Source organism: Holdemania sp. 1001095H_141210_F2 (assembly GCF_015558105.1).
GTDB lineage: Bacteria > Bacillota_I > Bacilli_A > Erysipelotrichales > Erysipelotrichaceae > Holdemania.
Window position 1 is genome coordinate 56,851 of record NZ_JADNPO010000009.1, and the last position, 57,671, is coordinate 114,521.

The 57,671-nt window shown below is 52.6% G+C and carries 52 protein-coding genes (2 of these 52 only partly in view); 15 read left to right on the top strand and 37 right to left on the bottom strand.

Translation table 11 applies throughout. The annotated features are described in order from the left end of the window. The 8 genes from asnA to gmk form a co-directional block, all read right to left on the bottom strand. A protein-coding gene (asnA, locus tag I2G61_RS07705; protein ID WP_072683351.1) for an aspartate--ammonia ligase crosses the window boundary here: on the bottom strand, nucleotides 1-204 show its beginning. Its footprint begins 810 nt before the window's first position; 204 of the gene's 1,014 nt are visible here — the first part of the coding sequence; its start codon is at nucleotides 202-204; its stop codon lies off the left edge, out of view. A gap of 83 nt (nucleotides 205-287) precedes the next feature. Beyond that, complete coding sequence (loaP, locus tag I2G61_RS07710; RefSeq protein WP_072683352.1) at nucleotides 288-803, bottom strand: antiterminator LoaP; 516 nt, start codon at nucleotides 801-803, stop codon at nucleotides 288-290. A 232-nt stretch (nucleotides 804-1,035) separates the two neighbouring features. Then, complete coding sequence (locus I2G61_RS07715; RefSeq protein ID WP_072683353.1) at nucleotides 1,036-1,668, bottom strand: lactate utilization protein; 633 nt, start codon at nucleotides 1,666-1,668, stop codon at nucleotides 1,036-1,038. A 2-nt stretch (nucleotides 1,669-1,670) separates the two neighbouring features. Then, nucleotides 1,671-2,390, bottom strand: a complete 720-nt coding sequence (locus tag I2G61_RS07720) for a tyrosine-protein phosphatase (RefSeq protein ID WP_072683354.1) — start codon at nucleotides 2,388-2,390, stop codon at nucleotides 1,671-1,673. A 144-nt stretch (nucleotides 2,391-2,534) separates the two neighbouring features. Beyond that, on the bottom strand, nucleotides 2,535-3,257 hold the full coding sequence (locus I2G61_RS07725) for a sugar isomerase domain-containing protein (RefSeq protein WP_072683355.1): 723 nt from the start codon (nucleotides 3,255-3,257) through the stop codon (nucleotides 2,535-2,537). Between the two features lie 24 nt (nucleotides 3,258-3,281). Continuing rightward, a complete protein-coding gene (locus I2G61_RS07730) occupies nucleotides 3,282-4,031 on the bottom strand; it encodes a sugar isomerase domain-containing protein (protein ID WP_083538415.1) in 750 nt (249 codons plus the stop codon). Between the two features lie 11 nt (nucleotides 4,032-4,042). Further along, a complete protein-coding gene (locus I2G61_RS07735) occupies nucleotides 4,043-4,786 on the bottom strand; it encodes a sugar isomerase domain-containing protein (RefSeq protein WP_072683356.1) in 744 nt (247 codons plus the stop codon). 201 nt (nucleotides 4,787-4,987) lie between these two features. Beyond that, a complete protein-coding gene (gene gmk, locus I2G61_RS07740) occupies nucleotides 4,988-5,551 on the bottom strand; it encodes a guanylate kinase (RefSeq protein WP_195548103.1) in 564 nt (187 codons plus the stop codon). A 137-nt stretch (nucleotides 5,552-5,688) separates the two neighbouring features. Between gmk and I2G61_RS07745 the strand changes: the two genes are divergently transcribed. After that, nucleotides 5,689-7,344 (top strand): NFACT family protein, encoded by a 1,656-nt coding sequence (locus tag I2G61_RS07745; RefSeq protein WP_195548104.1) that lies wholly within the window; start codon nucleotides 5,689-5,691, stop codon nucleotides 7,342-7,344. Next, on the top strand, nucleotides 7,341-7,640 hold the full coding sequence (locus I2G61_RS07750; RefSeq protein ID WP_195548105.1) for a hypothetical protein: 300 nt from the start codon (nucleotides 7,341-7,343) through the stop codon (nucleotides 7,638-7,640). The genes I2G61_RS07745 and I2G61_RS07750 overlap by 4 nt, the downstream gene beginning before the upstream one ends. Nucleotides 7,641-7,856: 216 nt before the next feature. Here the strand turns inward: I2G61_RS07750 and I2G61_RS07755 are convergent, their stop codons facing one another. From I2G61_RS07755 to I2G61_RS07800, 10 genes are all read right to left on the bottom strand, one after another. After that, complete coding sequence (locus I2G61_RS07755; RefSeq protein ID WP_195548106.1) at nucleotides 7,857-9,536, bottom strand: FAD-binding protein; 1,680 nt, start codon at nucleotides 9,534-9,536, stop codon at nucleotides 7,857-7,859. A gap of 93 nt (nucleotides 9,537-9,629) precedes the next feature. Next, nucleotides 9,630-10,514: a LysR family transcriptional regulator gene (locus I2G61_RS07760; RefSeq protein WP_195548107.1), complete on the bottom strand. Its 885-nt coding sequence runs from the start codon at nucleotides 10,512-10,514 to the stop codon at nucleotides 9,630-9,632. A gap of 259 nt (nucleotides 10,515-10,773) precedes the next feature. Further along, on the bottom strand, nucleotides 10,774-11,454 hold the full coding sequence (locus tag I2G61_RS07765) for a YjjG family noncanonical pyrimidine nucleotidase (RefSeq protein ID WP_072683362.1): 681 nt from the start codon (nucleotides 11,452-11,454) through the stop codon (nucleotides 10,774-10,776). Further along, nucleotides 11,454-12,188: a pseudouridine synthase gene (locus I2G61_RS07770; protein ID WP_072683363.1), complete on the bottom strand. Its 735-nt coding sequence runs from the start codon at nucleotides 12,186-12,188 to the stop codon at nucleotides 11,454-11,456. Before I2G61_RS07770 ends, I2G61_RS07765 begins: the two co-directional genes overlap by 1 nt. A 67-nt stretch (nucleotides 12,189-12,255) precedes the next feature. Then, nucleotides 12,256-12,768, bottom strand: a complete 513-nt coding sequence (locus I2G61_RS07775; protein ID WP_072683364.1) for a nucleoside recognition domain-containing protein — start codon at nucleotides 12,766-12,768, stop codon at nucleotides 12,256-12,258. After that, nucleotides 12,758-13,333: a nucleoside recognition domain-containing protein gene (locus I2G61_RS07780; RefSeq protein ID WP_072683365.1), complete on the bottom strand. Its 576-nt coding sequence runs from the start codon at nucleotides 13,331-13,333 to the stop codon at nucleotides 12,758-12,760. The genes I2G61_RS07775 and I2G61_RS07780 overlap by 11 nt, the downstream gene beginning before the upstream one ends. Then, entirely contained in the window at nucleotides 13,330-14,337 is a 1,008-nt protein-coding gene (locus I2G61_RS07785; RefSeq protein ID WP_072683366.1) for a D-alanyl-D-alanine carboxypeptidase family protein, read from the bottom strand. Before I2G61_RS07785 ends, I2G61_RS07780 begins: the two co-directional genes overlap by 4 nt. Before the next feature lie 719 nt (nucleotides 14,338-15,056). Further along, the gene (locus I2G61_RS07790; protein WP_195548108.1) at nucleotides 15,057-15,986 is read right to left on the bottom strand and encodes a DUF5131 family protein; all 930 of its coding nucleotides are present in this window, start codon (nucleotides 15,984-15,986) and stop codon (nucleotides 15,057-15,059) included. 471 nt (nucleotides 15,987-16,457) lie between these two features. After that, nucleotides 16,458-17,789 carry an MATE family efflux transporter gene (locus tag I2G61_RS07795; RefSeq protein WP_072683367.1) on the bottom strand — a complete coding sequence of 444 codons (1,332 nt, stop codon included), beginning with the start codon at nucleotides 17,787-17,789 and terminating at the stop codon, nucleotides 16,458-16,460. 164 nt (nucleotides 17,790-17,953) lie between these two features. Beyond that, nucleotides 17,954-19,876, bottom strand: a complete 1,923-nt coding sequence (locus tag I2G61_RS07800) for an aconitate hydratase (RefSeq protein WP_195548109.1) — start codon at nucleotides 19,874-19,876, stop codon at nucleotides 17,954-17,956. 138 nt (nucleotides 19,877-20,014) lie between these two features. Between I2G61_RS07800 and I2G61_RS07805 the strand changes: the two genes are divergently transcribed. Both I2G61_RS07805 and I2G61_RS07810 read left to right on the top strand, forming a co-directional pair. Further along, nucleotides 20,015-21,358: a citrate synthase gene (locus tag I2G61_RS07805; RefSeq protein WP_195548110.1), complete on the top strand. Its 1,344-nt coding sequence runs from the start codon at nucleotides 20,015-20,017 to the stop codon at nucleotides 21,356-21,358. Between the two features lie 129 nt (nucleotides 21,359-21,487). Continuing rightward, the gene (locus I2G61_RS07810) at nucleotides 21,488-22,261 is read left to right on the top strand and encodes a sulfite exporter TauE/SafE family protein (RefSeq protein ID WP_195548111.1); all 774 of its coding nucleotides are present in this window, start codon (nucleotides 21,488-21,490) and stop codon (nucleotides 22,259-22,261) included. A 253-nt stretch (nucleotides 22,262-22,514) separates the two neighbouring features. Here I2G61_RS07810 and I2G61_RS07815 read toward each other — a convergent pair whose 3' ends face one another. The 3 genes from I2G61_RS07815 to I2G61_RS07825 are packed head-to-tail and all read right to left on the bottom strand — an operon-like array spanning nucleotide 22,515 to nucleotide 25,081. Continuing rightward, nucleotides 22,515-23,849, bottom strand: a complete 1,335-nt coding sequence (locus tag I2G61_RS07815) for a hypothetical protein (RefSeq protein WP_195548112.1) — start codon at nucleotides 23,847-23,849, stop codon at nucleotides 22,515-22,517. Beyond that, nucleotides 23,830-24,726, bottom strand: coding sequence for an ATP-binding cassette domain-containing protein (locus I2G61_RS07820; protein WP_195548113.1), 897 nt, complete (start codon nucleotides 24,724-24,726; stop codon nucleotides 23,830-23,832). The genes I2G61_RS07815 and I2G61_RS07820 overlap by 20 nt, the downstream gene beginning before the upstream one ends. Continuing rightward, nucleotides 24,713-25,081, bottom strand: coding sequence for a GntR family transcriptional regulator (locus I2G61_RS07825; RefSeq protein ID WP_195548114.1), 369 nt, complete (start codon nucleotides 25,079-25,081; stop codon nucleotides 24,713-24,715). The genes I2G61_RS07820 and I2G61_RS07825 overlap by 14 nt, the downstream gene beginning before the upstream one ends. A gap of 154 nt (nucleotides 25,082-25,235) precedes the next feature. Between I2G61_RS07825 and I2G61_RS07830 the strand changes: the two genes are divergently transcribed. Continuing rightward, nucleotides 25,236-26,039, top strand: coding sequence for an amidohydrolase family protein (locus I2G61_RS07830; protein ID WP_195548115.1), 804 nt, complete (start codon nucleotides 25,236-25,238; stop codon nucleotides 26,037-26,039). Nucleotides 26,040-26,206: 167 nt separating this feature from the next. On the opposite strand, the gene I2G61_RS07835 is transcribed toward I2G61_RS07830, so the two are convergent. Then, nucleotides 26,207-28,096: an alkyl/aryl-sulfatase gene (locus I2G61_RS07835; protein ID WP_195548116.1), complete on the bottom strand. Its 1,890-nt coding sequence runs from the start codon at nucleotides 28,094-28,096 to the stop codon at nucleotides 26,207-26,209. A gap of 158 nt (nucleotides 28,097-28,254) precedes the next feature. On the opposite strand from I2G61_RS07835, the gene I2G61_RS07840 reads away from it, so the two are divergent. Beyond that, nucleotides 28,255-28,800, top strand: a complete 546-nt coding sequence (locus I2G61_RS07840; RefSeq protein ID WP_195548117.1) for a TetR/AcrR family transcriptional regulator — start codon at nucleotides 28,255-28,257, stop codon at nucleotides 28,798-28,800. Between the two features lie 51 nt (nucleotides 28,801-28,851). On the opposite strand, the gene I2G61_RS07845 is transcribed toward I2G61_RS07840, so the two are convergent. From I2G61_RS07845 to dnaE, 5 genes are all read right to left on the bottom strand, one after another. Then, complete coding sequence (locus I2G61_RS07845; protein ID WP_195548118.1) at nucleotides 28,852-31,611, bottom strand: glucosaminidase domain-containing protein; 2,760 nt, start codon at nucleotides 31,609-31,611, stop codon at nucleotides 28,852-28,854. Nucleotides 31,612-32,012: 401 nt separating this feature from the next. Continuing rightward, complete coding sequence (locus I2G61_RS07850; protein ID WP_195548119.1) at nucleotides 32,013-32,714, bottom strand: tRNA1(Val) (adenine(37)-N6)-methyltransferase; 702 nt, start codon at nucleotides 32,712-32,714, stop codon at nucleotides 32,013-32,015. Beyond that, nucleotides 32,696-34,165, bottom strand: a complete 1,470-nt coding sequence (locus tag I2G61_RS07855) for a cell wall metabolism sensor histidine kinase WalK (protein WP_072683380.1) — start codon at nucleotides 34,163-34,165, stop codon at nucleotides 32,696-32,698. Before I2G61_RS07855 ends, I2G61_RS07850 begins: the two co-directional genes overlap by 19 nt. Beyond that, the gene (locus I2G61_RS07860; RefSeq protein ID WP_039865057.1) at nucleotides 34,155-34,817 is read right to left on the bottom strand and encodes a response regulator transcription factor; all 663 of its coding nucleotides are present in this window, start codon (nucleotides 34,815-34,817) and stop codon (nucleotides 34,155-34,157) included. The genes I2G61_RS07855 and I2G61_RS07860 overlap by 11 nt, the downstream gene beginning before the upstream one ends. Before the next feature lie 37 nt (nucleotides 34,818-34,854). Next, nucleotides 34,855-37,938: a DNA polymerase III subunit alpha gene (dnaE, locus tag I2G61_RS07865; RefSeq protein WP_072683382.1), complete on the bottom strand. Its 3,084-nt coding sequence runs from the start codon at nucleotides 37,936-37,938 to the stop codon at nucleotides 34,855-34,857. Between the two features lie 436 nt (nucleotides 37,939-38,374). Here dnaE and I2G61_RS07870 point away from each other — a divergent pair, with 436 nt between their 5' ends. The 7 genes from I2G61_RS07870 to I2G61_RS07900 all read left to right on the top strand — a co-directional run bounded on the left by I2G61_RS07870 (nucleotide 38,375) and on the right by I2G61_RS07900 (nucleotide 44,956). Further along, nucleotides 38,375-39,226 carry a DegV family protein gene (locus tag I2G61_RS07870; RefSeq protein WP_072683383.1) on the top strand — a complete coding sequence of 284 codons (852 nt, stop codon included), beginning with the start codon at nucleotides 38,375-38,377 and terminating at the stop codon, nucleotides 39,224-39,226. A gap of 136 nt (nucleotides 39,227-39,362) precedes the next feature. Continuing rightward, on the top strand, nucleotides 39,363-39,821 hold the full coding sequence (locus I2G61_RS07875) for a MarR family winged helix-turn-helix transcriptional regulator (protein WP_195548120.1): 459 nt from the start codon (nucleotides 39,363-39,365) through the stop codon (nucleotides 39,819-39,821). Then, entirely contained in the window at nucleotides 39,814-40,221 is a 408-nt protein-coding gene (locus tag I2G61_RS07880; RefSeq protein WP_195548121.1) for a hypothetical protein, read from the top strand. Before I2G61_RS07875 ends, I2G61_RS07880 begins: the two co-directional genes overlap by 8 nt. A 9-nt stretch (nucleotides 40,222-40,230) precedes the next feature. Further along, a complete protein-coding gene (locus tag I2G61_RS07885) occupies nucleotides 40,231-40,518 on the top strand; it encodes a hypothetical protein (protein ID WP_139248542.1) in 288 nt (95 codons plus the stop codon). A 265-nt stretch (nucleotides 40,519-40,783) separates the two neighbouring features. Then, nucleotides 40,784-42,262 carry a stage IV sporulation protein A gene (gene spoIVA / locus I2G61_RS07890; protein WP_195548122.1) on the top strand — a complete coding sequence of 493 codons (1,479 nt, stop codon included), beginning with the start codon at nucleotides 40,784-40,786 and terminating at the stop codon, nucleotides 42,260-42,262. Between the two features lie 236 nt (nucleotides 42,263-42,498). Further along, complete coding sequence (locus I2G61_RS07895; protein WP_229100710.1) at nucleotides 42,499-43,845, top strand: S1C family serine protease; 1,347 nt, start codon at nucleotides 42,499-42,501, stop codon at nucleotides 43,843-43,845. A gap of 418 nt (nucleotides 43,846-44,263) precedes the next feature. Continuing rightward, on the top strand, nucleotides 44,264-44,956 hold the full coding sequence (locus I2G61_RS07900) for a hypothetical protein (protein ID WP_195548123.1): 693 nt from the start codon (nucleotides 44,264-44,266) through the stop codon (nucleotides 44,954-44,956). Between the two features lie 77 nt (nucleotides 44,957-45,033). Here the strand turns inward: I2G61_RS07900 and I2G61_RS07905 are convergent, their stop codons facing one another. Then, entirely contained in the window at nucleotides 45,034-46,419 is a 1,386-nt protein-coding gene (locus I2G61_RS07905; protein ID WP_195548124.1) for a sodium-dependent transporter, read from the bottom strand. 271 nt (nucleotides 46,420-46,690) lie between these two features. On the opposite strand from I2G61_RS07905, the gene I2G61_RS07910 reads away from it, so the two are divergent. Further along, on the top strand, nucleotides 46,691-47,131 hold the full coding sequence (locus tag I2G61_RS07910) for a LytTR family DNA-binding domain-containing protein (protein ID WP_072683391.1): 441 nt from the start codon (nucleotides 46,691-46,693) through the stop codon (nucleotides 47,129-47,131). A 9-nt stretch (nucleotides 47,132-47,140) separates the two neighbouring features. Continuing rightward, a complete protein-coding gene (locus tag I2G61_RS07915; protein ID WP_072683392.1) occupies nucleotides 47,141-47,602 on the top strand; it encodes a DUF3021 domain-containing protein in 462 nt (153 codons plus the stop codon). A gap of 169 nt (nucleotides 47,603-47,771) precedes the next feature. On the opposite strand, the gene nagA (I2G61_RS07920) is transcribed toward I2G61_RS07915, so the two are convergent. From nagA (I2G61_RS07920) to I2G61_RS07960, 9 genes are all read right to left on the bottom strand, one after another. Continuing rightward, a complete protein-coding gene (nagA, locus tag I2G61_RS07920; protein ID WP_072683393.1) occupies nucleotides 47,772-48,974 on the bottom strand; it encodes an N-acetylglucosamine-6-phosphate deacetylase in 1,203 nt (400 codons plus the stop codon). 21 nt (nucleotides 48,975-48,995) lie between these two features. Beyond that, nucleotides 48,996-50,213, bottom strand: a complete 1,218-nt coding sequence (gene nagA / locus I2G61_RS07925; protein WP_072683394.1) for an N-acetylglucosamine-6-phosphate deacetylase — start codon at nucleotides 50,211-50,213, stop codon at nucleotides 48,996-48,998. 67 nt (nucleotides 50,214-50,280) lie between these two features. Then, entirely contained in the window at nucleotides 50,281-51,093 is an 813-nt protein-coding gene (locus I2G61_RS07930) for a PTS system mannose/fructose/sorbose family transporter subunit IID (RefSeq protein WP_072683395.1), read from the bottom strand. Next, nucleotides 51,086-51,883, bottom strand: coding sequence for a PTS sugar transporter subunit IIC (locus tag I2G61_RS07935; protein ID WP_072683396.1), 798 nt, complete (start codon nucleotides 51,881-51,883; stop codon nucleotides 51,086-51,088). Before I2G61_RS07935 ends, I2G61_RS07930 begins: the two co-directional genes overlap by 8 nt. A gap of 12 nt (nucleotides 51,884-51,895) precedes the next feature. Beyond that, nucleotides 51,896-52,396 carry a PTS sugar transporter subunit IIB gene (locus I2G61_RS07940; protein ID WP_072683397.1) on the bottom strand — a complete coding sequence of 167 codons (501 nt, stop codon included), beginning with the start codon at nucleotides 52,394-52,396 and terminating at the stop codon, nucleotides 51,896-51,898. Between the two features lie 78 nt (nucleotides 52,397-52,474). Beyond that, nucleotides 52,475-52,888, bottom strand: a complete 414-nt coding sequence (locus tag I2G61_RS07945) for a PTS sugar transporter subunit IIA (RefSeq protein ID WP_072683398.1) — start codon at nucleotides 52,886-52,888, stop codon at nucleotides 52,475-52,477. A gap of 18 nt (nucleotides 52,889-52,906) precedes the next feature. Continuing rightward, nucleotides 52,907-55,639, bottom strand: coding sequence for a sigma 54-interacting transcriptional regulator (locus I2G61_RS07950; protein ID WP_072683399.1), 2,733 nt, complete (start codon nucleotides 55,637-55,639; stop codon nucleotides 52,907-52,909). 505 nt (nucleotides 55,640-56,144) lie between these two features. Then, complete coding sequence (nagA, locus tag I2G61_RS07955) at nucleotides 56,145-57,341, bottom strand: N-acetylglucosamine-6-phosphate deacetylase (protein WP_072683400.1); 1,197 nt, start codon at nucleotides 57,339-57,341, stop codon at nucleotides 56,145-56,147. Nucleotides 57,342-57,353: 12 nt separating this feature from the next. Next, on the bottom strand, nucleotides 57,354-57,671 hold the 3' end of the coding sequence (locus tag I2G61_RS07960; RefSeq protein WP_072683401.1) for a PTS system mannose/fructose/sorbose family transporter subunit IID. Its footprint extends 498 nt past the window's final position; the window shows 318 of its 816 coding nt (coding positions 499-816); its start codon lies beyond the right edge, outside the window; its stop codon occupies nucleotides 57,354-57,356.

Consider the following 57,671-nt stretch of genomic DNA (forward strand, 5'->3'; position numbering starts at 1 on the left):
GACCGGGCGCTCCACGCCGTTGAGGTTGTCGTTAAGACCGCTGGCGGCTTCAACAAACAGCGGGGCGCTGACGCGGATCAGGCGCAGGTTGTCCGCCAGCTTGCGTTCAAAGGTATCCTTGACAAGCTTGATCGCCATCTGGGTTTCTTTCTGGTTAAGCAGCGAGCGGTAATGCTCAGGCAGTATGCAGTGTTCGATCGACATGGTATCCCCCATTTCAAAACTGTCTTTTATTATACCAGCATCCTCGTCATAACAAAAGTAAAAGACAGGAATTTCTCCTGCCCTTAATCAATCTTTTGAACAATTTCCAGCGAAACGCTGACGCGCGTCGGCTGACCGCAAAGCTCCAGTTCCAGCACTGCTCTCCGCTTATGCCGGTCGATCTTCACGATCTGCGACTCGAAGCCTTGCAGCGGGCCTTCGGTAATGATGACCTGATTGCCCTGAATCAGACCGGTGGAGTGTTCCAGCTCCTTATTTTTGCCCAGCAGCCGCTCGAGATAGTCCTTCTCCTCGCTGCGCAGCGCCGGGGTTCCTTCTTTATCGAATTTCAGCAGCTTGACGATTCCCGTTTTCTGCATCCGCAGTTCTTTAATCTGTTCATCCATCGCCGCCTGTTCCAGCTCGCTTTCAATGAACAGATAGCCGGGGAACATAATCTTTTCGACGAGTTCGGAGATTCCCTGTTTTCTGAAGACGACCTTCATCTTCGGAATGAAGGCATGCAGTCCCTGGCTGAGAAAAAAATCGCGGATTTTTTCTTCCATGCCGCCGCGGACAAACAGTACATACCAGTTCATTCGATCTCCCCTTTCGACAAGAATCGTTTAAAGGATACAAAGTTCACCCGGAAATGTCAAGAAACAAACGGGATTGTTTCTACTTTCACATAGCGTTACTGAAAGGAAGTGACTTCGTTTCCACTTTTCAAGGGTCGATTCTCAGCCAGTCTGACAAACTTCTGTCGCCTTCTTTATGCGGATGGATTGTCATAAAAAAGCGGCCGAAATCGACCGCCTGAAAAATATTGAATTAGTAACCGAGATCTTCGTTGATCAACAAGACATGAATGCGTCCTGGAACATGACTGCGCTGCAGCGTAACCGCGGCGGAACAAATCCGGGTCGGTAATTGGCAATCGGCGCAATACCCGATCTTTGTGCACGGATTATCCTTATTTAAACGAACACAGTTGGCCGGAGCCGCAAGGGTCTTTACACGATCCTGAGCTGCCTGCAGATCCTTGACGATCTTGTTGGCGCCGGCGATGACCAACACGTGTTCCGGCCCATAAATCATGGCCGCAACGCGGTTTCCATTGCCGTCCACATTGTATAATTCACCTGTCATCGTAACGGCGTTGGTGCTGGTCAGAAAATAATCGCAGGACAGCGCCGCGTGATAAATCTCGTGCGGATGATCGCTGTGATAACGATCCAGATATTGTATGTCCTGATTGTTTTCCAGAAAATCAAGAATGCCGGTTTCAAATAACGTCATGGACCCGCCAACGCTGACCGATACCTGATCTTTCAGCAGCCCCTTCAAATATTCAAGGCATTCTTTTTGTGTCGGAAACAGATCGACTTGAAACTGATGGTCTTCGAGCTTTTTCTTCGCCTGCAGCATCTGCGTCCACCGCAGCGTTTGCGTATGCTTATCCATTTTCACTCCACCCTTTCCCGCAATGATTCTTTCAATACTTCTATTTTAGCATCACTGAGGCCGATCTGTCTTAAATATTTTTCAGCCGATCCATACGTTTTCCGCAAATGGTCCAATGTGCGGATCATGTTGGATTTCGGCGATCCCAAAACGGCGTCCGGATCCTTGATTCCCATCTTTTTCAGCATTGCCAGCTGATCCTTCAAATGTGGATTCAGATACAAAGCGGTTGCCGCGTAATCCTCAACGATCAGGTCTTCCTCTGCCCCGACCAAGTCCAGCAGCAGCATTGCCGTAACGCCTGTGCGGTCCTTGCCTGCCGTGCAATGGAACAGAATACACCCTGCGGTGTCCGCCATCGCTTCAAATACTCTTTTTATCGTATTCTGACTGTGATCCAGTAAGCCGATATAAACCTGACCCATATCGGAGGGAAAACCCGAGGCGCTCATCCCGGAATTCACCTGGTCCAACAGCGGAAAGCTCAGATGCTCTACGCCCAGCTTCGGATCCGGCGCTTGTTCCTGTTCAAACTCAGAGCGTAAATCAACGACTAACGATAATCCTTTTTCCTTTAAAACTTGCCGGTCTTCCAGCGTTAAACCGCATAAAGAATCGCTGCGAAGGAACCGATTTCTCTTTGTCTGTCCACCATCCTTAAGCGGATAGCCCCCTAACTCGCGGGTGTTGTGCGTTCCTTGCAGGATCGGTTTATTTACCATATTGCCATCCCTTTCTGTATCTAGGGAATATTGTAACGTAATTTTAGAAATAATGCTATGGCCTAGCCCTTCTGCAATTCCTTGATTCGTGATGAAAATCAGGTTGTTAAAAAAGGAACTCCGCGGAGTTCCTTAACTTATTGCTTAGAAATGTTTTACGCGGTCTTCGTACTTCGCGTAGATCGCATCGTTGTTGAAGCCATCGACGTTCTGGCTCTGGAAAACAGGCAGTTCGCAGCCTTCTGCCGCCAGGATCTTTAACGCTTCGTTTACGATCGTATCCAGAACGAAGATGCTGGAAATCGTGCTGCCCGGGCCCGTCGCTACGCCGCCGACATTCATCAGCGCGTCGCCGTCAGGTACGCAGTTGTCCAGAATGCAGTCAACACATTCAAACAGACGCTTGCCGCTTGGATGACGGCTGGTCGTGTTCTGCGACTGATGCAGGTTCGTCAGCGCGATCGTGTAGACGCCTTCCTTCTGGCAGCGCATGGCCATTTCAACCGGAACCGCGTTACGGCCAGAGTTGGAAATGATGATCATGATGTCGTTTTTGTCAATCTTGTACTGATCAAAAATAACATCCGCCAAACCGGAAACCTTTTCCATCGCACCGCTGCGGCGAGCGCCGAAGTTCGTCAGTGCATCCGGATCCAGAATCGCGTTGACATTGCCCAGTCCGCCGGCACGGCAGAACAGTTCGATGCCGATCATGTGCGAATGACCTGTACCAAAGACATGGATGATGTGATTGTTCTTGATGTTGTCGGCGAACTTGACAGCCAGCTCCTGGATTTTTTCCTTATTGGTATCATCCACTTTGTGCAGCAGTTCTTCGACCTTGTTCATGTATTCAAAATTGTACATATTTAGTACCTCCCTTTTCCTTTATTAAATACGGCCCACGTATTTCTGTCTTAATTCTGCGTTATGCCTGCGGTTTTCTTCGCTGTCTTCGCTCAGCAGCAGCGGCAGCTCCACGCCTCTCTCGCTTAACAGACGGCAGGTTTCCGTCGTAATCGACTGCGCGATAAACGCGCCGGTGATCGAAGAAATCGAACAGATCTTTTCGATCTTGCCTGTTTCAATCAACGCGTCGCCCTGCGGCCCGCAGTTGTCGATGACCACGTCGCCCATCTCATAAAGCTTCTTGCCGCTTGGATGACGGCTGGCTTCCGCACTGGTATGCTGCCAGCTGGTCGCAACGATGACCTTATGGCCTTCCTGCTTTGCCTTGATCGCAAAGTCGATGACAACGCCGTTAATCCCGGAGTTGGATATAATGATAAAGCTGTCCTGCGGGCGGATGTCGTATAAATCATACAGCCGGTCCGCAATATCCGCACGACGTTCAAAAATGTTGTCCGGATCCTTAAATTCCGCTAACGAAACCTTGCCATGCAGAACGAAATCGCTGGTCACAATCGTATGAAACGGCACTAACGAACCCGGCCGGCCGGCCAGCTCCATCCCGAAGCCCACGGAATGACCAGAACCAAAGACATGCACAACGCCGCCCTGGGCGATCGTTTCAGCGCAAACCTCGGAAGCCTTGCGGATGTTGTCCATTTCCTTGCCTTCCAGAACATCGACAACCTTCAGCATTTCTTCATAGAATAAATCCATATTAATTTCTCTCATGAGCGCACCTCCTAGGAATTCCAGCGTCCCAGATATACGTCTGAGATTTCGCGGTTATGGACATCGGCACCCTTGACATTGGCGCTCAGCAGAACCGGGCAGTCATGGCCCAGTCCGGTCAGATAACGATACGTTTCAGCACACAGCATCTGCGCGATCACGTTGCCGGTGACCGTCGAGACCTGGTTGATCTTCTGACCGTTTTCCAGCGTGACCACCATATCCGGGCTCGGCGCACAATTATCCAGAATCAAATCGGCATAATCAGTCAGTTTTTTGCCGGACGGATGACGTGAAACCGAAGTCTCCGCTTCCGCCTTGGAGGTCACAACAATCAGCTTGCGGCCTTTTTCTTTTACTTTCTTTGCGAATTCGACGATGACGCCGTTGTTGGCCGGATTGGAAATCAGGATGAACATGTCATGATCGTCAATGTTGTACATGTTCCACAATTTATCCGCTAAATCCGTGCGGTCGTTGAAATCAGGCTGGTTCGCTTCTTCTGGGGAAACGACGCCGCGCAGCAGCAAATCCTCCATTTTGATCTGGTGGAACGGCATCAACCCGCCGGCACGATACCCCAGTTCCATGGAAAACGCCAGTCCATGTCCCAATCCGAACAACTGGACAAGACCGTTTTCCAGCATGCAGTCGCCCATCATTTTCGCCGCTTCGTAAACCGCTTCTCTCTGAGTGTTTTTAACCTCTTGAAGAGCGTGCTTGGCGGCTGAGAAAAACTCTTTTGCTTCAGCCATACTGAAACCTCCCTTTCACGCAGAATCACTCCCGCGAATGACCCTTTACGCTGACTTTATGATAGCTATTTTCGCTTTCAGTGTCAACCGCTTTCACGATGTTTTTGAATAATTTAATCAAATTGTCAGATTGCTTAAAGAATAAATAATTTGCATGCGCCGGCGATCAAAATAAAAGAAGAACCGTGTCTTTCGGTTCCTCTATTCCATGTGTCGTTTTATGATTAAAGAAATGATCGACGCCGCCAGCTTCGGGTCTTCGTTGCAGACGATGAACTTGTACTGATCGACCAGCTCCATCTCCCGGCTCGCCTTGCTCAAGCGCTGCTGCACGATCTCCTCCGGCTCGGTTCCCCGCCCGCGGATCCGCTTTTCCAGCTCTTCCATGCTCGGCGGGATAATGAAAATCGTCAGCGCGTCCGGACATTTCTCCATGACCTGCTGGCAGCCCTGCACCTCGATTTCCAGCAGCACATTCTTCCCCTCAGCGCGCAGCTTTTCGACGTTTTTCAGCGGCGTGCCATAATAATTCCCGACAAACTCCGCATATTCCAGCAGCTCGCCCTCGCGGATCGCCTGTTCAAAGGCCGGCCGGTCGACAAAGTTATAATTTACGCCTTCGACTTCCCCCGGACGCATTTTGCGGGTCGTCATGGAAACCGAATACGCCAGGTTTAATTCCGGATCATTCACGAACTCCTTCAGAATCGTCCCCTTCCCGACTCCGCTCGGTCCGCTCAGCACGATCAGCAACCCCTTTTTCATGCTTCCTTCCTCCTTTTGTCCTGGTTTAATAATACAAAGCTTCCCCAGGATTGTCAACGAATTCCACGGCCGGTCCGGTTTGGGATTTTATCAGAATCATGGTATAATAGGAACACATTTTGGAAAGGTTGATCACCATGACTTTAGACGGACTCCTGCTGCACGCGCTGTGCCGGCAGTTTCAGGAAATACTTCCCTGCAAAATCAATAAAATCCATCAGATCTCCAATACGGAGCTGTTGTTTCACCTGCGCACCCAGCGCGAGAAAAAGAATTTACTGATTTCCTGTCATTCGCAATACAACCGCATCAATCTCACCGACCGCACCTATCCGACCCCGGAGGAGCCGTCGCATTTCGTCATGCTTCTGCGCAAGCATCTGGAGGGCGGCTTAATTCTCTCTGTCCAACAGGGCGGGCTGGATCGCTGGCTTGTGATGGAGGTTTCGCTGCGTAATGAAATCGGCGATAAGGTCTTCCGCAAGCTCTACGTTGAATTGATGGGCAAATATGCCAACGTCATCCTCGTCGATGAAAACAACCGGATTCTCGATGCGCTCAAGCGGATTCCGCCGTTTGAAAACACCAAGCGCACGATTCAGCCGGGCGCGCAGTTCACACTGCCGGAACAGCCGGTGAAACAGGATCCATTTACAGCGCAAACCGTCGATCCGCAACAGCCGCTGCACCAGCAGTTTGACGGCTTCTCTCCGCTGCTTGGGCGGGAGGTCGAAACGCGGATGCGCCGGGGCGAAACCTTCCCGGCGATCATGAAGCAGATCGAAAGCAGCGATTCGCTGTTCATCACCAACACGCCCAAGGAAACGCAGTTTCATCTGATTCCGCTGACCCAGTATGAACAGCCGGCCAAGGCATACCCGCTGATGGAAGGCATGGACGTCCTGTATTATCATAAAGAGGAAAAAGACCGCATCCGGCAGATGACCGGCGATCTGTTCAAGTTTGTCCGCAAGCAGCTGAAGCATTACCGCCAGAAGCTGCCGAAGCTGCTCGATGCGATGCAGGAAGCGCTGGATTGTGAAAAGTGGCGGGAATACGGCGATCTGTTATATGCGTATGGGCAAAATATTCCCAAAGGCACGCCGTCGGCAACCTTGACCACCTTCGATCAGAGCGGGCAGGTCAAAATCGATCTGGACGTCCGCTTCGACGGACGCGGCAATGCGAAAAAGTGTTTTCAGAAATACAACAAAGGAAAAAAGGGTCAGGAGCATTTATTGGAACAGATCGACCTGTGCGAGAAAGAGATCGAGTATTTCGAGGGTCTTGAGCAGCAGCTGGAACTGGCCAACTTTGAAGATGCCCGCGAAATCCGCGAGGAGCTGGCGGCGTTAGGCTACATGAAGCCAATCCAGTCGAAAATCCGCCGCAACCGAAAAAAGGCGAAGGCCCTGCCGGCGATCACGGCGATCCCTCTGGCAAATGGCGTCACGTTATATTTCGGCAAGAATAACCTTCAGAACGAGGCGCTGACGTTCAAGCTGGCGCGCAAAAACGACCTGTGGTTCCATGCCAAGGATTTCCATGGCTCGCATGTCGTGCTGGATTGCGAACAGCCTGACGAGGAAACGCTGCGGCTGGCCGCGATGGTGGCAGCCTATTACTCCAAAGGCCGCTATTCCAGCAGCGTCCCGGTCAACTATTGCCCGATCCGCAATCTCAAGCGGGTCCCCGGCGCAAAACCGGGCTTCGTCTCGCTGACCAGTTACAAAACGATCTATATTGATCCGGAAGAAGCCGTGATCGAAGATCTATTGAAAGAAAACGCATGAAAACGACGCGCTACTGCTTAACCCTGCCCTATCTGGAGGTCGTTAAGAAATTGAAATATGAGCTGCGCTGGGGCTGCATCCGCGGCACGCTGTTAAGTCAGGCTGAGGTCAGTCCTCAGGTGACGGTGCTGCTTTTACAGGTTGAAAATCAACTGGAAAACACCATGCTGATCATTGATCATCTGCGTACTGAAACGCAGCTGCGGATCATCGAGCCAAAGGATCAGGGATGGGATCAGATTTTGGGCAAGCTGTTTCTGTCCTTCCGGCTTCCGCCTAAAAAGGACATTCTGTAACTTGACTGCGACACGCATTGTCTGGCCGGGGATCTCGCTGATTAAAAAGAAGACTTCTCAGAGGTTTCACTCTGCCAAAGTCTTCTTTTTTTATTCTGGTTTTTCAATTTGTCTTTTAAACGTTCAGATCTCTTTTCCTTCGTTTCAGGATCAAACGTCTTCCTGCTTCCCGTTTTTCCAGATCATCAGCGCTTCTTTTCGCCAAACTGGTATCAATTATTTTCCCGCCAAATGCTTTGCCGCAACATAGGCCATGACGCAGCCCTGCGAAATGCAGGCTCCCCCTGCCCAATAACCGGCAACACCGGTGGAACAGGTGCCCGCGGCATATAAGCCTTCAATCACGTTGTTGTCCTGATCCAGCACCTGCGCGTTGCCGTCGGTCAACAAACCACCGCGCGTTCCGCAGGTTCCCGGCACATACCGGCAGCAATAGAACGGCGCCTTTTCAATTTTCCCCAAGGTTGCCGTCAGCGTCGTAAACTGAGAGAAATCGGCCTCCGGCAGCGCTACATAAGTATTCGACTGCAGCGTCCGCAGTGCGTTTTCACTTTCGCCGCGGTGCCATTGCGGATCAACCCCGGCGTCCACATACCCGTTAAACGCTTCGACTTGCTTTAACAACCCTTCTTTGTCGATGCCCATACCTTCAGCCAGAGCTTCCAGAGTGTCATAGCGGGTGATGTAGTCCGGCAGCGCGTCGATCGTTGCCCCGCCCGGCAGTTTAAACTGCGACGTATAATCCGCATCGCAAATGAAGTATCCCGGAATATTCGCATACTTCAGCGTTCCTGTGTCGTAGGCGCTGAAGGCCCGGCTGAACACATCATATTCGCGGCTTTCATCCGCAAAACGTTCGCCTCTGGCATTGACACAGATGGCATGCGGAAATTTCAGATAACACGCCCAATCCGCCAACGCGGAAGTCGCCATAATTCCGTAGTTGCGGTCGTCGCCTTCGTTCCACACCGGGTTGTCGTAAACAAACGGCACGCCCAGATAACGGTCCATCAGCGCCAGCTGTGCGCCTAATCGAGCGCCCATCTTCTGACCGTCGCCGGTGTTGTTAGGACTGGAACAGGAACGATACAACGGGAAGGACAGATGATTCCGGCGCATCGCTTCATTGTAGTCAAATCCGCCGGTGCCTAAAATCACACCCTTGTTCGCTTTGATCCGCAGCGTTTTTTCGCCCTGCCGCGCCACCAGACCGATGACTTTGTGGTTCTCATCGGCGATCAGCTCCTCTGCCGCAGTGCCCATCATCAGCTGAATTTGATCATGCGTTTCAACATATTCCCGATATTGCTTCCATTGCGCGCCGGCCATCATCATCTGGTTATCCGCGTCCAACGGAAATGCCGAACCGCGTCCGACGACGATGCTGTCAGGGTAGCGGTCATAATAATCATTATGCGCGCCGGAATGGATAAACCGCGACCACCCCAGTGTCTGTTTTGTCCAGTCGCAATATTCCTGAGCATGATCAACAAACGATTCCATTACCGCCTGGCTCATCCGATCCTCGCCGACGGCCTGCATGTAGGACAGACATTTCTCCCGGCTGTCGCCGTTGTTTTCTTCCTTAAAATCATTCAGGAATCCCGGCAGCGCATAACCGCCCCCGGAGGTAGTCGAAGTGCCGCCGAAGATATTTTCATCCTTCTCCAATACGGTAATCGACGCAATCCCCATTTCACAAGCCGCAATCGCGGCGGTAATCACCGTGCCCGTTCCGACAACAATGATGTCCGTTTCCTGATCCCAGCTCAGTTTTTGATTCTGAGGGGCAGCGGCGGGCGTCGTGCCGCAGCCGCTGATGAGCGATAAGCCAGCTAGTCCGACGGCACCGGCCGCAGCGCCTTTGATGAACTCTCTGCGTGAATATTCTTTCATTTCTTTCTCTCCTTTTTGATAATATTTTATCAAGTTCGCAAAAAAAGAAACAGAAGCAAAAACAACCAGTGTCTGTCATCCGAATTTATCAGTTCATAAATTTTGTTTCAGGTATCGGATCAGTTCCCGGGCTACCTCGTCATATTGGCGTTTCCGCATCGTCGCGGAGGACGTCCGCAGAAAATAAGGGAAGGTAAAACCATCGGAAAAAGGAATCAGGCGGATATCCCGCATCTGATTGATCAGCGTATTCAGCCCATGGCAGGCCATAACCCCGCGGTTAATCGCCAACAGCGAATACAGGTAGAGCGGATCTTCCGAGCAGATCTGGCGCTGCTCAGGCTCAAACGGCATCCATTTCTGACCGGTATATTCCAGCGTCCCATAGCCCAGCGTCGTCGTCAGAATCGTCTGGGTGTGAAAATCCTGCGCGGTAACGACGGTCTTCTGCGCTAAAGGATTGGCTTTATGCACGGCAAGCATCAGCGGATATTCCGCGACTTGTTCGCTGGTAAAGTTCAGATTGGCCTCGCTGGGCATGGTTGTCAGACAGAAATGCAGCTCGCCCTGTTTGAGCATCGCGTTGCTTTGCTTTCCGCTCAGAAACAAAATCTCTGCCTGAACTTCGGGATGTTCCTGAATCCAGTTTTCAAAAATGGCGACTTCCCGCTGATCCGCCCAGCTGACGATCCCCAGTTTGATCGGCAGCCGGTACTGACTGGAAAACTCCCTCATTTCCTTTTCAATTTGGTTGAATTCATCAAACTGACGGGCGATCCGATCGTAAAAAAGCCGTCCCTCATTCGTCAATTCGACACCGTTCTTTCCCCTTTCTAAAAGACTGAAGCCCAGTTCGTTTTCCAGCTGCGTCAGCGCAGCGCTGATCGTCTGCCGGGTGATGAACAAGGCTTGCGACGCCTTGACGATACTGCCGTATTCAACGGCGCTGACAAAATATTTCAACTGCTGGATTTCCATGTTTCCGCCCTCCATCTGTCATTTTTTTTAACATTATGTGCAAAATCATCAGACACATCCAACCAGCTGATGATTTCCCCGATCCTTAAGACTGATTTTCTTTCCCCTTGCGATTCAAATTTAATCCTTAAAAAAACTTTACCCAATTTCGCGACAAGGGTCAAGTCCGGATTCAGAAAGTCCTGTTTTCCGCACAAAAAAACGAACTTCTGCCGGCTTGAGCCAGACACAAAGTCCGTTGTTAACTCTCTTTTTATCGTTATAAGATTTCCAACAGCTGATCCAGCGCGTCGATCTGCCAGGTTGGCTGTTGCTTTAACGTCAGCGGCAGATGCTTCGGATTGAACCAACAAGTATCCAATCCCGCCGCCTGACCGCCGGCGATATCCGAGCTTAGCGAGTCGCCGATCACCAGAATCTGCCGCGGATCTTTTTCCGCGATGGTTCGCAGCACCGGCGCAAAGAATTCCGCCTGCGGCTTCTGCACACCTAGCTCATCCGAAATGAACAGATGTGTAAAATACTTCGCCATGTCCGCGCCCGCTAACCGCTGCCGCTGGGTCGGACCGTCGCCGTTAGTGATGACGTCCATTTCCACTTTTCCCTGCAGTGCTTCCATGATTTCACGCGCGCCCGCAAGCAGATCGTAGCCCTGCATCAGCAGTTTGCGGTAAGCCCGGGAAGCCGCCAGACCGTCGGCGGCAACGCCCAGTTCGTCAAACGTCCGCTGAAAGCGGGTATCCTCGATCACCTGCTTGCCGATCAGCCCCTGCTCGTAATCCGACCACAGCTGATGATTAATCCGCAGATAACACGCCACATTTTCCTCGCTGGCGTCTACGCCGAATTCCTCCAGGATCCGCCGCAGCGACCGCTCCTGATTTTTTTCAAAATCATACAGCGTGCCGTCCAGATCCCACAACAATGTACTGTACCGCATTATTTCAGCCGGCCCTCGTTCGCCAGCCGGCGCAGCTGCTTAACCTCAAACGGTTTCATCAGCCGATATTCGCCAGGATTCAAGCCGCGGACCGTGATCGGGCCCAACGAGCGCCGATGCAGCCGGCGCACCTCGTAGCCAAAGACTTCCAGCATCCGCTTGATCTGACGGTTGCGGCCTTCCTGAATCGTCAATTCAAACATCGTCTGTTCATGTGCGAAATCCTTGTTCGTCACCCACAGCTTCGCCGGCAGCGTCTTGATTCCATCATCCAGCACGACGCCCTGTTCCAGCTGTTTGATTTCTTCCGTTTTCAAAATCCCGTTGATCGTCACCTCGTATACCTTGGCGATGTGATAGCGGGGATGAATAATTTCATTCGCGAATTCTCCGTCGTTCGTCATGATCAGTACGCCGGTCGTGTCGTAGTCCAGCCGGCCGACCGGAAACACCCGCTGCGGCACATCCGTCATCAAATCCACAACCGTCCGCCGGTCATGCTCGTCATTGAGCGTACACAGCACCTTCTTCGGCTTGTTCATGACATAATAGACTTTATCTTCACGCGCGATGGCTTTGCCGTCAACTTCGATCAAAGCCCCTTTGCGCGGTTTTACACCCAGCTCCGTTACGACCTGTCCGTCGACCTTGACGCGTCCCTGCAGAATCCATTCTTCTGCCTTGCGCCGGGAGGTCAGACCGCTGGCCGCAATAATTTTTTGTAATCGATCCATCGTTTATCTCCATCCTTTGCCTTCTTATTTTACCAGACAAGACCGGGAAAGAACAGAGAAATCGGCGTTAAACAAGGAATTGCAGCGTCAGCCAGATACCTACACCAATGCCGATCACATCCGCAAACAAACCGATTGGCAGCGAATTTTTGATTTTCTTCACCCCCACCGAGGAGAAATAGAGCGTAATGACATAGAGCGTCGTATCCGTCGAGCCCTGAATGACGCTTGCCATTTTGCCGGCCAGCGAGTCCGGTCCCAGCGTTTTCAAGATATCAACGAGAATTGCCAGCGACGCGCTGCCGGAGATCGGACGGAAGAAGGCCAGCGCGAAGATATCCGAAGGAATCGCGGGAAACACGTTGCCCAGCTGTCGGGCCATCACGGTAAACAGCCCGCTTTCCCGCAGCAGCGACACCGCAAACATCATCGCCAGCAAGCTCGGAAACAGCGTGACAAACAACGACAGTCCCTCTTTTGCGCCACTGACAAACGCATCATAGGCGTTGAACTTCCGCAGCAGGGCGAACGCGAAGATCAAAAGGATTAAGATCGGCAGAATATACAGGCTACTTTCCACGGTAATTCACCCACCGATCCAGCGCCAGGCCGCCGATCGACGCACAGCTGGTCGCAATGATCGCCAGCGGCATGAAATCGGTCGGATTCAGCGCGCCGAACTGCGCGCGCAGCGAAACGATCGTCGTTGACAAGATGGTCACGCCGGCGGTGTTCAGCACTAAAAACGTGACCATCGCACGGCTGGCGGTTTTCTTATCCGGATTGTGCCGCTGCATGCACTCCATCGCCTTAAGGCCGCTGGGCGTTGCGGCCGAGCCCAGTCCGAATACATTAATTGTAATGTTGGCGGCAATGTAGCCCAGCGCTTCCGGATCGTCGCGCAGATCCGGAAACAGAAACCGCAGCAACGGAGACAACAGCTTTTGCAGCATATTCAGCAGACCGACCTCCCGTGCGATATTGAGAATTCCGCTCCAGAAACAGGTCGCCGCCACCAACGGCAGCGCCAGCTCGAGCGTCTCGCGGCCGACGTTGACGATTACCTGATTCACAGAACTGACTGATCCGGTCAACAGACCATACGTCAGTGAAGCCAGAATCAACAGGATCCAGATCAGATTCATACGCACCACCTCCAGAAACAGAACTTCCGCGGCGGCTTAACGGCCGGGAGTGTCTTGACCACCGTGTGCGAAGGATCGGTCCAGCACAGCGTCAGCTCATTTTTACTTTTATCGAGCGTCATTGTGTACTGTCCCTGTCCCGCTTCTTCCTTTTTAACGACGACTTCAAACGGCTGGTCCAGCTGAGCGATATAGCCTTCCTGTTCGATCGAACCGGCCGGCTGCAGCGTGATCAGCTCGCACATTTCCATCGCTTTCCGATACTTTTGTTCGTGAAACGTCCAGCGGTCCGGCACGGCCAGCGTCACGACGATGTATTCCAGCTCGCCGTTCTGCGCTGCGGTGACCAGCGTTTCCCCGGCCTTGTTGGTGAAACCGGTCTTGCCGCCGGTACAGAATTCAAAATTACTCAGCAGCTTGTTGGAATTTTTCCAGCGTGAGCCCCATTCGCTTGTGTAAAACTGCGTCGCAACGATCTCCCGAAACTGCGGCAGCGTCATCGCGTACTGCATCAAAAGCGCCATATCATACGCCGTGGAATAATTGCCTTCCTCCTCAACGTCCATGCCGTTGGGGTTATGGAATTCTGTATCCTTCATCCCCAGCGCCGCCGCTTTTTCATTCATCATCTGAATGAATTTTTCAACCGATCCGCCCCCGACCCGGTGGGCGATCGCAACCGCCGCATCGTTGCCGCTCTTTAACATCATGCCGTAAAGCAGCGAACGCATCGAAACCTGCTGCCCTTTCTGAATCCAGATCATACTGCCTGTCACATTCGTCACTTCGTCGCCGATAATCCACTGGTCGATGTAATCCCCGTTTTCCAGCGCGACCACCGCGGTCATGATTTTTGAGATCGAGGCGATCGAGCGAACTTCGTGTTCATTTTCAGCTTCCAGAACATTGCCGTCGTTGCCGCTGATCACAATATACGAACCATCCGCGTGCAGCGGCGTCCAGAACAACGTCAGCGTCAGAAAAAATACCGCAATCTTTTTCATACAGCGCCTCCTGTTTGACAGTGTATGTTCCAGCCCGCCGATCAAGAATCAGGTCTTTTTCACAGGGTTAACAGTATTCGATTGCCATTCTTTTTCAAAATCCGGACTGAATTTGCTAAACGTTTGCGCCAAAGCCATTCCGGCAGGATTTGCGAACGGATTCTCCTCGCTGGTTTCCCGGATCAAAAAAACGCTGTTCAGGCAGTTTCTTTTTGATGCCGCCGCGCTTTTCCTGTCCGTGGTCTTAATAAAAAAAAGATTCGTTTTTCAGTTAAACTCGTCGGATTGTTCCAAATTCATTGCCAGCGCCTCACACCAGTTTGGCCACCCGCGGCGCTTCCAGACGGTCAAAGCCAGGTGAATATGGCTTGAGGGCCAGGATCGGCATGCCTCATGGGCGTCGATATACGTGCGCCACACGATGCCTTCCTTTCGTGTGATCTCACGATAAACCCTGACACGCTGTGAGAGTCAAGTGAAAAATAAAATTCCTCCTGTTCGTGAAGCAGGAGGAACTTCAATTTCATTGCGGACCGGGATCTGAATCTCAGTCAGATATCGCTGCGAATCCGTTTCATTCCAAAGTCCACAATGTATGATTTGCCGATCGGGGCCGTTGAGATGCTTTCCGTTTTCTTCCAGCCCCCTGACAACCAGCAGCGAAGCTTGCGGCTCAAGATCGGCTTCAGTTTGGAAAATTCGCCGATTTTTAACGTCGTTCAGTCCTTCTTTCCGGTAATCCGATCAAGCTGCAATGGGTGTCCTGACGTCGTCTGCTTTTTCTCACAGCGCCCGCAGTGGGTGCAGCCGTTGCAGGTCAGCTGTCCGCCGCAGCGCTGGCAATGGGATCCAAAATAAGGCTGATATAACCGTTCCGGCGGAATTGGGCCATATTCGTCTTCCAAATGAAAGACCTGCGGACGGCCGCGGAAGCTGAGTCCGGATTTCCATGCCATTTCACTTTGCAGACGCTTGGACGGCATGCGGTACGTTTTCCCGTCTTTGACAAAAACCGAGCCGGTTTCGATGAAATTAAAAGTCACCCCGGCCCGGCGGCATTGCGCCCCCAGAGCTTGAACCCAGCGATAATCGCAAGGCCGCGCGCCATCGTAATTTTCCCCGCCGCAGATCACCTGTTCGATCTGGCCGCTGGCGAGCCATGGCGACAAGTCGACAGGACCGATCAAGGGTGCGCACATCACCCCTTTATGTTGAAACGGCAGCTTCAATAACCAGTCCATCCGCGATTCCGCCCGTTTCTGATTCTCCACAGTCACATTAAAAAAGATGTTTTCCCAACCCGTTCCCCAATCCGCCGGAAGACACGCCGCCACACGCTCAGGACGTTTTGTCAGCAGGAAAAAGATAACGTCCGAACGTTTTTTCATGATCTGCCAGGCTTCCTTTCGCCAGAGGTCAGCCTCAGCCAGGAAAAAATCAGAGTTCATGCATACGCGCACCCGCTCGCCGCTTAGAATCTTATAATATCCGCGCCGGTCTTTCTTTACCGGCATGTCGAAGCCACTTGCAACCCGCCGGATCTGGGCTCCGTCCTGCCCCCGCTGGCGGTCGAGAAAATACATATAACAATGCTCGCAGCCCTCGCTGATCTTCGTGCAGCCATGCCATGGATTCCAGATATCATGCATCGGGATCGCCACCCTTCTTTTTCCTGTTTTCTTCATTGTAGCGAAACATTGAATTATTTTCAAGTTTTTTAGAATGATTCCTGAGGAAACGGACCACAGAAAAAGAAAAGAATCCTGCGCTCTGTCAGAATTCTTCAATTTCCCCTTGGTCTTGATAAATCAGCTCGATTAAGCGGCCCTGCGTGCCGATCGTAAACGTCAGCTTGCTGCGGATCACGATCAGCCAATCCCGTCCTGAAGCTCAAAGACTTTCAGAAAAGCAGGATTCCGCTTCAGCAATGTTGACGGTGTGATCAGATCCGACAATATTGCCGGCCCTTATGCCGAGCAACCATCCCCGCCGTCAGCTGAAATTGCGCCAGCTTGGGATACTCGTCAAAAATCGGCTGAAGCATGAGAACCTTCCAACAGTCCTTTGGGCACACGACATTCCTGCCGCTTTCCCGGCTGTCCCTACTTCAGATACCGGCTTCAGCCTTCGATCAGCTGACGGCGGGTCCAGCGGTCGCCGCGGAAGCGGACCGCAAAGAAAGCGGAACGCACAAACCAGTCGCAAATCATCGCCAGCCAGACACCGACAACGCCCAGCTTGAAAACCAGTCCGAACACATAGCTCAGACCGATCCGGCAGATCCACATCGACGCAATCGAAACGCTCATCGTAAAACGCGCGTCGTTGGCTGCCCGCAGCGCATTGGGCAGCGTGAAGGAAACCGGCCAGATCACCATCACGAAGAAGCCGTGGATAAACAACAGCTTAAACGCGATGTCCAGCGTTTCCGGCGACAGATTATACAGCTTCAGTAAGACGTTCGCTCCCAGCAGAATGCAGACGTTCAAAGCGATCGAAGCCATATACGCCCATTTCATCAGCTTCTTCGTATAATATCGCGCTTCCTCGATCTTCCCGGCGCCGACGCACTGGCCGACCACCGTGACCAAGCCCAGACCGATTGCCGCGGCGGGAATGACTTCCATCGACGCGAAGTTGTTGGCGACGGCGTTGGCCGCGATCGAAGCGGTGCCGAACATCGCGACTAAGCTCTGTACCAGAATCTTGCCGATCTGAAACATGCCGTTTTCTAATCCGTTCGGGACACCGATCTGTAAGATCCGTTTGATCATCGTCCAGTCAAAGCCCAGATGGAAATACGAATCCAAACGGATCTGATCCTGCCGATGCCGGAGCATCACGACGATCAGCACCGCGCAGACGATCCGCGAAATCAGCGTCGGGATCGCCGCACCTTCCACGCCCATGCCCAAACCGTAAATCAGAATCGCGTTGCCGACGATATTGAGCGAATTCATGATCAGCGACGTCACCATTGAAATCCGTGAATTGCCCATCGCCCGGTATAACGCCGCGCAGGAATTATACAACGCGATAAACGGATAGGACATCGACGTGATAAACAGGTAGGTCTGCGCACTGGCAAGCACCTCCGGATCCACCTTGCCGAAGATCAGGGAAATCAGCTGATGACCGAAAATCAGAAACATCACCATGATCACCGCGGAAATCGCCGTCGTACACAAGATCAGCTGCTTCGCGGAGAAGCACGCCTGTTCCTCTTCCCGCCGGCCGAGATACTGCGCCGCGACAACCGCGCCCCCGGTGGCCAGCGCCGCAAAGATATTGATGATCAGAATGCTGATCGAATCGACCAGCGATACGCCCGAAACCGCAGCCTCAGAAACGCTGCTGACCATCATGATATCTGCCATGCCGACCAACACCGCCAGGATCTGTTCGATCACTAACGGTATGATCAGCTGTTTTAACTTTTGATTGGTAAACATTGTCTTCCCCCATTTCTCTGAACTTGTCTGATTATACGCTTTCTTATCGGGAAGTTCAATTTTGTTTTTCTGTTAATAAGCGCGATCTGCCAATGAAAGCATTGGCCTAAGCATTTCAAAGTTGAAGAAAACATCAAGAAAGCTGACTTGCGTCAGCTTTCAGGTTATGCTTCAGTTTTCTGGTTCTTGATTTTAATCAGGTTCAGCAGACCGCCGGCCCGCAGAATTTCCAGCTCCCGCGCAGTGCAATGATGCTGGACCGTGAAGGAGAAGCCCTTCGCGTCCGTAATCGTCAGCGGCTGGCCTTCCGCCAGCTTGCCGCAGTCCAGCGCCAGCGTATCGAGCATCGCAATTCGCTCATAGTCGTCCGGATGCTCAAAGACCAGCGGCACAATTCCGGCGTTGATCAAATTCTGGCGATGAATCCGGGCATAGCTCTTGGCGATTACCGCCTGAATCTTCAGATACATCGGCGCCAGCGCGGCATGTTCGCGCGAGCTGCCCTGCCCGTAGTTCTCCCCGGCGATAATCCACCCGCCCCCATACTGCAGACAGCGATCGTGGAATTGCGGATCGATCTGGCTGTAACAGAACTCGCTGATCTTTTCGATGTTGCTGCGGTATGGCAAAATTTTGGCTCCGGCCGGCATGATGTGATCGGTTGTGATGTTATCCCCAACCTTGATCATGACCTGCGCTTCAATCGTTTCCGCTAACGGAGCCTTGGCCGGATACGGCTTAATGTTCGGGCCGCGTTTTATTTCTACCGCCGGATCACAGCTGGGCTGGATCAGCATCGTGTCGTCGATCAGATAAGCGTCCGGCATCTCCGGCTTGGCATAGTCGATTGTTTCCGCGCTGCACAGAACGCCGGCGATCGCGCTGGCGGCCGCGGTGGCTGGGGAAACAAGATAGATCCCCGCGCTCAGCGTGCCGCTGCGGCCATAGAAGTTGCGGTTGAACGTGCGCAGCGAGACGCCGTTTGACTGCGGACTCTGTCCCATTCCGATACACGGTCCGCACGTCGCTTCCAGCACCCGCGCTCCCGCCGCGATCAGATCATCCAGCGCCCCGCAGCGGCTGAGCATCCGCAGCACCTGCTTGGAGCCGAAGGAAATCACCAGTGAAACTTCCGGATGAACGGTCTTGCCTTTGAGAATCCGGGCCACCTCCAGCAAATCGGTAAACGAGGAATTCGTACAGGAACCGATCGCGACCTGATCGACCTTCAACCCCGCCAGCTCCTCGACCGGCTTGACTAAATCCGGGGAGTGCGGACAAGCGACCAGCGGTTTCAGCGCGGCGCAGTCAATTTCGATCACTTCGTCATACACAGCGTCCGCATCGGGCTTCAGCTCGATAAAGTCAGCGGCACGGCCCTGCTTGGTTAAAAACTCACGGGTATTCTCATCGCTGGGAAACAGCGACGTCGTCGCGCCCAGCTCCGCGCCCATGTTGCAGATCGTGCTGCGCTCCGGCACGCTTAAATCAAGCAGACCTTCACCGGTATATTCCAGGATCTTGCCGACGCCGCCTTTGACGCTCATCAGCGACAGAACCTTCAGGATGATATCCTTTGCCCCGACGCCATGCGGCAGCCGGTGGATCAGCCGCACGTTGACGATCTTCGGCATCGTTAAGGAAAACGGCATACCCGCCATCGCGCAGGCCACGTCCAGTCCGCCCGCGCCGATTGCGATCATTCCCATCGCCCCGGCGGTCGGCGTATGGGAATCCGAACCCAGCAGCGTCTTGCCCGGTTTGTCAAACCGCTCCAACTGCACCTGATGACAAATCCCGTTGCCCGGCCGGGAGAACAGAATGCCGTAACGATCCGCGACCGTGCGCAGATATTGATGATCGTCAGCGTTTTCAAAGCCGTTCTGCAGCGTGTTGTGATCGACATAGCTCACCGAGCATTCCGTCTTGACCCGCTCGCATCCCATCGCCTCAAATTGTAAATAAGCCATCGTCCCCGTCGCATCCTGTGTCAGCGTCTGATCGATCTTGATTTCGATCGGCATGCCCGCCTTCAGCTCGCCCGCTATGCAATGCGCCGCTAAGATTTTTTCCGCCAGTGTCTTCATCCAACCCCTTCTTTCATAGACTTTATTATATCAGCTCGTTTCCACTTTTGAAAGTCTTTACACAGAAAAGTAAATTGTTTTCTTTTCTGTGTCATTTCTTTCATTTTTGTAGTAAACTAGAACCATTGAGGTGAAATCATGAACAGTCAGCTGCAGAAGATCTTCCAGGAATCAATCCCGGAAAATAAAATCGACAATGAATTATACACAAAATATGACGTAAAGAAAGGTCTTCGCAATGAAGACGGCACCGGCGTCTTGATCGGTCTGACCCGGATCGCGGACGTCGTCGGCTACAAGCTGGTCGACGGGAAAAAGGTGGACGATCGCGGTGAGCTGTACTATCGGGGTATTCCGATCACCCAGCTGTGCCGGAATCTCGATCAAGATCGGATCTGCGGTTATGAGGAAACGTGCTTTCTGATTTTGTTCGGGCATCTGCCAAGCCGGTCGGAGCTGGATCTGTTTACCGCTGAACTGCGCGGACGCTACACGCTGCCGGAGGGCTTTCTGGCGACCAACATCCTGCGTTATCCAAGCATGAACGTGATGAACCAGATCCAGAAGGCCTTGTTGATGTTGTATGGGGAGGATCCTGTGGCCGACGATATCTCGGTTGCCAACACGCTGGATCAGGGGTTGTCGATCCTGGCGAAAATGCCGGCGATCCTGTGCTACTCGATGGCCGCAAAAGCACATTTCTTTGAAAACAAGAGCCTGATCGTCCATCCGGTGAAGCCTGAGCTGTCGATCGCGGAGAACATCCTGTCCTTATTAAGACCCGATCAACAGTTCACGCCGCAGGAAGCAAAGATTCTGGATCTGATGATGGTGCTGCACGCCGATCATGGCTCCGGCAACAATTCCACATTTACCAATATCGTCGTCGCTTCCACAGGTACAGATATTTATTCCGCGATGGCGGCTTCCGTAGGCTCGCTGAAGGGTCCGCGCCATGGCGGAGCGAACATCTCCGCCCGGCGGATGATGGACGCGATGCTGAAGCAGCTGGGGCTGGACGCCAGCGACGCACAGATCACCCGGATTTTAGAACAGATCATGGATAAGCAGTTCTTCGACGGCAAAGGTTTGATCTACGGCATGGGGCATGCCGTCTACACCCTTTCCGATCCGCGCAGCGAAATCTTAAAAGCGCAGATTGAAATTCTGGCGCAGGAGAAAAACCGTTCCCGCTTATATCAGTTCTACCGCCGCACTGAAGAATTGGCGAAGCAGGTCATCTTGCGCCGCAAAGGGATTCATGTCAGCAGCAACATCGACTTTTACAGCGGGCTGGTTTATTCCATGCTGGACATCCCGGAAGATTGTTACTCGCCGCTGTTCGCCGCCAGCCGGATGGTCGGCTGGCTTGCCCACAACATTGAAAACAAGCTGTATTGCGACAAGATCGTTCGGCCAGCCGGCAAATACGTCGGTGACTTAGCCGATTACATCCCGCTTGCACAACGCCAAAACCGCTGAATCCCAGCGGTTTTTTTGACAAATCACCAGCTTTGTCAACAAGCGCAGACAGTTTTTCTTGACATTCGTTCTCCGCTCTTTATAATTTATAAATAGTTTACAAATAAACTATTTAAAGGAGCTGAATTGATGAATATGACTATTTTGATCGTCACGATGATCGCAGGATTAGGCGCGGGCATTGCGACCGGACTGGCGGGCTTGTCGGCAGCCGCGGTCATCACGCCGATGTTGGTCACCTTATTGGGCTTCAACGCTTATGAAGCCGTCGGCATCTCGCTGGCCTCCGACGTGCTGGCCTCGGCTGTTTCAGCCTTCACCTATTACAAGCACAAGAATCTGGACATCCGCAACGGCTTGATCATGATGATTTCGACGGTGATCTTTACGATGGTCGGCAGCTGGCTGGGCTCGTTAGTGCCGCAGACGACGCTGGGCAGCTTCTCCGTCTGGATCACGATGATCCTCGGTATCCGCTTTATCGTCAAGCCGGTCATGAGCGCCAGCTCTAAAAATCAGACCCGCACCGCAAAACAGAAAGCGTTGTTATCGCTGGCCTGCGGCGTCCTGATCGGTTTAATCTGCGGCTTTATCGGCGCCGGCGGCGGCATGATGATGCTGCTGGTCTTAGTCAGCGTGCTGGGTTACGATTTAAAAACAGCGGTCGGCACCAGCGTGTTCATCATGACGTTTACCGCCTTAACGGGCGCTCTCAGTCATTTTGCGATCAGCGGCACGATCCAGTGGTTCCCGTTGATCAGCAGCGTCTTCTTCACCTATCTGGGCGCGATGATCGCCGCGCGCTTCGCCAACAAGGCAGAACCGAAAAAGCTCAATCAGGTCACCGGCGTTGTCCTGTTTATTTTGGGCGTATTCATGTTGGCGATCAAATATCTTGGCTGAATTCTTACAAAACACTCCGTTTCGTGCGGAGTGTTTTTAATCTGCGATTTACTTTCTTTGTTTAAATGAAAATCGAAAGAAACTGAAATTGCATAATCGTGTAAAGGGTAATCGCTTGGCAAACCTCTAAAATTAAATGTCATTCAAATCATTAGTAAAGGTATCCATAAAAGCTGCACGAACAGAAAGTTTGTGCAGCTTTTTAGCTAAGTTCAAAATTAAATGATCAGTTAAATCTTATGACTGTTTCGGTTCATTGTGGCTGGCAGCCTTCCGGCAGATCCTGCTGATAAAACAGCTGGACAACTTTGCTGCCGGACATTAAATCTACCGGGATATTCTTATAATAAGTTAAATTTTTATAATCGTGAAAACGCACCTGCATTGCCCGCGAAGCATCATCGTTCCAGTCATCATATTCGTAATAGCTGGCATCTTGATAAATTCCTTCCAGCGAAGTTTTCATCCACCCCCGCAATTCGTTCAGCACTAACGGATCCTTTACCTGATCAACTTCGACCTTGCATAGCAGATTTTCGGGGATCATCCGCTTGTCGTTATATAAATAATATTCCATGGATACTTCGTTCATTTTTTGAATTTCCCGTTTATCAAGACGGTAACAGAGCGGACGAATCCCCAGGTTAATCCCCCACGCGATCAATCCCATCGCCAGAAAACCAACGATCTCTTTACGCGATGGTCTTAAGCTTTGCCGGTAAAGCATCAGTCCGCCGAAATAAACAAGAATCATCAGAAGCGCCATCAAAATCCAGCTGCGGCTGCGCGGCAAACCCTGCGTGCAGTTCAGCATCAGCAGAAACGCATAAGCCGAGGATAAAACCGGCAGCACCCCTGCTGAGCGGAAGCCTTTGCCGGCCTCCTCATTATGGAATTTCCGGCTTAAGCGCAGGGTCAGCGTCAGGGCCGCCGCGCCGATCAGAAAGACAAGCCCTAATTCCATCCCATCCCAGCGCTCTCCCGTAAAGGCACCGGTTAAAAACTCCTGAAAATCGCCGCTCATCTTACTGAAGCCATAGATCCAGGGTGATAGAAAGTCCAGCCATCGGGGGCTGTTAAACCCAAACAGAAGATGCTGACGAAGGATATCGGACAGATTATTAAGAATCGTCATCGGCAACAAGAGATATCCAGCTAACGCAATGATCCCTTCCGCCGCTGAATGGCAGACGCTCAGAATCAACAGATTCAGCGAAGTCATCAGAAACAGATGGCAGATCCAGTTCAACATCAGCGAGATCATCGAGGTTAAAGAGATGCTCTCGCGAACGACCACCGCGAACAGAAGAAGGATCGCCGGAACCAGCACCAGAAACAGAACGACGCCGAGCCGGGCAATGACAAATTTCTTTCGATCCATTGGCAGCGCCCCATAGGTGTACGCCGTTTTTCGCCGGAACTGCCAGAACTGAAACAGAAACGGAATCGCCAGCGATACGATGGCCAAATAGGCCGGAAGATTATCCGGATTGATAAAACCGAGCGAGAACAACAGCCCAAAAACCAAAATCAACGCAAACAGCGGCAGCGATTGTTTCATCAAATATTTAAAATACTTCTCCGTCATTCTCCTCATCCCCCTTCCATGTCGAATCTGTCATCAGACTGAAATAATCCTCCAGACTGAGCGGCTGAACGTCGGCCAACGCCGGGGACAGCCCGGCAATTACGCCGCGGATCGCCCGTTCCTCTCCGCGCACAACGGCGTTCCAGCACTTTCCGATCCGCTCGGCCTGCACGATTTCCAGCATCTTCAAATCCAGCTCACACTCCTTGAGAAACACCAGCTGCACGCGAAACAGATGATTCTCCAGCAGATCCTGCTGAGCGATGATCGTCTGATCCTTCATCAAGAAACATTGATCGCAAATTCCCTTGATCTCTTTTAAACTGTGCGAGACCAGCAGCACGCCCATGGATCCATCGCTGATCTTATCCGTCAGACACCGCATGAGATACCGCCGGACGTTCCAATCCAGGCCGTCGAACACTTCGTCGATCATCAATAACCGCAGATCCAGACTCAGCGCGATGGAAAACAACGTCTGACGTTTCTGACCTTTCGACAGGCTGTTGATCCGCAGCTTTTCCGCCAGCTGAAAATGCTTTAAATGCTGCGCAAACACCTCCTCATCAAGCGAATAAAACATGCTGTAAAATTCTTTCATCTGACGAATCGTGAAAAATTGACCTTCGTCAAAGTCCTCGCTGATCAAAAACAGCGCTTTCCGGTTCAGCGGTTCATGAATTAAATCTTTACCATCCAGTTCAATCCGTCCCGCTTCCGGCTCCAACACGCCCGCGATGCAGTTGAGCAGCGTCGTTTTCCCGGCGCCGTTGGGTCCCGCCAGCCCGCAGATCTGACCGGCCTGCACGCTCAGGCTGCAATCCTTGACGATTGCCTTCGATTGAATCGACTTTGTTATGTTGTCAACGTTCAACATTATTTTCCCCTTCCTTCCTTATGATTTCGATCAGCTCGTCCGTGCTGATCTTCAGCATGCGGCATAACTTCAGCAGCTGCCGGACTTCCGTTTCCACACCGCAAACTTTTCCATCCGCAGGCCGGCCGCGGACAAACACCCCTTTTTTCGGCAGCGTATACAGCACACCTTCCGCTTCCAGTTCCTGATAGGCTTTCTGCACGGTGTTGGGATTAATATTTAATTGCTGAGCCAGCGAGCGCACCGAAATCAACTTCTCATCCGGCTGCAGCACGCCGGCTTCCACGAACCGGACGATCTGACGTTTAATCTGTTCGTAAATCGGTTCGTTGCTTTGCGTATTGATCAGAAACAAGCTCCCGCCTCCAATCTGTATCATCTGTACTATCTGTATTAACTGTATTACTATAAGTGAAAAATGTCAATCCTGAATTGACGCTTTTCTCCCTCCCTCCTCTTTTCTTTTTTCATCAGCCTTGTATAATCTAAACAGAAGGAGAAATCGGATTATGAAAATATTTGCCAATCATGCGCATGTGTTCCGCCGGGATCAGCGGGCAGACGGAACGGTCAGCGCTTTGCTTGAAGTCATGGATAAAACAGGAATTGAGAAATGCGTCTGTTTCGCGCCGTTTTACGAATGGGGTCTGGACTATAACCCAAACCTGTGGATGGCGGAAGAACTGAAAGCCCATCCGGAGCTGACGGGCTTCGGCGTCGTGGACATCCACGGACAGGATCTGGCCGGACAGGTCAGAGAAATCCGCGAACTGGGATTGAAAGGCATCAAGCTGCATCCGGCTTTCCAGAAATTTGCGATCGACGGGCCGGAAGCGTTTCAGGTTTACGCGGCCGCGCAAGAGGCAGGATTATTTCTGTCGTTTCATACCGGCGTGCACTGGCATCGAATCAAGGATTATCAGCCGCTGCTGTTTGACGAAGTCGCCTGGCATTTTCCGGACTTGAAATTCTCGATGGAACACGTCGGCGGCTATTGCTTCTTTAACGAAGCGCTGGCCGTGATCCTGAACAACCGCGCAGAGGAAACCGGAAAATGCAACATCTATGCCGGATTAACGAGCGTATTTGACAATGACCGCAACCGCTTCTGGTATTTGGGTCAGGAGAAGGTGCGGACGCTGCTGCACATGACCAGCGATGAGCTGTGTCTGTTCGGATTGGATTTTCCTTACAACAACGCTGAAAAAATCACGGAAGCGATGAATGAAATCCTGCGTCTGCCGATTGATGAAGACGCAAAGCAGCGGATCCTGGGCGGCAATCTGGCGCGGGTTCTGGGTGTTGATCTCTGATATAATTTTGAAATTATAAAAGTCTTAAAAAGCCAATAAAAAAAACTTGGTCTGCAGGCTGCCTTTCCGGTTTGAAAGGCAATCTGTCCTTGCCAAGTTTTTTTGCTTCCGCGCTGTTCCAGTTTAAAAACAATCTGTCCTCGCCACGTTTTCTTTTTACTTTTACGCTATGGTTCGATGATCGCGAAGCGTTTGTCAAAATCGGTGATGGCCTCCGTCAGCTCCGCGATACAATTCGGATCGCCGTCGATCTGAATCAGCTTTGCCTGCAGATCCCCATTGCGGGAAAGTATGGCCGCCAGCCCCATTCGCGGCATCGTCAGCGTCGCCCGGGCATCTTTTTCGTGAATCTTTGGATAAACTAACAGAGCGCCGTGAATCAGATGCACGCAAAACTTTTCCTGGGTGTCCGTGATTGTCAAGTTCAGCTTGATATCCTTGTCCTCCGCCTGTTCGCCGTCAATCAGAATACCCAGATAGTCCAGCATCATGCGGCTGTCCATACAGCGGGCCAGATCCCCGGAGTTTTTCGCTTGCCGGCCTGTTTTGACCCCGTGGCGGAGTTCGTCCGCGCCGTTGAGATAACAGTTGCGCCAGGGGCCGGATTCAGCCTGATAGCCCAGTTGTTCCAAGGCATCCGCGCAGAGATAGCGGGCTTTCATATGGTCGGGATGGACAAAGACAACGGCGTTGGCCAGCTCCGCCGCCCATTGATATTCACCCTTTTCCAGTGCTTTTTCCGCTTGTTCCAACACAGCCTCAAGGCCGCCGGCCAGCTCGATCAGCTTCTGCCCCTGCTCGGATGGGAGCAGCGGATTCAGATTGACCGGATTGCCGTCATACCAGCCCAGATAGCGCTGATAGACCGCTTTGGCATTGTGCGACAGCGTACCGTAATAGGGCCGGGTCGTCCACACTCTTTCTAACGACTTCGGCAGCCGGATCGTATGGGAAATTTCATTCGGCGTCAGGCCCTTATTCATATACAGCAGCGTCTGATCGTTGATGAACTTGTACACCGCCGCGGTTTCCTCCAGAATTTCGTTGACTTCCTGATTCCCCCAGTGCGGCCAGTTATGCGCCTGAAACAGCACTTCGGCCTCGCTGCCAAACAGCGCTCTGGCCTGCGTGATCGCGAACGCCCACGCATTGCCGTCACGGATCTGCGTGCCGCGCAGCGTATATAAATTATGCATCGTCGCATTGCACAGTTCAGCCATCCATAAGGCCTTGAACTGCGGCAGATACCAACACATTTCCGCCGGGGATTCTGTTTCCGGCGTCATCTGGAAAATAAATTCCACGCCGTCGATGATCCGTCTTTCCCCCGTCTGCCGGATTTCATCCGTAGGCCGGATAAACGTGACCGTCCCGCGCGACTGCCCCATCCCGATCCCCATCGCGATCGCGCCGGTTTCGCCAAAATCCAGCGCTGTTCCATACTGGTAACAGGCCCGCCGCTGCATCGCGTTCATCGCATAGACATTCTCGCTTGCGGCGTAATCGGTATAATGCTCGGGCACAATGATTGGAACCGAACCGTTTTGAACCGCTTCTTCGCTGACAATGCCCTTGATTCCGCCGAAATGATCAAGATGCGGATGTGAAATTACAACCGCGGAAACCGGCCGCGTTCCAAGCACGGCATTGACTAAGGCCAGCGCCGCGGCTGAGCATTCACAGCTGATCAGCGGATCGCAGACGATCCAGCCGGTTTCCCCGGCGATGACGGTCAGATTGGACATATCGTAGCCGCGGACCTGAAAAATTCCGTCGACAACCTTGAACAAACCGGTCTGATGATTCAGCCAGGCGTTGCGGTACAGGCTCGGATTGATCGTTTCCACTTCCTGTTCCTGATCCAGACAGGCGATTTTCTGACTCCAGATCACTTCGCCTTCCGCGTTTTTGATTTCCAGATTTTCTACTTTTTTCAGACAGTTGCGCAGCGCGCATTCTTTCTCATGCGGATCGTCAAAATCCAGCAGCGTCTTCATCGCTTGATGAATCTGGCGGGTCGCCTCGCTTGCGGGTTTTGGCAAATCGTTGTATTCCATAACTTATCCCTCCGTGCTTGATGATAAGAAACGGATCGCCGCTTGTCCATGGGCACTCTCCTGTTCTGTTCGATTTTTGGGCAATTTCTCAATTTGTCCAAAAGAATTTGGACAGCGGAACCGGGGTTTGTTACAATAATGAAAAAGGAGTGAGACTGATGGCGACTTCCGAACTGACCCGGCAGGCGCTCTTCAACGCCGTAGAAAACTTGATGCGCAAGAAATCGCTGGATGATCTGCAAATCGGACAGATCAGCGATGTGGCCGGCGTCAGCCGCAATACGCTTTATTATCATTTTTCCGATAAGTACGAAATTCTGGACGCGCTGTTAAAAAGCCGGCTGATCCCCGTTGTCGAACCGCTATTGACGCGGGAGAGTTGGGCGCGGTCTCTGGAAGCGGCAGCAGCCCAGCTGCGGCAGGATCCGGCGTTTACGCTTCATGCCCTGCACACTTACGGACGGGTCAATTTAGGCACGGTCCTGCGCGAGATTTATGAAGGCTTCCTGCGCCAGCAGCTGCAACTCAGCCATCCGGATTTAAGCGCCAAGGAACAGGGACTGATCGTGCGGTTTTATACGCATGCGATTGTCGGCTTGCTTCAGGATTGGATCAATCTGGGGATGAAGCAGGACGTCGGCGAAGCGATTGCCGTGATCACCCGGGCGATTCATGAAAACATCTTTCAATCCCGCAAAAAATAAAAATCCGCAGCGAATGAACTTCTGAAATTCATCCGTCACGGATTTTTTTAATTATCGGCGGCTGGCGCGCTGGCGTTTCGCTCTTCTCGCCAGGGCCCGGCGGCGTTTTTTATCCGCCCGCCGTTGTAAAACAAGGACGGTGATAAACAGGACTAACAACGCGATCACGGCTGCCAGCGCCTTGATCATCAGCTGCGGCCAGTCTAAACCGTTCTGGGCGATCGTCATGACCTCAACCGGCGCCGCGTCTTCATATTGGTTAACCGTCTGACGGCTGACGAGCACAAACTGACCTAAGGCTTCCGTCGAGAAGGTCAGCGTCGAAGCGCTCTGGGTCATCGGCATCTGGATGACGTCGCCCGCCTCCAGCCGCCACACCGTTACCTTCTTTGAGCTGTTCCAGCCCTCCGGCAGACTCATCGTCACGCACAGGGGCGTGCGCAGCGTCAGCTTCTTGTCATAGTTCTTCTGTCCCGACACGCTGAACCATTGTTCAATCTCCGCGCCGTTGCCGCTGGCAATCGTCTTCACCTGCACCTGGACCTCCGCCTCCGGCACGGTTTCTTTCAACGTCAGCTTGTAAGTGTCCGGGATGCCTTTTTTCTTTCCCGGGTTTTTCTGCGGCAGCGCCAGACTCAGCCCGGAAACCGAAAACTGGCTGTCCCTGGATTTCAGAATCAGCGAGCGCTGTCCATCCAACAGCGGTTTCAGCAGCGCATCCAGCGAACGGATCTGGGCGATCGTCCAGGCCGAAACCTCCGTCGTGTCCAGCCGCTGTTTCAGCTGGATCAGATCGGTCTTCTGCTGCTCCGTGACCGCCGCCGGATCAATCGCGTCGATCAACGCCTGAAGATCCTCCTTGAGCGCATCCTGGGCTTGGGTCAGCGGCTCGGACACCTCAATGTCGTAACTGGTCGCCGCCGTGCCGACAGTCACCGTGACCGTCTGCGGCCCGTCGGCGTTCATATCAAATCCGCTCACCATGGAACTGGTCAGCGGTTTCTCTTCCTGCGTTCCATCAGCATACTGAACCAGGACTGATCCCTCTTTAAGATCAATACGCGAACCGCTCGCAAATTGTTGCTTCGGCAGCGAAATCATCGAAATGGATTGGATTTCCTTATATTCAGCCGTATAAACGCCGTTGTTTTCCTGCCAGCCGACAAAGACGCCGCCTTCCCGGGTCGGCTCCGGCGCATACGGTTCGCTGTTTTCCAACAGATCGATTTCGATCCGGCTGCCGCCCTGCGGGAATGTTCCTTCACCCGCGTCAAAGACCGCGGATTTCAGCTGCAGCGTATTCAATCGGTCCGCATTTAAAATCAGCTGGAAGCTGGATGATGGCAAATAGCCGATGCAGTCTTCAAAGCGGTAGGTAAAATCTTCCGCCACCGCGGCTTCGCTCTGCACCTTATACCATGTGCCTTCCCCATTCTCAAGCTTTTCCAATAACACTAACGCCAGCGGCGCCGTCTTTCCGCTCGTGTAGAGTACCTCTGCGGAAGCGGCGGGTTCGCTCAGAATTTTAAGACTGGTGTTTTCCGTATGAATGCCCAGCGTCAGCTGGTTCAGATCTTTCAATCCCATCGCTTCGTCCAGCTGCATATAATAGGAAGCCGCTTTCTCACCCCAATACGGATCAGAGGCATAGCTGACGTTCATTCCACTGGCCTTGTCGCCGAAGAATCCGCCGTGATACTGGAACTTCTTCGGATTGAGATAACTGGCGGAAACATAGGTTTTGGCATGCGATAAAATGGAGCTGCTTAACTTGAAATAGCGCTTGGCGTTGGCCTCGACGTCGCTGTCATACGCCGCGTGGCCGAACAGATTGTTGCGCGTAAAACTCAGGGAACTGCGGCCGCTGGCCGATTCGTTCATCGACAGTGCCAGCATCATTAACGCATTGGATCCATACAGCGACTGCGCCTGCAGGAACGCGCCTTCCTCGCTATAATACAGCGACTGGTTCAGCGTATCGTGAACGGAATTGCGGTCGCGGTCCTGATAGGAAACGATCGACTGATCGATCCCCAGCGTCTTCTGGAAATAATCCGTCAGTTCCGCTTCCGTGTAAAAGGACAAGGACCGATGGGATAAATATTGATAATAAAAATAAAAGGGTTCCGCGGGATTGACTGACAACGCGGTGCTTCCGTTGTGATAATCCTGCAGCATCACCGCCGGATCTTCATAGAAATAGTGACCGTCGTAGCTGTAAAGCTGAGCAGCACTGCTCAAATATGCCGGAACCGGCCCCAGATCGATCATCGTCGCATAGCGCGAGGACGACTGACTTTGACGGATCTGATGATACAGCCGGCCGTCGCGGATCGTATAGCTGCTTAAATTGCCAGCCTGATCCAGCGGAACCAGCGTCACCTCTGCCAGCTTCACCCGGCCGCGCACGCCGGAAATTTTGAAATCCACCTGCATGCGTGTGAAATCGGTGTCCAGCGCCGCACCGTCGGCACCGTAGCATCCGTTGAGATAACCATCATTGCCCGTGTCGGCATCCTTGTATTCCGTGTTGACCTTGCAGCCTTCCGAGGCGAAGAAGACGATCCCCTGATCCACGGCGATCAGCTTCCCATCCTGCCGCACGCCCAGATTGGCGACACTGGTGTCATCCCGGTGCTTGGCATAATAATCCGCCGCACTTTTCACGGTGCCAAACGTCTGCAGGACAGTTTCCTGTCCATCGCGGTAATCGACAATTTCGATCACCGTCGTTTCCGCTTTGACCGGCGTTACCGGCAGCAACAGACAGCACAAAAGAAACGTCGCCCATTTTTTTCCTTGTTTTCTCATTTTTGACCTCCTGAAAGCTGGGGGGAACTCGCTTAGATTCATTGTAAAAGTTTTAGCGTCTGAAATCAACTCCGACCGGGTTGCCATTTCTTTCAATTTCAGGTCGGAATGAACGGATTTTTGTTTCTTAATTCGCTTCCTCCAATGAAGATGTGATGAAGGAAAACGCGATTCTGCCCGCTAGCCAACAGGAACCCGCCGCATTCCTTATGTTTCATCCGAACTCCTTTCAAGCTTTTGTACTGAGATCATTTCAGAGATTATTTTTTCCTGCTTACCTTCCTCATTCTTATCGTTTCTTTTTTCGATCTTTCCGGATTTGAGCGATGTTCAGGCAATGCAGGGACGCGATCCTTTCCAGAAACAAAAAACGCCGGCTTTTTTCAGCTGACGTTCTTTCCTTATTCCTGATCGGGTTCCGGCCGCCACAATGGTTCGCGGAAACGCACCGGGCCGAGCTTTCCCTTGCGCAGCTCAGCGATCACCGCCGTGGCCTGACGGGTACGGCGGTCAAAGACCAGCGTCGCTTCGCGCAGCGTTAACGGCGAGTTCTGCAGCGCCGCGATGATCTGCGCCAGCCGGTCTGCGCGGTGAACCAGATAGAACCGGCCCTTGTCTTTTAACAATCGGCCGCCCGCCGCAAACAGCGTTTCCAGCGTGCAGCCCGCTTCATGCCGGGCTGTCGCTAAAAAAGGATTGCGGTTGACGGAAGCCGGATCCGGCGTCGCGAAATACGGCGGGTTACAGACGATCACATCAAACGGCAGATGACGAAACTCCGCCAGATCCGCGCAGATCAGTTCCGCTTCCAGACCGTTGATCCGCATGTTTTCCGCCGCCAAGGCCAGCGCTTGGGGAAGCAGGTCGACGCCGGTTAAGGAACCCGGCGAAAAACGCGAGGCGTACAGCAGCAGCGCGCCGTTGTTGCAGCCCAGATCGAGCACACTCTCGCCTTTTCGAACAACCATCTGCTCGCCCAAAAGCACGGTGTCCGTGTTCATGCAGAACATGTCCTTGCGCTGCCACAGCGGCAGTCTCAGCTTGGGCAGATAATCCAGACGCAGGTTCTGCCGTGCTTCTTCAGTTAGATTTTGATTTTCCATTCTGCCGAGCGCCGGATCCTGAACCAGAACCGGGAGCCCTTGCCCTCCTCGCTTTCTACCGCGTACTCCGCGTGATGACTGTCCAGGATCGCCTTGACGATCGCCAGGCCCAGCCCGGTGCTGCCGCCGGTTGCCCGCTGATATTTTTTATCAATCTTGTAATAACGGTCCCAGATGTACGGCAGATCTTCTTTCTTGATCCCCTCGCCCTCGTCTTCCACCTCAACCTGAATCCAGTCGTTTTTTTCAAACGCGCGGATCGTGATCTTCTTTCCATCCGGCGTATGCTTGAAAGCGTTGGACAGGAAATTATAGATAACCTGGCTGATTTTGACCTCGTCGGCCGTCATCATCAAACTCCGCGGACATTCGATCACCAGCTGATAATGATGCTCGTCGATCATGACCTGGCACAGCGTGACGATATTCTGGATTTTCTGACTTAAGTTAAACGTACCGAGCTTCAGCTGATAGCTGCCCGACTGCATCTTCGAGAGCTCCGCCATGTCGGTCACCAGATGATCGAGATAATCGACCTCGCGCACGATGACGTCCAGATGCTCGTCGCGCTTGGCCGGAATATCGCCGGAGATATCATGGATCATTTCGGCATACGCCTTGATCATCGTCAGCGGCGTCTTGATGTCGTGCGAGACGTTGGCGATCAGATCCCGCCGCAGCTCGTCAACCTTGCTCAGCTTGTGTGTGGCATCGTTCAGCGTATCCGCCAGCTGGTCGATCTCGCTGAAATAGCTGCCTTCGAAATGAATATCGTAATGCCCCTTGGCCAGCTCGTTGGCGGAGTGCTTCATCTGCACGATTGGCCGCGACAGCTTTGTCGATATAAATAGAGAGATCACAATGGATAAAATCAGCGCGAAAAAAGCCAGAAAGAAAAACTGATCCTGAAAAATCGTCAGCGTGGAATCCAGCGGTTCCAGCGGACTGTTGACAAACAGATAAAAATTCGCCAGATTGGCCTGCACCATTTTCCCATACAGAATCATTTCCTGGTCGCTGCGCTGATTCGCCAGCACTTCCGAAAGCTCCCCGTCGCTTAACAGCAGCAGCTCGCGCATCGCTTTTCCGTTGGTCAGGGGCTGCAGCTGCGTCGAGCCGACGGTAATCGTCTGGTTGAAAATACACGAATCCCCCAGCGAATCAGAATTGTAGACCACGTTGCCGCTGTCGTTGTAAACGACAGCGCAGACATTGTTGTTGATCGCAAACTGCGAAGCTTTCTTGATCGTCGCCTCGTCCAGCCATTGATTGTCGATGACGTACTCCTGAATCGTCGCCGCCACCTCTTTGATCGCCGAAATCTTATTGCTTCGATAATACGGCTTGATCAAAAGCAGCTGCGCCCCGCCGACCAAAGCTAAAAGTCCGGCCGCAAACAACATGAAATACAGCCAGATATTAAACTTTATACCATGAAAATCAAGCTTCAAACTTATACCCCATTCCGCGGACGGTAACGATGAACTTGCGGTAGTCTTTTAAATTATGCCGCAGCATCTTAATGTGTGTATCGACCGTCCGGTCGTCGCCGAAATAGTCGTAATCCCAGACTTCTTCCAGCAGTTTCATCCGCGATAAGGCGATATTCTTATTTTTAACCATGTATAACAACAGATCGATTTCCTTCGGCGTCAGATTCGCTTTCTCCCCATCCACCGTGACAGAGCGGCCCTCGATGTTGATCTGCAGCCCTTCAAAGCGCAGGACTTCGGTATCCTTGGTTTTGAAGCGTTCCAGAATGACCTTGACGCGGGCCATCAGCTCCTTCGGCGAGAAAGGCTTGACGACATAATCGTCCACGCCCAGCTCAAAGCCGAACAGCTTGTCGTATTCCTCCTGACGGGCCGAAAGCATGATGATCGGAATCGGCTTAATCTTTTTAATCTGCTTGCACGCGGAAAAGCCGTCGAGCTTCGGCATCATGATATCGAGGATCACGCAGTCGAAATCTTCCTTCTCCACTAACTCCAGCGCCTCCAGTCCGTCGCTGGCTTCCGCGACTTCATAGCCGTTGATCAGCGCGTATTCCCGGACGACCTCGCGGATCATCTGTTCGTCGTCAACAATAAGTATTCTGGCCATGTGCATCATCCTTCCTTATGGTCAACAGTGTATCGTTTTATTGTGAATTCTGCGTGAAATCCGTGTTCAGCGGCTGCAGCCGGTTGACAAGACAGGAATCTTCCTTGTCCATCTTGCCCTGGAAGTACACGTACTGGCCTTTGTTCAAAAAGGCCGTGCTGCGGGCGTAAATGCTCGGCATGACGACTAAGTCGATCTGCGCGGTTTCATCCACGCCGACCGCAAACGCCATCAGATCGCCTTTTTTCGTGCGATGCTGACGCACCCGCTGCAGGTAAACGAAGCCTTCAATAAAACCGCCCTTCGCCATTAACCGGACTAACGGTTCGGTCTGGATCTGAAATTTCTTTTTGACCTGCAGGATCGGATGCGAACAGAGATAAAAGCCCAGCGCTTCCCGTTCGCGTTCGCTGCGTTCAATCGGATCTTCCTTCGCCATCACCATCACCGGCTTGGATACCAGGCCTAAATCAATCCGTACCTGACCGCCGACCTCAATCCGCACTAAATCGCCGTAGCTGATCGCTTCTTCCAGCGACAGGCGCAGACTCTGACGGTTGGCGTGGAACTCGTCCAGCGCCCCGGCGTCGATCAGCGCTTCGATCATTTTCCGGTTAAGCCTGCGTGTCAGCATCCGCGTGACAAAATCGTAGTAATCCTGAAACGGCCCGTTTTCCTGCCGCTCCGCCAACAGCTGCATGCAGGCAGCCGAGCCGATATTCTTAATTCCGAGCAGCGGATAGCGGATCGCTTCGCCCTCGATTAAATAACGCACGTCGCTGGCATTGACCGATGGCCCCAGAATTTGAACCTGATGCCGGCGGCATTCGTCGATATATTCGGCGGTCTTGCCTTCCGCGCCGATCACGCTGTTAAGCAGCGAAGTATAGAATTCCAACGGGAAATTGGCTTTTAGATAGCTCAGCTGATAGGCAAGCAGACCATACGCTACGGAATGGGATTTATTGAAGCCATAATTGGCGAACTTCAGAATCAATGCATAAACCTCATTCGCCAGTTTTTCATCATAGCCCTGCTGGATACAGCCGCCGATGAATTCCTTCTGCAGCGACTGCAGCTCCTTGAGCTTTTTCTTGGACATCGCCCGTCGCAGCACATCTGCGCGGGCAAGCGAGAAACCGGCCATCTTCTGCGCCGTCTGCATGATCTGTTCCTGATAGATCATTACGCCATAGGTACTTTCCAAAATCGGCTTGAGATCCGGATGCAGGTAATGCACAGCTGACGGATCCTTCCGGCAGCGCAGATATTCCGGGATGTTTTCCATCGGCCCGGGGCGAAACAGCGCGATCGTCGCGACGATGTCGTCGAAACAGGCCGGCTGCATCTTGCGGATCAGATTTTTCATACCTTCCGATTCCAGCTGGAAGATGCCGACGGTATCGACTTTTCTTAACAGCGCGTAGGTTTTCGCGTCGTCCAGCGGAATTTTCATAATATCGAGCGGCTGGCGCTGCTGCACGCGCTGAACGATATCGTCGATGATCGTCAAGTTGCGCAGTCCCAGAAAGTCCATCTTGATCAGTCCCAGTTCCTCCAGATGCTCCATCGTATACTGCGTGGAAAGCAGATCGTTTTCAATCCGGATTGTCGGGCAGACCTGCTCCAGCTCGGCGCGGGAAAAGACAATTCCGGCCGCATGGGTGGAAACGTGCCGCGGCAGACCCTCGATCCGCAAGGCGGTTTCATACAGCTCCTGATACCGCCGGTCGGCATAGACCATCTGGTGAAACCGCGGATTCTGCTGAATCGCCGTCTGCAGCGTCATCTTAATTCCAAACGGCACAGCTTTGCAAAGCATGTCAACCTCACGCAGCGGAATCTCCAGAACCCGGCCGACGTCGCGCAGCACCTGCTTGGCGCCCAGCGTACCGAACGTCGCGATATGCGCGACATGTTTTTCGCCATACTTTTCAGCGACATACTGAATCACTTCGTCGCGCCGGTTATCCGGAAAGTCGGTATCAATATCCGGCATGGAAATCCGCTCCGGATTTAAAAATCGTTCAAAAAGCAATCCGTATTCCAGCGGATCCACGTGCGTGATTCCCAACACATACGCGACTAACGAGCCCGCCGCGCTGCCCCGGCCCGGTCCGACATAAATTCCCGCCTTGCGGGCAAACCGGATGAAATCCCAGACGATCAGAAAATAATCCTCAAAGTGCATCGTTAAAATGACGTCCAGCTCATATTTTAACCGCCGCCGATACGCCGGATCCTCCGGCTGTCCCTGCCGCCGTTTCTTCAAGCCGGCCAGACACAGCTGGGTTAAATATTGTTTTGAGGATACACCCTGCGGACAGGGAAACGCCGGCAGCGTCGTCTTCGCCAGCTCCATCGTCACATTGCAGATCGAAGCGATGTGATCGCTCGCCTGCAGATCCTCGGCGTCATACAGCTGTTCCATTTCCGCCGGGGTGCGCAGATAGCGGCCGTTGACCGACGGCAGCGTTTTATCATTGATCGTCTTGGACAACCGGATCCCGTTGACAATTTTAAACAGCTGGGCATCCTCTGCTTTGCCATAATAAATCTTCGACAGGGCGACAGTCGGAATTTCCTGCGCCGCGCACACCTGCTTTAATAAAATATTCTTCAATTTCCAGAACGACGCGTCGTTAAACGAGACCGCCATATAAAACAACGGCAGCTGCGTCTTCAGCCAGCCCAGCTTATCGCTCAAGCCGCGGCGGTCCTCCTGAATCAATTCACTTTCGACAAAACCGCCCTCGCCATAAACGATCAGCACCCAGTGTTCCAGATGCGCTCGGATCTGATCCAGCGTCAGCGTATTCTGCCCGTCGCACAATCGGCTGGAAGCTTCCATCAGACCGACATAACCTTCATTATCCCGCGCCAGCACGGTCATCGCAACGATCTCTTCTTCAATTTGAATCTGTACTTCCAAACCGAAAATCGGTTTAATCTGTTCCCTCTGGCAGCACTTCCAGAATTCCATCGCACCGTGCATCACTTTTTCGTCGGTGCAGGCGATCGCCTCATAGCCCGCCTGTTTGGCCTGAGCTACCAACTGCGGTACCGTCAGGGTGCTGTTTAATAAAGTATAACAACTTCGCGCATGCAGATGAACACTCATTTTTCAGCACTCCCTTCTTTTTTATTTTACCATAAAGCGGCCGGATCAGCCACTGCTTCACTCAACCGAAGGCTTCCCTTCCGGCTTATTTCCATGCCTGTTCCGCTCCGTCAGGGCAGCGCCGCTTCCATTTTGCGTCATCATTTCTTTTGAGTGAATTATACGAAATTCTTCAGACTCCGTCAATTTCAAATTGAATTTTTTTCTAGTTTGATCGAAACATCCCTCTTTCCGTTTTTTCCAGATTTATTTTTGCTTTTCCAAACTGTCCTTCTTTATTTTTAACCCTTGATTCAGCCCTTTGATTCATCAATTCGATTTCAATGAAGATCTGTGCTTTCGCACAAAGTCGACAAACCGTCTTTTCTGTAAGTGGATATTAGTTTACTTCTAAATCAGATCGCGTTAAAATGAAACATATAAGGAGTGAAAAACTATGAAAATAGCCTTTGTTACCGACAGCGGCATCGGGAAAACCGCGGCTGAAATGGCAGCGGACGGCATCGTCAGTCTGCCGCTTCAGATCAGCGTCGACGGCCGCAGTCTTCAGGATATGGAAGACATTGATCAGGACCAGCTGATCACGCTGCTTCAGCAGCAGAAGGTTATGGCGACATCCCTGCCGTCGTTAGGCCGGATTCAGGAATGTTTTGAACAATTAAAAGCTGAGGGCGTGGAACTGATCTTCGCTGTGCCGATCTGCAGCGGTCTGTCCGGCACAATCAGTGCGATGCAGACGGCGGCTTCCCAAATCGGGCTGCCGATCATCACGATTGATACGCATGTCACGGCCGTCGTTCAGGAATACCTGATCCGCACCGCCAGGCAAATGGCCGAGACCGGCGCCTCCATGGAAGAAATCCAGGCCGCCTGCCAGCAGGTGATCGACACGACCAACACCCTGATTCTGCCCAGCGACATGCAGCATTTAAAACGCGGCGGACGGCTGACGCCGCTGGCCGCCACGTTAGCGGGCTTATTAAAGATCAAACCGATTCTGGAAATCAACCGGCGTACCCAGGGACGGATCGACGTCAAGGAAAAGGTCAGAACCTATACCCGCGCGCTGGAACGGGCCGTACAGATCATGAAGGAAGACAACATCGACGAACATTACTCGATTACCATCGCGCACGTCGACGCACCGCAGACCGCCGAGCAGCTGGCCGCCATCCTGCGCCGCACCTTCCCGAAAACCGAAATTCAGATCATCAAGCTCGTCAACGTCGTCGCCGTTCACACCGGACTGAACACGCAGGCGATTCAATATTTCAGAAAGCTGGATTAGCCGTCAATCGCGACGGCTTTTCTGTTGCTTCAGAAAGTGAAGACTGTGTGAACATTTCATGTGAAATCATGTGAAGTCTGTAAACACGTGTTTACAAGATTGCGAAAATCGGTATAATAGTTTGCATGAGGTGATGATGATGGAAGATGCAATCCGCAAGGTCCTCGAAGATTTATTCAATCTGCAGCCGCTGATGCTCAACCGGTCCATGGGAATCGCGCAGAACGAGAATTTCAGCCCTGTTCAATTATATGTTTTATTCACGCTGCAGTGCCGTGAGGAAATGACGCTGGCCGACTGCTGCCGGCAGACATTGATTTCCAAGCAGCAGCTGTCCAAGCTGATCGACGGTTTAGTCACACGCGGGATCGTCGACCGCAAGCCCAACCCCAACAACCGCCGCAGCATTCTGATTTCGATCAGTCCCCAGGGCGGCGAAATCCTGCGCCAGTATAAAGAAAAGCAAATCCGGCATCTGACGCCGTATTTCGCCCAGCTCAGCGCAGACGAACTGGCGACGCTGCACCGCAGCTTTCAGGAGATTACGCAGATCATGCGCAAGCTACATTATAAGGAGAACGATAACCATGCTTGAAAAAATTAAAAACGCGCTGTTTCGCTTTATGAACGGCCGCTACGGCACCGATGCGCTGAACAACTTCCTGTTGTTTGCATCCCTGGCCGTCCTGCTTGTCAACACGCTGACGTTTAAGAGCGTATTCCTCGGCCTGCTGGGCGACGTACTGATCTTCGCCTCCCTGTTCCGCACGCTTTCCCGCAACCTCTGGAAACGCCAGAAAGAAAACATCAAATTTATGGAACTGACCCGGCCGGTCCGCTCCGCCTTCTCACTGATCAAAAAGAACGCCAGTGATAAAGAGCACAAATATTTCAGCTGCCCGCATTGCCATCAAACGGTCCGCGTGCCGCGGGGACACGGGAAGATTGAAATCACCTGTCCGCGCTGCAAGACGACCTTCGAGAGAAAGTCGTAGGGCGCGATGATGGGATCCTTTGTTTATTTTTTCATTCTGTTAATTATTCTGCAGGTGCTCTCGCCGCTGCTTTACGCCTATCCGCTGGTCGGACTGCTGTTATGGGTCGGGATCATCGGCTGGTTTCTGTACCGCAATAAAAAACAGCGCGAAGCTTTCTACAAAGCGCAGCAGCAGCAACAAGATTATTACCAGCAGCAACAGCAGGACGCCGGTTATTCACAAACTCAATCCCGTCCGCACGTCGATGAAAAAGATGTGATCGACGCGGAATATACCGAGCATGAAATCAAATAGCGCAGCCCTTAGGCAAGGAAGGTTGGTCTTCTTGTGGATCAATCCGATTTAAATCCATCGTGAAAAGACAATCCGCTGATCCGGGTTGTTTTTTTCTGCGATCACGGCCTTCGTTTTCCTGTTTCTCATGCGTGTCCCCCCGCGGTTCCTCTTTTGATCTCCGCCGATCCCCTTCCGCCCGGCAGATTTCCACTTATTTTTCACATTGCGCTGGCATAGAGCCCTGGGCAAATTCATACACTTCAAATAGCTAAGGGAGGAAGTTATGGAAACGACAGAAATTTTGAAAAACATCGGTGAAAGAACTGGCGGCGATATATATTTAGGCATTGTCGGACCAGTACGGGTAGGCAAATCCACTTTCATCAAAAAGTTCATGGAGCAGGCCGTCATTCCGTATGTCGAAGACGAATACGAAAAAGGACGGATGATTGATGAACTCCCGCAATCCGGAGAAGGCAAGACGATCATGACGACGGAGCCGAAATTTGTCCCGAACAACGCCGCGACGATCGCTTTCGACGACGGCTTTACGGTCAAGGTCCGGTTAGTCGACTGCGTCGGTTTTGTCATTCCGGAAGCCAAAGGCTACAAAGATGAAAACGGCATGCGGATGGTGCGCACGCCGTGGTATGACGAAGCGATTCCATTTAATGAAGCGGCCAAGACCGGCACGCAGAAGGTCATTCAGGATCATTCCACGATCGGCATCGTGATCACCACCGACGGCTCGATCGCGGATCTGCCGCGCGACTCGTATATCGAGGCGGAAGCCGAGGTCATCGACGAACTGACCCAGATCGGCAAGCCGTTCATCATCATCGTCAACTCCAAGGATCCTTCATCCATTCAATGCCGCAGCGTCGTTGACAAGTTAAAGGAAAAGACTCAGGTTCCGGTTCTTCCGATGGCAGTCAACCGCCTGGACGAAAACGATATTCACGCGCTGCTGCGGGAAGCGCTATACGAATTCCCGGTCTCGGAAATCAACGTTCAGATGCCGAAGTGGGTCTCCGTTTTGAGCGACGAGCATTGGCTCAAACAGAGTCTTAACGGTTCGATTGAGGAAAGCATGAAGGCGATCACCAAGCTGCGCGAGGTCGAAGGCATCGTCGATATCCTCAATGAGAACGAATACGTCGAGAAATCTAACCTGGCAACTGTTGATACCGGCAAGGGCGTCGCCGTCGTCGATCTGGAGGTCAAAAGCGGACTCTACAATCAGGTCTTAAAGGAAATCATCGGTCAGGACATCACCGACAAAGCCCAGCTGATGCAGCTGATGCAGGAATTTGCCGAAGCCAAGCGCGAATACGACGCCATCAGCAGCGCTCTGAAGATGGTCAAGCAGACCGGCTATGGCTTCGCTTCCGCCTCCCTGCATGACATCCAGCTCTCCACTCCGGAAATCGTCAAGCAAGGCGGCCGCTACGGCGTGCGCATCAAAGCCGTCGCCCCATCCATTCACATGATCAAGGTCGATGTTGAAAGCACGTTTGAGCCGATCATCGGATCGAAAGAACAGAGCGAGGAACTGGTCAGCTATCTGCTTCGCGATCAGGAAAGCGATCCGCAGGCCATCTGGGAATCGGATATCTTCGGGCGCAAGCTGGCCGACATCATTAAGGACGGCATGAACTCAAAGCTGTCGATGATTCCGGAAACCGCGCGGGTCCGCCTGCAGGGTATCCTGACCAAATTGATTAACCGGGGCAAAGGCAACGTCATCGCGATTGTTCTCTAACTGGCAGCTGTACTCAAAGAAGCCCGGAGGTTCCGGCGCTTCTTTTTGTCTGTCCGCTACCTTCTGAAGGTCTTCGCTGGATATGCTTTTCACCCTCAGGTCAACCAGTTTTTTTCACCTTCTCTACAAAGTGAACATCAGTTTACCCAAGCCTTCACACAATCTTCATATTTCAGTCAATATGAAGTCACATCCCCGGACTAGAATAAGACTCGTAAAAAGAAAGAGGTGTGATGATGATGAATGAAAATCATGAAAATCGAATCCCAGAAGAAAATCACTGTGAAAATGAAGCCGGCATGACCGCTGCCTCACAGGAACATACAAGCGCGAATGCCCAGGCAAAAGCTCAGGAACAAACCCGCTGCGAGCGAATCCATGTCCAGCCCGAACCCGATCCGGTGCTGAAAGAACTGGCAAAGCAGCGCAAGTCGATGAAGCGCACGATGGTCACCGGCTTTCTCTGCTGCGGACTGTTGGCCGGAGGCATCGGTTTCGGCGGCGGCCTGCTGGCCAACCCGATGAACGGCTCCTCCACAACGCTGTACCGTTCGACCTCCGGCAAGGTGGAAGTCCAGCCGGTTGCGGCCGGCAGCGAGATGAGCGTCGAGCAGGTCGCTGCGCTGAATCAGCCGAGCGTCGTGGAAATTAAGACGGAAAAAGTCACCAACAGCAGCTTCCTGCAGCAATACGTGCAGACCGGAGCCGGCAGCGGCGTGATCATCTCCGAAGACGGCTATCTGATCACCAACAACCACGTGATCGACGGTGCTTCCACCATTCAAGTCCGTACCAGCGACGGAACAACCTATGACGCGGTGCTGGTCGGCACCGACAGTAAGACCGACGTCGCGGTGCTGAAGATCAATGCCAGCGGCCTGACGCCGGTCACCTTCGGTGATTCAGACACCCTGAACGTCGGCGAAACCGCCGTCGCAATCGGCAATCCGTTAGGTGAGCTGGGCGGTACCGTAACCAACGGCATCATCAGCGCCAAGGATCGCTCGATCACGCTGGATAATCAGCAGATGACGCTGCTTCAGACCAACGCGGCAATTAATCCGGGCAACTCCGGCGGCGGGCTGTTCAACTCCCGCGGCGAACTGATCGGCATGGTCGTCGCCAAATCCAGCGGCAGCGACGTCGAGGGCCTGGGCTTTGCGATTCCGTCCAATCTTGTCAGCAGGATCGCACAGGAGCTGATCGCCAACGGTTATGTCACCGGCCGGCCAGCGCTGGGCGTTACCGTGTTGAGCATTGAAAACGCTCAGACTGCGATGCAGTACGGCGTCAACAGCTTAGGTGTTTACATCACGGATGTGGAAAGCGGCAGCGCAGCGGATAAAGCCGGCATGCAGGCGGGCGACCGGATCATTTCGATCAACAATCAGGTTGTGGAATCCTTCGCGGATCTCAGCGCGGCGTTAGACAATTACGCTGTCGGCGATACCGTGGAAATCATGGTCAGCCGCGGCGGATCCACGGTTACCCTGTCCCTGACGCTGCAGGAAAAGAAAAACACCACCCTTCCGCAGAATGAAAACGGCGAAACGCAGACCAATCCGCAAGTCCCGTTAAATTAATCCCTGAATTCTCCACAGCATAGTTTCTGACCTTCCGCAAACCGCGGAAGGTTTTTTTCTACCGTCCGCTGTTTTAAACTGATCCGTTTTTTTGTCTGCTTTTCCCCAAGGAATTCATAACAGCGGATGAACCCGCAACAAAAAGGTTGAACCTTAATCAGGGACGTTCTGGTTATGACGTTAGCAGACTGGCTTTAAGCCTTAGCCGATGTTCCGTTTTTTTCATTTCATCCTTAAAAGAATCGGATGCCTCTTGGCTTACTATCGAAACAGAGTAAAAAAGTTAAATTCACTTCCAAGATGTAAATGTTTTCAGGCAAAAAACGAATTTTTAGAAAAAAATTTAACTTTTTTTATATTTCAGCAAGGCTTTTTGAAAAAAAACGCAATATTAAAGGTAGAAAGCGAGGAACAAACTATGCCGGAACCATCACTCAACGAGTATTTTAACCTGACCAACGATCTGCTTTTCAAATTAATCATCTCCAGCCTGCCCCATTCCATGAATAAAAACGTCGGATCCACGATGGTTTTTACCGTCGATTCCGAAACTTTGAATTCTGAATATTCGATTGGCATCGGCGTCCAGGTCGGTGATTTCATGGTGCTGGGCGTTCAGACCGTTACGGCCTGGCGGACTGCGTCTATCCGGACGAAAGCGCTGGTCAGCGAATTACTTGCCGCTCAATCCCCTGACATCAAGGAAATCGAAAAAGCACAGCCGATCGTGGCCGTTTCGTTTGTCCTGAATCCTGCCTCGTACCGGAAATGGAAAGCGCCGCAGACTTTGCGTTTATCTGATTTCGGTTTGTTTACGCCGTTTGAGGATAAGGTCACAATGGTCGTCATTCCGCTGCCGGCACAGGATGAAAGCTTCACCCCGCCGCTTTCTCAGGAAGATCAATGGCGCTGGTTCATCAAAGAAGCCCGTCCGCACAGTCAGTCCCCGATCGTCGAAGCGTTAATTAAAATGGATCCGGTCTTCGAAGTCATGCAGCGGAATCTGGACAGGCTCAGCGATCAAAAACCGATCTGCGAAGTGATGAAAAAGCGTTATCTGCGGATGCAGGAAATTATTCAGGAGGAAGAAAAAGCCGCGATGCGAGCTTAAGCTCCAACCGCGGCAGATGATCTGATTTTCAGCAAACTGTCTTTTTTGTTTTAACGGCAGTTTGCTTCTTTCTTTGTTTATGACAATCCTTGTCCCTGAATCAATGTAAAATACAAGATGATCAAAATTACGATCGGCGCGACATAGCGCACGATAAAACTCCAGTATTTTTCCAGTTTAAACGGCTTCTGCGCCGCGCCGCTGATTTCCTTCGCCGCTTTCCGCGAACCCCAGATCCAGCCGACAAACACGCAGAACAACAACGCGCCTAACGGAATCATCAGATTATCGGTGAACTTTTCCATGACCGCATTCATCGGCAGCCATTGCAGCCCGTGCTTCCAATCCAGCCATGGCAAATTCAGCGAACGCTCCGCGCTCTGCGACAGCGAATACCCGATGCTCAGCAGACTCATCGGCGCTGCCAGAAGCAGCGTTGACTTCAGCCGGCTCCAATGCAGCTCTTCGTTCAGAAAAGCCGTGCAGCTTTCCAGGATACTGATGGCGCTGGTCAGCGCCGCCAGAAACAGAAGCAGAAAGAACGCCAGACCGAACAGCACGCCGCCCGGCATCATCGCAAACACCTCCGGCAGCGCCATAAACGCAAAACCGCCGCCCATGCCCAGTCCTTCAGCGCCCATCGTGACAAACACGACCGGCACGATCGCCAATGCCGCCAGCACCGCGACCAGCGTATCGAGAATGCAGATCATCACCGCGCTGCGCAGCAGATTTTCTTTTTTCGGCACATACGATCCATACGTCACCATAATACCCATCCCGACCGACAGCGAGAAAAAAGCCTGACCCAAAGCCGCCACCAGCGTATCGCCGTTAAGGGCTTCCGGCCGGATTTCAAACAGATATTTTACGCCTTCCCAGGCCCCCGGCAGCGTGACTGCCCGGAACACGATCGCAATCAGAAGCAAAAACAAACACGGCATCAGAAACTTACTGAATTTTTCGATGCCGCTGGAAACTCCGCGCACGACGACGAAGATGCACAAGCCGAAAAACAACGCGCCCCAGATCAAAGGCTCGACCGGCGCACTGATAAACTGCACGAAGAAATCCTGAAACGGCGCGGCCGCAGCCGGGAAATGCGCGCCCGTTAAATACACGAAAACATACTTCGTCACCCAGCCCCCGACAATACAGTAATACGATAAAATCACAAATAACGTGATGACCCCCAGACCGCCGCAGAAGGTCCAGCGCCGGTTCAGGCTGTGAAACGCGCCGACGACGTTTTTCTGTGTGGCCCGGCCGATGGATAATTCCGCCAACATCACCGGTAAACCGATCAGCGCGACGATCAGCACATACAAAAGCAGAAACGCTCCGCCGCCATACGCCGCGATCTTGCCTGGAAACTTCCAGATATTGCCCAAGCCGACGGCGCTGCCCGCCGCGGCCAGAATAAAGCCCAGATTACTGGCCCATTGTCCTCGTTTTGAATTCATTTCCTGTTCCCCTTTTTTAAACCTTGTTTTTCATTATATCAAACCCCGGCTTAAATTTGAATGAAAACTTTTCTTTTCCTCCGCATTTCTTTCCTTGTTCTGTTTCATCTTTTCACCGTTTCAGCATTCATCCTTTTCAGCCTCTTTTCCTTCCCTGAATTTAACCGTTTGACCCGCAAAACCGACCGTCTGTCGGAAAGCGGATGTATCCTGCCGGGATTTCCGCTATACTAGGGTCAGATCAAGAAAACAGCCAAAGGAAGTGATGAACATGAAGGTTGAGATTCAAATCGACGAGAACTGCGGCGAACCCCGGCTCATCGTCCTCACCCGCCAGGTCACTGACGAAATCCAGACGCTGATTCAATCCTTATCCAATACGCCCGCCGCGTTTCTTGCGGGGTTTCAGGAGGATGAACTCGTCCTGCTTCAGCCCCGGGAAATCATCCGCATCTATGCCCAGGAAAAGAAAACGATTGCGGAAGCCGAGAAAGGCCGGTTTATCGTCCGGCTGAGTCTGCAGGAAGTCCAGACCCGGCTAAGTCCGGGGAATTTCGTCCGGATTTCCCATTCGGAAATCATCAATCTGAGCAAGGTGAACCATTTTGACTTAAGCTTTTCCGGTACGATCTGCGTAACGCTGACCAACGGCGCGCAGACTTACGTTTCCCGGCGCTACGTTTCCAAAATCAAACAAGCATGTGGAATATGAGGTGAAACCATGAAAAAGAAAATGATCCTGACCGGTCTGTTCGGAGCGCTTGCCGGTGTGGCCCTTTCCACGCTGATCACGCTGGCGATCTCGCTGATGCACAACAACGGGCACTATTACGCGGTGGTTCCGGAGCTGATCGTCTTCTGCGGCTCGGAGGTCAGCGCGATGCTCCTGCAAACGCTCTGTTCGATGCTTTACGGCGCGATCTGGGCGGCTGCCAGTCAGATCTGGTCCATCGAAAGCTGGAGCTTACTCAAGCAAACGCTTGTTCATTTGATCGTCTGTTCTTCCGGAACGCTGCCGATCGCCTACTTCATGTGGTGGATGCCGCACACGCTGATCGGTTTCGGTTGTTATTTCGGCCTGTTCTTCACAATTTACGCCATGATCTGGCTGATTGAATACAGCCTGATGAAGCGCCGGGTGAACCTGCTGAACCGGCAGCTGAAAGCGCACAATCAAGCCTGAATCCAAGCTGTAAAATTGGACTTAAACAAACGGAAACACTGCAAAAACAAGAAAAACCGGCCTGTGCAAAGTTGGAAACAAAACCTTGCACGGCCAGTTTTTATGTTGTGATCATGGGAGTCTCCGCCGGATTTTCTTTCTTGTTGTTTGTGAGTTTCTCACGCTTTTCTTAAGCAACGCTGGTTTTCAAAAAATCCGGGTTGACCGTCAGGACGTCGCCTTTTTGATAAGCGCAGCGACCTTCGATAAAGGTTTTCATCAGCTGAAAATCAGCGTCGACAACGATCAGATCCGCGTCCTTGCCCGCGGCAATCGAGCCTTTATGCGGCAGGCTGAACAAGACCGCCGGATTTTCCGAGGTCATTTTAACGATCTCCGTGATCGGTTTATGCGGCATTTCCGCCAGATTCCGAACGCCGTAAAGCATGTTTTTGGAGCTGCCCGCAATCGTTCCGTCTTCCAGCAGCACCAGCCCTGCTTCGCTGATCGTCCGTTTATGTCCGCGGATCGTATAAACGCCCGCCGGCAGTCCGCTCATCGGCCCGGAATCGGAAATCATGATAAAGCGCGACATCGGTTTGATCCGGAACATGATTTCCAGCATTGGCTGACTGATATGAAACAGATCGCAGATGACCTCGCTGAAGATTTGATCGGAAAGCAGCGCCGCACCATACGCGCCGGGTTCGCGCCGGTCCATTTGCCGCATCGCGTTGCCGGTATGGGTTGAACACGCCAGCCCCTGTTCGATCGCCCGATTATATTCCGCAAACGTCGCGACGGTATGCCCGCCGCTGAGCAAGACGTTCTGACTGCGGCAGAAACGGATCAGTTCGCCCTGCGGATCCAGCTCCGGCGCCATCGTCATATATTGGATCTGACCTTGGCTGGCTTCAATATATGCCCGCATTTTCTCAACGGAGGGCCCAAGCAGCTCTTCCGGCTGAAATGCACCGCGCCGGTTTGGATTGAGGAACGGTCCTTCCATGTGAATGCCGAGCATCCGCGCTTCCCCGTTTAAGCCCTGCTTTTGTTCGCCGATCGCCTGCGCGATCGCCGCCAGATTTTCCATTTCCGTCTCATTGTGATCACCCGCCGTCACCAGATAGCTCGTCACGCCGACCGCCGCCATCTGTTTGGACAGCGCATGAAAATCTTCCGGTTTCGTCGACAAGGCCGAATAGCCGTAATAACCATGCGTATGAATGTCGATCAGTCCCGGCAGCAGCTTGTACCCGCGCCAGTCCTCATCCCACGCTTCCTCCTTTAACTCATCCGCCGGCACAAGCTGAGCGATCTTTCCATCCTCCACGATGACCAGTCCGTCGATCACGCCCGCCGGGGTTACGATTTCATTGCAGCGTATTTTCATGAATTTCTTTCTCCTTTTCGTTTAGTCCAGCTTCTGACAGAACTGTGAAAAATGCTCGTTGGTCAAAATCGGATCCGCGGACGTATAGACCCGCCGCCCCTCGACCCATGTTTCCTGAACCTCGTAGCGGTCGTTGATTATGAAGAAATCCGCGTCTTTCCCCGGAGCGATCGAACCCTTCTGCGCTTCGATCCCCAACAGCCGGGCCGGATTCAGCGACGCCATCCGGCTGACCCGCTGCGGCGCCAGCCCCAGTTTTTCGATCAGGTTTTCCATCCCGTAGAGAACATATTTTGAGCTGCCGGAAATCGTGCCGTCATCCAGCAGAATCCGCCCGTCGGAATGTACGTGGACGCGCTTGCCATAAGCGAAATAGGTGCCCGGTTCCACCCCGGAGAGCGTGTCGGAGTCGGAAATCATGATGAACTTGTCAAAATTATGCTTTATTCGGAACATGATTTCCAGCATCCGCGGCGCGAGATGATAGAAATCACAGATGATTTCACAGACGACCTCCGGATCCAGCAGCGCCGCGCCCAAAGCGCCGATATCACGCCGGTCGATCTGGCGCATCGCATTGCCGGTATGGATCGATACCTGGATACCGTCCCGAACTGCCTGACACATCTGTTCGTCATCCGCCAGGGTATGACCGGCCCCCGCGACAATCCCGTGTTCCCGCAGCCAGTGAATCGTTTCCGCCGCGCCCGGCATTTCCGGTGCCAGCGTCATATACTTGATCTTCCCGCGGGCCGCCTGCCAATACGCCTCGCACTTTTCCACGCTTGGCAGAATGACTTCTTCCCGCGGCGTCGCGTTGTGCTTGTCCGGATTGAAAAACGGCCCTTCCATGTGAATGCCTAAAATCCGCGCCCCCATCACGCCTTCGTCCAATGCCTCCGCGATCGCGCTGAGCATCTCCATCTCATGCGCCTTCCAGCCCGAGGTTGTCGCCAGCGTCGCCGTGACTCCAATCGAAGGCAGAATTTTCGATAAGCCCTGGATTTCCGCCTTGTCGATCGTTTTGGCTGACCAGCTGCGATAACCGTGGCTGTGCAGGTCGATGATGCCCGCAAAGATCCGCTGATCCGCAAAATCCCGGGCCGCCGCGATCTGCGCCGGATTTGGATTTTCGATCAGACCCGCAAACTTCCCGTCTGCGACCTGCAGCACCCCTTCCACCATGCCCTGCTCCGTCAGGATCCGGCGGCTGTAAAATGAAACTGTTTCGTTGCCCAATGTCGTCAACTCCTTTCCCAGTTGAAGAAGCGGCCCTGTTGAAACAAGCCGCTTCGGGTTAACCCTATTATAACAGACCGATCAGCGTTCCGATCAAACCGAACGCAAAGATTGCCAGAATCACCGTATTGACCTTGACGCCCTTGCGGATCGCACCGAAGGCTCCCAGCGTCAATAAGAGCGGCAGAATCTTCGGCATGATCTGATCGAAGACCTCCTGCAGCACCAGCGTTGTTTCGCCGATCTGCGCTGTAAACCCAACGTTGAACGTCACCATCGTCGCGATCATCGCACCGACCGTCGTCAAGCCGATCACCGTCGCCAGCTTGGTCATGTGCTGAATCAGACCGTTTTCATACGAAGTCTGAATAAACTTCGAGCCCAGCTGATAGCCCCAGATCGTGCAGTAATACCGGATGATCAGATGCGGCACGTTGAACAGAAGCAAGAACAGGATTGGGCCGAGAATGCTGCCCTGCTGCGCCAGCGAAATCCCGACGCCCGCCGCAATGACGCGGAAAGTTCCCCAGAAAAACGAGTCCCCGATGCCCGAAAGCGGCCCCATCAGGGAAACCTTGACCGCATTGATCGTCGAAGGATCCATATCTTTTTTCTCGGCGTATTCTTTTTCCATCGACGCGGCCATGCCTAACGAGAACGTGCAGATGTTCGGTGTGATATTGAAGAACGCGGTATGCCGTTTCAGCGCTTCGACTTGTTCCTGCGGCGTTTTGCAATAGAGCTTGATCGCCGGGAACATCGCCCAGGCAAAGCCCAGCGCCTGCATCTTTTCATAGTTGAACGAGCCTTCCAAAGCGAAGGAGCGCCAAAACAGCTGGCTGATCAGTTTTTTCTCATCGGATTTCATCACGTTACTCATTGAAGAACGCCTCCTCTTCACTTTGGGCATCCGGCTGCGCCGCCATCCGCGGAGTGCGGGATGCGCTGATATCCTGAACGATCATGACGATCCCGATCGTCGCCGCAATGCCGGCAATCGCGATAATCGGCAGATTCAGATAGACTGATAAAATGAAGCCGAAGAACAGAAAGACGCACAGCCGGTTATCCCAAAGCATGTTCATCAACAACGCGAAGCCGACAGCCGGCAGCATCTGGCTGGCCGCGCCCAGGCCGGTGATGATGATCGCCGGGATTTTTTTGACCAGCGCCTGCATCGCTCCAGCTCCAAACTGCAGCGAAACAAACGCGATCAGGCCGTACAGCGCGGCATACAGCGCACAGTGACCGAAATGGAAGCGCGTGATCTTCCCAAAATCGCCCGCTTCGGCGAATTCCTCGACCTTGTGCATCGTCGTCGCACGGAAGAAATAAACGAGATATTTGACCATCTGCTGAAGAATTCCGATCGGAACCGCCAGCGCCAGCGCGATCTCTACGCCCTGATGCATGCTCATGGCGAAGGCCGTGCCCAGCACCGACCCCATGTTGGAATCCGACGGTGTTGCGCCGCCGATCGACACCACGCCTAAGAAGATCAGTTCCAGCGCCGCGCCCATGATTAACCCTTGTTGTAAATCGCCGAGGATCGCACCAACTAACGGAGCCAGAACAATCGGCCGGTTAACCATGACGTTGCCGCCGATATCCCCCGCCGCCTGACCGGCTGCCGCCACCAGGGCGATCAGAAGTGCTTGAACCAGTGTCATAAACAGTCCTCCCTATTTCCGGACGTTTTTCAACGCCTCTTTGACCTGAACCTTGTTGCTCGTCGGGATCATCTGAATTTCAAACGGCAGACCGGCCGCCAGAATTTCTTCGATCGCCGCGATGTCCGCGTCGTCGACATAGACTTCCTTGGTCATCATCATCCGGTCCCCTTTGTCGATCCGCCCGCTGTTGCCGATGTTGACCCGTTCGATGACCGACTTGTCTTCAATCTTTTGCAGCAAACGCGCCGCATCGACCGGATTTTTCATCACGACCAGAATGTTCATGCCCGCCGCACGGGGATCGTTGATCAGCTTGGCCGCCTCGTCGATCGTCTTGATCAGCAGCTTCAGATGCTCCGGCACCGCCAGCTTCATCGCCAGGCTCTGGATCGGATCCGTCACCAGCTCATCGTTGGCCACAATGATGCCCTTAATGTTCAGCTGTTTCGTCCACATAAACACCACCTGTCCATGCAGCAGCCGATCGTCAATCCGCAGCATTTTAATCATTGTCACGCCTCCTTTCTTTTTTATCCTCCGGATCGCTCCGGTGAATTTCCTTGTTGTTTCCGGAATGTTTCTGCCGCGTCAGAACAGTTCGTCTTCCGTTTGCGGACAAGCCAGGACGACATTGCCGTAGATCATCCCCTGCCGGGCTTCCGCCAGCGCCGCAGGGATCGCCTGGGCCAGCGGTTCAGGGCTCAGACACAGCTGCAGCACCAGATTCAGATTCATCCCCGCGACGATGTGCACGCGCGGATCCTGCGCCAGGGCAAGCAAGGCGTTGTTGACGCTGCCGCCCCACAGATCGGTCAGAATCAGAAATTCGTCAGCCGTCCCTGCCGTCAGCCGTTCTTCGATCTGACGCTTTAAGCAATCGGGATGACTGCCGGGCAATAAGGCCAGCGTACTCAGATGCGGATCATCGCCGATGATCATCCGCGCGGTATCCGCCATGCCCGATGCCAGCGCGCCGTGCGAAGCCAGAATGATTTCTCTCATCATTTTTCCTCCTGAAAATTAAACCCCTGAAGGGTCCTGTCGGTCGTTTTCGATATAGTCGTAAAGATAGGAAATCTCGTCGATCGGAACGGTGACGTTGTAATTCTTAAGCAGCGGTGCAAAGCTGGCGTTGACCTGTTCAATGAAATCGCGGTGAGTCTGGACAAACGGCGTCAGATCTGCCAGCGATTCAATCGCCGTGCGGGTCACTAACCGTTCGATCAGAAAGCTGACATGAATATAGATGCCGACTAGCGTCCGGCTTTGAAAGCGCCGGTTCATCTGCCGCTGCAGCGCGCTGACCGCTTCGTATACGCAGTCCAACAGACGCGCGGGATTGAGGATCGTCAAATTTTCCATCAAGCTCTGCAATGAGAAGTTCTTTAGCAGCTGCTGCTGAAACAATTCCAGCTCCGCCGCATCCAGTTCGCCTTCCAAGGCCTGATTGAGCGGCTCCATTGAGCGGAAGCTGACGATATCCTCCAGCGCCATCGTATTGACGTTTTCCGGATGAAAACCTAACGGCCCGATCAGAATCAGAACCTCGTAGCGGTCGAATAAGACCTGCCGTTCTTGCGGCGACTGCAGCGTCGCGTAATCAGCTTCAATAAACCGGATATTTAATGGACGGGGCAGCGACCGGGCGAACAGCTCCGCCAGCTTGCCGCTGATCTTCACCGAAATATCGCTGGTAAAGAGAATCGCCCGTTCTTTTTGCTTGCGCGCCAGAATCCGGTACCGGCATTGATAACTCTCGCACGCTGATTTCAAAATCATTTCCAGCGGTTCGCACCGGCTTAAGCGCATTCCGATATCCAGCGCGAGTCCGGTTGAGATGTTGTTGATCACGCCGACTTCCATCGGACAGTCAAGATGCTCAGCAATTCCTTCCAGCGATCCCATATCAACTAACAGGATCATCGAACGGAGATAGGAATGGAAGCGGATAAATTCGTTCAGTTTTTTCTCGATCTCGCCAACCTCCGTATCTAACGGCATATCCAGCGCGTCGAAAATTCGTTTTCCCAACAGCTGATTCGCCGCGTCCGCGATGCTGGACGCCGTCGAATAGCCGTGGCTGATGATGATGCCGCAGTTTTGCCGGCGTATCGGCTCCTGATTATAAAAGCGGATGTTGAGCGTCAGAAAGATCGTGTTTAACGGCTGGGAACGCAATTCAAGCGAACCGCATATTTTCTCAGTCAGCGACTCTGCTAACGCCGTTGCCTCCGGAAGCTGCTGACGCAAGGTGTTCAGACAGCCCTGAATCGCTTCCTGCCGCTGACTTTCCCAGACGGCCAGACTGGAATGGATTCGCGCCAGCGCGCACGTCATCCGGGCCAGCACAAAGCTGCAGTTCGGCGGCAGCGTCAGCCGCTGATCCAGATCCAGCGTTTCCAGTTCACGGCGGATCTGAGCTTCGATGACCGCCAGCCGGCTGTCCTCCTCCTTTGCCGTGAAGATAATCGTATCGTAATATTCCCGCATCCGCGTCAGCCCCTGCTCCAGAAATTGGGCAAAGACGCGGTGCTCGTTATAATAGTGCCGGTGACTTTCCAGCAGATGATCGAACAGCTTTAAAATCTGATCGCTGCCATCCTGACGGCGGAATTGTTCGATCGGCAATGGCGTTGACTCCGACGGCTTGCGGATTTGGCTTAACGGTAAGCGGCCCAGCAGCTCCGGCGGCAGATCCATCGCTTTTAACACGATGACCGGCTCCTGCGGATGTTGGGAATAGGCGGCCGCGCACATTGTTTTTAAACCATTATTCAGCTCCGCTAAATTCAGTCCCGGCAGATCGGCGCACAGCGCTCCAAACAGCCGCGCGGACATTTTAATCTCCCGGTTCAGCTTGCGTTGTTCCTTCAAAAGCAGCTGGATCACCAGTTCTTCCCGCTCCTGAACCGGACGGCGGGAAAAGGCGGGAACCTGGCAGTGAACCGGGATGCTGAGCAGCAGCTCCGGCTGCAGCGCCTGCGCAGACCGGCTGGCCAGCGATAGAATAAAGCGGGCGTTATTCGTCAAGACCGGCTGCGTTTGGCGAGCCCGGGTATAGGTGCCCGAGCGGATCAATTCAGCCAGCTTCAGCTGACATTCCGCACTCAGCTGATCGGCTTCCGTCAGGTACACGACACCCTCCCCGGCTTTTTCAATCAAGCCTGAGCGCACCGTGCCCTCCTGTTCCTCACCGAACAGCTCGGCAAGCTGGCGTTCAGGAGTCATTTCCGCACTGACGCTCCAGCGCACAAACCGGGCGGCGGCTGAATTCAGATGTTGATCCGTGAGAAATTCAAACGCCGACTGCGCAAGAAACCGCCGTCCGCTGCCGCGTTCGCCTTCCAGAAGCACCGCCAGACCGCTGGGGTATTGCATCGCCGACTTGAGCTGCGCGATGCAGCCGGCCAGAGAGCCGTCGGCCCCGACTACGTTTTCAAAGTTTCGCGCCGGAAACGGCTTCCGGGAAAGTGCCTGAACCAGATCGGCGACATTGAAATATTCCTCGTCGGTCAACGTCACCTGATATTTTGTTTCCAACTCCTGCCTCGCCAGATAGTAAACCGGACGGGAGCTGATTTTGACGCACGCGTTTTCCTTGCACAGCTCGTTGAGATACTGACTTACCAAGGTGCGCGACAGATTCAGCTGCGCGGCGATATTCCGGGTCGTCATCCGTTCCAGCTGCGTCAAACCGTAAATCCGGGTCTGGTTTTTCAGCCAGATGAGAATTTCTTCTTTTGTTTTATTCATCCCATTCACCTCGTTCAGATCGGCTGATGGCTTCATTATAGGATATTCACCCGATTTGTCTTTACATTCATCAAGTTTCAACACTGACTGCCTAAATTCAGATCGTTTTGGCACTGGCAGCTACGCTTTTCATCAGTGACGAATAGCTCAGATTGGTGACGACAACGCTCATCTCCATGAAAGCTCAGCCCTTTTTCATTTCCATTGTACGTGAATCTCCCCGCTCTGTCGCTGTGCGGCCTGAGTTTAACATTTGAAAAAAACTGGTTTCCATGACGGATTTACCAGTTTTCAATTCGATCTCAGTTTAAATAAGTTCATGATCTCCGCAAATTAAAAAACTGAAATCGGCCTTCCTCTTCAGCCTGATTTCAGTTTTTGAAGAAATCAACAGAGCTATCCATTATCCTTTTTCAGCGGCGCAGTCATACTGCTTCACTATTTCAGAATGAAACAAAATAAATCCCGAGAAACGCCTCTGCCAAAGCAAGATTACAGCGGCGTCTCATTGTAACTGATCTATGAACCGCGGATTAACCGTGGCTTCCTGATGATAATCATATACGCATACGCCGTTCACATAGGTCTGGATCAGACGATCCTCGTCATCCAGAATGATGAAATCGGCGTCCATTCCCGGAAGCAGCTTCCCTTTTGTCGTTAAACCGAATAATGCCGCCGGATTCTCAGATGTCATTTTCAGAATTTCAGGAATTGACTTGTGGAGCTTTCGATAACAATTACGAACACCCTGAAGCATATTGGTTACACTTCCCGCCAAAACGCCATCGTCAAGCACGAGCTTCCCTTCCTCCGTCACAGTATAATGCCGCCCCTTTTCATAGTAATTTCCTTGCGGGAGTCCGGACAGGGATTCTGAATCGGAAATCATGATAAATTTTCCCATTCCTCCTTTTTTAATTCTGAACATCATTTCCAGCACTACCTGCGATACATGCACAAAGTCGCAGATGACCTCGTTATACAAAGCCTCTGAAAGCAATGCGGCGCCGAAAGCTCCGCCATCCCGGCGGTCAATCGGAGACATCGCATTCCCCGTATGCGTTGAGGTAGATAAGCCTAAAACAATCCCTTTGTTATAGGCTTCAAAGGTAGCGGTCGTATGACCGCCTGATAACAGAATATGATGATTCTGACATTCGCGCATCAAGCTTCCTTCAGGATCCATTTCAGGCGAGATGGTCATATACTTCAGATGCCCGCCGGCTGCAGAAATATAAGAACGGAGTTTATCGACAGAAGGCTCGCATAATTGACTCAGTGCGAAACCACCTTTTTTTGCCGGATTCAGAAAAGGCCCTTCCATATGGATTCCAAAGATCTGCGCCTCATCCTTAATCTCCGTCCGCCTCTGTTCATCAATAACGCTTGCCAAAGCAGAAAGATTCTCATACTCCTTATCAAAATGTTCGCCGGCTGTCGGAAAAAATCCAGTAACCCCGATTGAGGTCATTGCCCTGGCTAAACCATGCAATTCTTCAGGATCCGCAGACTGAGCGGAATAACCCAAATAACCATGCGTATGAATGTCAATCAGTCCCGGCAAAATCTTATTTCGCTTGAAATGATCTTCGCCTGACTGTAAATCTGGATAAAGGCCAACAATTTTCCCATCCTTGATTTCCAGCGTTCCCTTTACCGCTCCCTGGGGCGTCCAGATTTCACAGTTTTCAAATTTCATAAGTCATTGTCCTTACAACAGACCGATAAAAGTACCTAACAATCCGATAACAAAGATCGCGATGATCAGGGTATTCACCTTAATTCCTTTCCGGATCGCATAGAAGACAGCCATCGTTAAAGATAGCGGCAGTAAATTCGGCATGATTTGATCGAAGATCTCCTGAACTACCAATTCCATTTCGCCAATTTGAACGGTCAAACCGACATTAAGGCTCACCATTGTGGCAATCATGGCGCCCACGGTCGTCAAACCGATGACGGTCGCCAGCTTGGTCATGTGATGAATCAGACCATTTTCATAGGATGTCTGAATAAATTTTGACCCCAG

Bases quoted from the DNA above. Each gene is read 5' to 3' on its own strand.
- I2G61_RS07875 (WP_195548120.1), top strand. From the start codon at position 39,363: ATGATGGAAGATGCAATCCGCAAGGTCCTCGAAGATTTATTCAATCTG.
- I2G61_RS07930 (WP_072683395.1), bottom strand. From the start codon at position 51,093: ATGAGTAACGTGATGAAATCCGATGAGAAAAAACTGATCAGCCAGCTG.
- I2G61_RS07945 (WP_072683398.1), bottom strand. From the start codon at position 52,888: ATGAGAGAAATCATTCTGGCTTCGCACGGCGCGCTGGCATCGGGCATG.
- dnaE (WP_072683382.1), bottom strand. From the start codon at position 37,938: ATGAGTGTTCATCTGCATGCGCGAAGTTGTTATACTTTATTAAACAGC.
- I2G61_RS07745 (WP_195548104.1), top strand. From the start codon at position 5,689: ATGACTTTAGACGGACTCCTGCTGCACGCGCTGTGCCGGCAGTTTCAG.
- I2G61_RS07830 (WP_195548115.1), top strand. From the start codon at position 25,236: ATGAAAATATTTGCCAATCATGCGCATGTGTTCCGCCGGGATCAGCGG.
- I2G61_RS07750 (WP_195548105.1), top strand. From the start codon at position 7,341: ATGAAAACGACGCGCTACTGCTTAACCCTGCCCTATCTGGAGGTCGTT.
- nagA (WP_072683400.1), bottom strand. From the start codon at position 57,341: ATGAAATTTGAAAACTGTGAAATCTGGACGCCCCAGGGAGCGGTAAAG.
- I2G61_RS07885 (WP_139248542.1), top strand. From the start codon at position 40,231: ATGGGATCCTTTGTTTATTTTTTCATTCTGTTAATTATTCTGCAGGTG.
- I2G61_RS07950 (WP_072683399.1), bottom strand. From the start codon at position 55,639: ATGAATAAAACAAAAGAAGAAATTCTCATCTGGCTGAAAAACCAGACC.
- I2G61_RS07800 (WP_195548109.1), bottom strand. From the start codon at position 19,876: ATGAAGACACTGGCGGAAAAAATCTTAGCGGCGCATTGCATAGCGGGC.
- I2G61_RS07835 (WP_195548116.1), bottom strand. From the start codon at position 28,096: ATGGAATACAACGATTTGCCAAAACCCGCAAGCGAGGCGACCCGCCAG.
- I2G61_RS07905 (WP_195548124.1), bottom strand. From the start codon at position 46,419: ATGAATTCAAAACGAGGACAATGGGCCAGTAATCTGGGCTTTATTCTG.
- I2G61_RS07785 (WP_072683366.1), bottom strand. From the start codon at position 14,337: ATGAAAAAGATTGCGGTATTTTTTCTGACGCTGACGTTGTTCTGGACG.
- I2G61_RS07860 (WP_039865057.1), bottom strand. From the start codon at position 34,817: ATGGCCAGAATACTTATTGTTGACGACGAACAGATGATCCGCGAGGTC.
- I2G61_RS07770 (WP_072683363.1), bottom strand. From the start codon at position 12,188: ATGGATCGATTACAAAAAATTATTGCGGCCAGCGGTCTGACCTCCCGG.
- I2G61_RS07795 (WP_072683367.1), bottom strand. From the start codon at position 17,789: ATGTTTACCAATCAAAAGTTAAAACAGCTGATCATACCGTTAGTGATC.
- I2G61_RS07935 (WP_072683396.1), bottom strand. From the start codon at position 51,883: ATGACACTGGTTCAAGCACTTCTGATCGCCCTGGTGGCGGCAGCCGGT.
- I2G61_RS07725 (WP_072683355.1), bottom strand. From the start codon at position 3,257: ATGTACAATTTTGAATACATGAACAAGGTCGAAGAACTGCTGCACAAA.
- I2G61_RS07760 (WP_195548107.1), bottom strand. From the start codon at position 10,514: ATGGAAATCCAGCAGTTGAAATATTTTGTCAGCGCCGTTGAATACGGC.
- I2G61_RS07845 (WP_195548118.1), bottom strand. From the start codon at position 31,611: ATGAGAAAACAAGGAAAAAAATGGGCGACGTTTCTTTTGTGCTGTCTG.
- nagA (WP_072683393.1), bottom strand. From the start codon at position 48,974: ATGAAAATACGCTGCAATGAAATCGTAACCCCGGCGGGCGTGATCGAC.
- gmk (WP_195548103.1), bottom strand. From the start codon at position 5,551: ATGAAAAAGGGGTTGCTGATCGTGCTGAGCGGACCGAGCGGAGTCGGG.
- I2G61_RS07715 (WP_072683353.1), bottom strand. From the start codon at position 1,668: ATGGATAAGCATACGCAAACGCTGCGGTGGACGCAGATGCTGCAGGCG.
- I2G61_RS07870 (WP_072683383.1), top strand. From the start codon at position 38,375: ATGAAAATAGCCTTTGTTACCGACAGCGGCATCGGGAAAACCGCGGCT.
- I2G61_RS07940 (WP_072683397.1), bottom strand. From the start codon at position 52,396: ATGATTAAAATGCTGCGGATTGACGATCGGCTGCTGCATGGACAGGTG.
- I2G61_RS07880 (WP_195548121.1), top strand. From the start codon at position 39,814: ATGCTTGAAAAAATTAAAAACGCGCTGTTTCGCTTTATGAACGGCCGC.
- I2G61_RS07815 (WP_195548112.1), bottom strand. From the start codon at position 23,849: ATGACGGAGAAGTATTTTAAATATTTGATGAAACAATCGCTGCCGCTG.
- I2G61_RS07735 (WP_072683356.1), bottom strand. From the start codon at position 4,786: ATGGCTGAAGCAAAAGAGTTTTTCTCAGCCGCCAAGCACGCTCTTCAA.
- I2G61_RS07810 (WP_195548111.1), top strand. From the start codon at position 21,488: ATGAATATGACTATTTTGATCGTCACGATGATCGCAGGATTAGGCGCG.
- I2G61_RS07910 (WP_072683391.1), top strand. From the start codon at position 46,691: ATGAAGGTTGAGATTCAAATCGACGAGAACTGCGGCGAACCCCGGCTC.
- I2G61_RS07755 (WP_195548106.1), bottom strand. From the start codon at position 9,536: ATGAAAGAATATTCACGCAGAGAGTTCATCAAAGGCGCTGCGGCCGGT.
- loaP (WP_072683352.1), bottom strand. From the start codon at position 803: ATGAACTGGTATGTACTGTTTGTCCGCGGCGGCATGGAAGAAAAAATC.
- I2G61_RS07895 (WP_229100710.1), top strand. From the start codon at position 42,499: ATGATGAATGAAAATCATGAAAATCGAATCCCAGAAGAAAATCACTGT.
- I2G61_RS07840 (WP_195548117.1), top strand. From the start codon at position 28,255: ATGGCGACTTCCGAACTGACCCGGCAGGCGCTCTTCAACGCCGTAGAA.
- I2G61_RS07765 (WP_072683362.1), bottom strand. From the start codon at position 11,454: ATGCGGTACAGTACATTGTTGTGGGATCTGGACGGCACGCTGTATGAT.
- I2G61_RS07915 (WP_072683392.1), top strand. From the start codon at position 47,141: ATGAAAAAGAAAATGATCCTGACCGGTCTGTTCGGAGCGCTTGCCGGT.
- I2G61_RS07790 (WP_195548108.1), bottom strand. From the start codon at position 15,986: ATGCATGATATCTGGAATCCATGGCATGGCTGCACGAAGATCAGCGAG.
- I2G61_RS07900 (WP_195548123.1), top strand. From the start codon at position 44,264: ATGCCGGAACCATCACTCAACGAGTATTTTAACCTGACCAACGATCTG.
- I2G61_RS07820 (WP_195548113.1), bottom strand. From the start codon at position 24,726: ATGTTGAACGTTGACAACATAACAAAGTCGATTCAATCGAAGGCAATC.
- I2G61_RS07720 (WP_072683354.1), bottom strand. From the start codon at position 2,390: ATGGTAAATAAACCGATCCTGCAAGGAACGCACAACACCCGCGAGTTA.
- I2G61_RS07805 (WP_195548110.1), top strand. From the start codon at position 20,015: ATGAACAGTCAGCTGCAGAAGATCTTCCAGGAATCAATCCCGGAAAAT.
- spoIVA (WP_195548122.1), top strand. From the start codon at position 40,784: ATGGAAACGACAGAAATTTTGAAAAACATCGGTGAAAGAACTGGCGGC.
- I2G61_RS07780 (WP_072683365.1), bottom strand. From the start codon at position 13,333: ATGAATCTGATCTGGATCCTGTTGATTCTGGCTTCACTGACGTATGGT.
- I2G61_RS07730 (WP_083538415.1), bottom strand. From the start codon at position 4,031: ATGAGAGAAATTAATATGGATTTATTCTATGAAGAAATGCTGAAGGTT.
- I2G61_RS07850 (WP_195548119.1), bottom strand. From the start codon at position 32,714: ATGGAAAATCAAAATCTAACTGAAGAAGCACGGCAGAACCTGCGTCTG.